The following is a 44,206-nucleotide window of genomic DNA, read 5'->3' on the forward strand; positions in this document are numbered from 1 at the left end:
GATTGATGGTGGAATTTTTAAGGGTCAACAAAGCAGTATTGCCGTTCATCGATCCTCCAGCAATAGTCAATATTCCAAACCCGGAACAAAATCCCACTTTCTTGAATCAGTACTACTGGCACGGCTTTTCTCAATCCCAGTGGGTTTCCATTGCAATCATCTTAGTTGGGGCATTTTTTCTGATTAAGTATAAACTTTGGGAAAAAGAAACAACAACGACATAATCCATAATATAATTATAAGTCTTGAATATCACGCTACTTATCGAAGTTTTTACAGGTGGCTTTTGGAATTACCGTTGCCCGGTGTCTCTTTATTTGAATCCTCAAGAACGATTTTTCAATAGGAACTTAAAGCCGGTTTCAAAACTATTTTCTGTAAGCGGATTCCGCGTCGCACTGTCATCAGTCCTCTGAATGTGGGAGTTTCTTACATTTGAGACAGACTCCGACTTTCTTACGCCGAACTCACATTGTTTTATCAAACCGTTCTGTAGCCCAACGAGCAGATTTTTCAGGGTTGTTTGAGCGTTTGGATCATATTCTCCGTATCTTGATAATCCGTATTCTTATACAAAAGATTCCCTTCTGCATCTAAAATTACAAAAAGCGGAAGCCCAATCTTCAATTCCTCGAAACGAGAATCTTTTACATAGGTTTCAAAAATGGGATCCTGATCCTTAATCTTCAAAAGAACAACACCTTGTAAAGCCTCATTCAAAGCAGAATCACTTTGTGTAAGTTCTTCGAACGCGTTGCAATTCGTGCACCAATCCGCATAAAAATCGACAAACATTTTTTTCCCCGTGATTGCAGCCTCTTCATAAGCCTTAGAGGTAGATCGAAACCAGGAAAGATTTCCCCTTGTTTCTATTCCCATCGCAGAAACCGAATTGCTTCCTCTTAAGTTCTGTGTGAAAAGAATCACCAGTCCAACCGCAGACAAAACCACTCCTCCGAGAAAGAGGGTCTTTTTCATTCTCACGTAACGGTCCCATTCTTCCGGTAGAAAAAAGTAAATGCAAAGTAGCAGGAATAAAATTCCAAACGCAGATAAAGGGATCAAAGAATCAGAGATTTCCCAACCCAAAAGGGATTTCTGAAAATACGCATAAGAAAAATATAATACAAAAATTCCTAAAACCCACTGGATCCAACGCATCCATTTTCCAGACTTAGGAAGACTCAAACCGAAGACCCCGATCATTAGAAATGGAAATCCCAAACCAACTCCGAATAAAAACATCTTAAACACGGCAAGAAGCACGGAATCAATCGAGATCGCACCGGAATCAACCGTGATCCGCAAAAGAATCGCGACCACGACCGGACCGACACAGGGAGAAGAAAGAAGTCCGGCGCCCATTCCCAGGAAAAAAGTTCCGCCACATCCTTGTACGGTTTTTACTTCCTTGGATTGAAAAAAAGGAAGATGAATCAAATCCAAGGATCCCAAAGCCAATAGAAAAATAAGAACGGAAAGCGCAAGATTAACGATCGGGTAACGTAAGATTACGTTAAACGCCCCTCCCGAAAGTCCAGCGATTAGCCCGAAAGAAGCATAGATTGTGATCAAACCGAAATAATAAATCGCAGGATGTAAAATTCTAGGAGAACCTTCCCCCCTAGCCCTTACGATTCCGACCGTAATCGGATACAATGGATATACGCAGGGTAAAAGACTTGCGAGGACCCCACCTGCGATCAGAAGAAATCCGGAAGTCCAGTCAAAAGTTCCACTGGAAATTCCTTCCGAAATGGACTTTCGAATCCCGGAAAACCAAGAGCCGGAAAGAGTTTCCGCGGAAAGAGGTAATCCCAAAAAAAGGGCGCTCAAAATCGCAAAACGAATTAGAAAATTCTTATATTGATGGATTTTCAGTAGCACAAATTAAAAGACCCAAAAAATGAAACTTCGTCGCGAGAACTATGCTTCTTCTAAAAAATCAGGAGTCAACCCGTTTCCAAATGAAATAGCTCTTCAACTCGTAGTTTAGACTCGATGCCGATTTAAAAAATTATTTTTTGTCGAGAAGAAACGGCTTTTTAACGATGATTCACGCAATTCCAATCAACAAGACGGCCTTTTACTCAGGCTATCCCAAAAATACTTTATCTTTATTTAAAACGCAGATTCCGATCATTCTCAGATATCTTGAGATAACTTCTAATCTTTATAAAATCGAGTACCGTAAATTTCATTACAAAACCCTACTTCAGCGCAAAATATTGGTACTATACTATGGAGTTCTTGAGTAAAAAAAATTCTCCAAAACGCCGGTCTCTTAAACCTGAAAAAAATATCCGATTCGAAATTTCCAAGAAAGCGCCGCATTTTCCGGACGTTTTCGCTCTCACCTAAATATTAGAATCTGCCGAAAATCACTTTGAATGCGCGTGGAAATCATCAGACCGCTCTACTGTATTCTTTTAGGGATCTTTTTTTACGTGGAGACAACCTCGATCTCCGCGGAAATCGACCTAGATTATAACTACGAATATGAAAAAAACGGTCCTTATACGAAGTTTTCCGATTGGGTGCCCTACAAACTTCACAAATGGGAACCTAAATTTTTAGAAGATTATTACCAGCTCTACGGCCTCAAACTTCACTACGGAGAAAACGAACTCAGAAGGAACATTTATTTCCTAAAGATCGGACTAAAGAAACGATTCAGACATCCAAAAAACGCTCTTTGTCCCGTAAAAGACGAGGAAGAATATTATAAATATCGCAATCTTCTTTTTATGCACATCAACCTTCAAATAATGCGCTCCTATATGAGAATCGCGTCCCAATTTGATAAACGACATCTTTATTTCCACAACCTGGATTTCGCGTATGATCTGAATCGTTCCTTCGAAGTCGCAGACGGATTTTACAAGGAAGCTATTCTCTACTGGAAAGAAGCCCAAAGATATGCGGATCGTTCTTCCGAAATCGATTCTGATCTGGATTTAGGAACGATGGAAACCGAAAGATACGAAATCATTACGGGTAAGTTGGATTTCGGTAAAATCATCGAAGATCATCTCTTTCGTTTAGAAAAAAAAAGAAACACGGTCCAAGAATACTTGGCAAAACATCCAGATGCAAACAAACCGCTTCTGGAATAATAGACGGTCGTCTTTTAACCGCTTTTCTAAGATTGTCGTAATTCCGACAATCCTACGGTGAAACTTACGACCCCTCCCGAATCGGGTAAGAGTGATCTGTAAATTAATATGATATTCTTGAATCGATGGAATTAAGAAGACCAGTGGTAGTGCGAGGCATTCGGAAAATGCACTGAACTTTAAAAGCGGAAGCGGTGTATCCGATTCGTTCCTCGACAAAACAACGACAGAAAACCTTCGGTCGTTTCCGAACTGAATACAACTTTCGAACATCCTCTATATACGCGTTTGTGCAGGAAAACTCAAGCCGCCTTGCTCCCTCCTATATGTACCTTATGTCAAGCCCTTCCGCAATTTTATCACATAAGACGATAAAGTTTAAGCTTATGAAAGGAAGAATCTTGGCTCATTCATAAAATAGAATCTACAGATTGGATAATTTTCTTGCCAGACATTCTTTTTGAAATAGCTTCAACCGTTGGAGACTCTTTCATTGAAACGAATCTTATTCACTGAATTTTTTCCGGAAGAAAATCGAGAGAAATCGGTAGCTAATCCATGTCAAATGCTTTTAGAAACGAACGATAAACCTCCGGAACTCTCCGAATTGGAATGGCTTTGTACCAAGGGTTTAGTCTGGATCGATCTGGATTCAACTGAAGGAGAAGATATGGATTTTCTGGCAAGGGGATGTAATTTCCATCCGCTTGCGATAGAGGATTGTATCAATAAAAATCAAAGACCGAAATTGGATGAATACGAATCGTATCTATTTATTGTTCTCCATAGATTCCAATACGATACAGAAAGAAGAACCCTAAAAAATAATGAGATCCATATTTTTTTTAACGAAAAATTCGTAGTCACCGTCCATCAAAAGGACGAACCGTCAATAGAACAACTCAAAGAACGTTGTATGACACAAGGAAATCCACTTTCCAGAGGTACGGATCAGATTCTTTACATGCTTTTCGATCAGACGGTAGATTCCAACTTCCCGATCTTGGATAAGATTAGCGAAGAGATCGTTCGGATCGAATCACAGATCCTCGTAAATCAAGACACTCAGCAGACCATTGCCGGCATTCTCTTTCTCAAACGAAATCTAACTCGGATTCGAAGAATTCTTTCTCCTCAAAGAGAAATCGTAAACAGCCTAATCCGAAGAGATAATCGTTTCTTAAGTCCAAAAATTCAGATTTATTTTCGAGACGTTTATGATCATTTGAGTCGGATCTACGAAACAATCGACATGGATCGGGATCTTCTTGGGAACACCATGGATGCGTATTTCTCAGTAATTTCACAAAGAACTAACGATATTGTTAAGCGACTTACTCTGATTAGCTTAATCTTTATGCCGCTCACTTTCCTAACCGGTTTTTTCGGAATGAACTTTACTACAATTCCCTACGCAAACGCTCCATTATTGTATATTACGATCGGACTAATGTCTCTCATCCCTATCAGCATGATCTTTTGGTTTAGAAAAAAGCACTGGTTCAAAGATTAAAACTCATCTCAAAAATACTTTACCTTTACTTACTATTCGAACACATGAAAATGGTATCAAAATTGACAAGCGATTTTGCAAAGATATAAAAGTCCTCATAAAATTCGACCGAATCCAGAATTACCGGCTTTTTGAAGAAGAATTTCAATTTTTGAAACAAACTCATTACGGAATTCTTTTCATACGTCCAATTGTAAAATATCGATTCCAGTCATTCTAAGATATTTTTGAGATAGCTTCTTTTCATCTTCGAAAGTTCCATGTGCAGGAATGAAATCCGTAAAAATCAAGGAACATCCAAAAAATTTGTTTTTTATTCGTAAATTTATCCTTTTCGACAAAGGATTTGTCCCAAAATCTCAGAGTGTAGGAACTCCAACCGGAGTTTAACAACAATGAAGCCTATTCCAAAGTTAATAAATGCCAATCTGTAAGAACCTCCTCGTTTCGCGAAAAATTTGCGATGATATTTCTATCTAAGTTTTGGGGTAGGTTTAAAGTACAGACGTTCACACACAGTACAAATTTTTCCGCAAACTGTGGGAATTCATACGAAATCCCAAAAAATGACCCGTGAAGATTTGCAATTCTGAAATATACAATAAATTTAAAATATACTAATTAACTTATGGGTAAAAATATGCAAACATCTCTCCTACGAAAATATATCGCCATAGAGTAAAACATCAATATCCGTTATAATTGTTTAAAATTAAGATTAACAAAATTACTTCAATCAACTGTGAAACAGATGAAGAATCAATTGTCACAGAACGGAATTCAAACCCTCAAGACCCATTACAAGCATCTCAAAAACATTCCATTCTCTTTGAAAAAATCGTTCAATAACTTGAAATCCATTTTTGATATAAGAGCACCTCTATAAAATAAATTTTACGATTATCGAATATTTTAAAGAAGTGGTCTCTCATAATAACTCCTTACAGCGCGACCCAAAAACCGTCGAGCGCCATAGAAGCGAGACGGCTTGAGTCTCTTAGATTAGCATGATTCTTGGACATAAGACAGTCCCGAATGTAATATTCTTGATTCCACGGAGTCAAGAAAGCCGGTGAAGGAAACGAAAGCATCTTCGCTCCCGGCGGAGGCGCTCTAAACTTGAGGTATAATGCTCTCTATCCCCACAATTACTTAGATCTCTTCCGACAATCCTCCGTGAAACAGGTTCAGCCCTGCAGAGCGACCCATAGGAAAGCTCTGCGCTGAGTTTCTTTGGGTGGAGGGACGAATAAACTCTATTTCGCTCTCTACGGGTCGCGAAATAGGTGGGAAGACTTCGGTGATTTTTCTATATCAGAAAATCATACTTTTTGCAAGTAAAAAGCCTCGTTCTTGTCGGAGCACTTGAAAAATATGCGTTTTTCGATCCTTACTATTTCAACCCAACTTGTGGATCGCTCTGTCGATCGCGAAGGAAACGAAAGCGTCTCGATTTTATAGAGGTGCTCACATGACTTATAATAATACCGTTTTTTTAACCATCAATTTCAGTACAAATTCTCATTGAAACGTAGAATTAATTTATAGACATTTTATTATATAGATCTCAATAGAAAAAGTAACAAAATCGAGCTAACACTCTCCCCTCAACCGATTTATCCGCAAATATTTTAGAATTTTTCAGGAATATGGAAATTTCCTCTTTTTTAGAAGGCGATGTTCAAGATTTTACGACGAATCATAATTCCGGTAATCAGAAGTATTATCGAACGATTTGCAGAAATTGAGTTAAATCACAAAAAAGGTTCGATCCCATAGATCAAAAGGAGATGCCTGCTTTTTAACAGGCGCACAACTTTACTTTATAAAAAAAGAAAATCCATAAAATCGCAGAAAAAATTGACGAAATGAATTCGTTCCCTCTTAGTAAACGGTTCAGGGAAAATATGAGAATATTTCGAATTTATGTAATTCTGTTATTGACCTTCCTTTCGGTCTGGACCACCCACGCGGAACAAGTTGTAACCACGAAAAAAGACGAACCGGATTCCTATTACGGTTTGGACGTTAAGGCGGTGATTTCTCCTTCCTATGGGGCGAGGATTCGGGACGGAGCTTCCGGAATTTCCAACTCGAACCCGAACGACAGAACGGGATTTTCCACCCCTTGGACCCTTCTTATGATTTCAAAAACGTTCGAGGAAGTCAGAATCCAAACGGAACTTTGGGGAGAATTAATCCGGAATAATCAACTAACATCGGATACACGAGTAGATACGGGCACCAAACAAAATCCTTACGTTCTGAACGTTCGCAGGGCCAATATTAAAAAAATCTGGAATACTTCTTCCTGGGGAAACTACACATTAGGCTTCGGAATCCAAGAACTTCCTCATACTTATACCCAATGGAGCAACTACTGGAGATGGAGATACATCGACCGAGGACCTCTGGAATCTCTCGGTTTTGCATCCCAACCCGCAGACATCGGACTGAATGCGGTCGGTAACTGGTCCATCATCAGCTCCCAGTTTATGGTTAGTAACGGAGAAGGTTATAGAGAGACACAAAACACAAATTCCGCAGGCATGGACGTTTCCTCCAGATTTTCCGTAGAACCCCAATTAGGCGAAAGTGGAAAAGCGGGTTTTCATCTTTTCTACAGAAGAGAAAACGCATTCGGTTCGGGAGGAAACGAATGTTTCGAAGGAAAAACGACTTGTCTTCCAAACGACCTGAATCCTATAACCGCTCTGTCGAAACAGATCAAAAGTTTACAATCCGACACGACCGGTTTAGAAACCAACCTGATCTGGAACGGCCCCATAAAATGGAATTTAGGCTTGGGAGGTTTTTTCAAAAAACAAAACAGCGGAGAAATCCGAGATCGCTTACAACCATTCGCCGCTCCGGTTGCTTTCGGTAAAGACGGTTTCGGAAAAGCTCTGTATGCATGGCTTTCCATAGGAGCCGGTAACTTTCATCTTCTGGGAAGGATAGAACGAGGTACCGGAAACAACGGCGTAGTCGGCGTTACGGACACGATTCAAAGGGAATTTTTCCCCGGACTCTCAACCTCAAACGTAAATCTTCCGGCACAAGTCCGAAACATTCTTCCCGAAACGAGAACAAACGGGTATTCAAGCAAAAGCTCGTTTCGAAGGATCAGCGTGTTTTTCGAATGGGTCGTCAATCCCCGCTTTAGAATGGCGATCGGTTACATTGAAAACAAAAACTACGACACGAACGGTGTTGGACAAAAAGTTTACATCGATCAGCTCGGAAACGAAAGAACCGAAAAAGAATATTTAGGTCAATGGAACGGTAGCAGCAACCTCGGAATCGTTTCCTATTCCTCATTGGATAGGCAGGTACTTTTGAGAACCACAATAGAGTTTTAAATTAGGAGATTATTATGAATCACAAGGTAAAGATCGTATTGATCGCACTTTCCCTTTCAATGACGGGAAGTTCAATCGTACTTTTGAGTCAGGAATCGAAAACGGGAAACGCCAAAGTAAACTTTTTATTAGGAAAAGCTCACGTTCAAAAACCTGGTAAAAACTCTTGGGAGCCTTTGAAATCGAACGATCCCGTGTATGAAGGAGATCTAATCTCCACGGGTAACGGTTCAAGAGTTACGGTACTTTATAGAGGTTCCGAATTTAAGATCCAACAAAACAGTAAAATCAGACTTACAAGTCTTCACGAAGAATCCAAAAACGGCAGACTTGAAATCGATCAAGGTTTCGCATGGTTTAAAATCGTAAATCTGAAAGGAAAAAAATTCGACGTTGCAACTTCAAATTCAACGGCGGGAGTTCGAGGCACTTCGTTTTCAGTTTCGTACGACCCGAAAACAAAAGACTCTTCCTTTTGCACCTGCGAAGGGAAGGTGACCATTTCCGATTCGAATGGAAAGGAAATTCTTCAGGAAAAAGGAAAAGGAACGATCGTTTTTTCACAAAATCCGGAAATGAAAAAAGTGGAATATGAAGGAATTATAAAGAAATTAAAAACACTTCCAAGCTTTGAAGCAAGATTGAAAAAAAATCTTTCTTTGAAAAACTGTCTTTCTTGCCACACCCCGGAAGGTTGGACTCCTTCCGAGGATTTTTTAAAGGACGAAACCTACGGTAAACAATAAAATAACGTGAGTTCGATGTAACAAATGCAAAAACAATGATTATGTTACGATCCATAACGAGCAGCACTTCGGCTTGAAGAACTCAGGTGAAACGCTTTTTACAAAAGCGCTTCAGGTCGCGAGCCATTTTAGCTGTAAAATTGGCGAGCGATTCGCCCAAACTTTCTTACAGCGCGTCCCAAAACCCGCAGCGACCCTTAGGGAGCGAACGCGCTTCAGTTTTCTGCTTTGTCAGAAAGATCAAACTGCAAGGTTTATCCCAGTTTCTGGACAGAATCTTATATCGAACTCACGTTAAAATAACGTGAGTTCGGCGGTTGGAAATGAGAAAGAATTTTCTAAAAGTAGGAGTCCCTACTTTTAGAATTTGTTCGTAAAATCGCGATTTGTCGTAGTTCCCACATTTCAGAATAGATTTACAAAGTTCAAATTCCAACTTTCTACAAAAAAAATGAATCAGGGATTTCTTACGCCAAACTCACGTTAAAATAATAAGCTCGCTCGAGAATCACTTGACACTCTTTGAGATTTCCATGAAACATACCATTTCAAAAAAGGAGTTTTTATGCATCCGGAATTACATATCAATTATCTGGCGGTTTTAGTCGCAGTGGTTGTACATTTTATCATCGGTTCTGTTTGGTACGGGCCTTTACTCGGAAAGGCTTGGATGAAAGAAATGGGAATTCCTACAGACGTTAAACCAAGCACAAAGGAAATGCTCAAGCCTATGGGGTTGATGGTAATCGGTTCCTTTTTAACTGCATACGTTCTGTTCTATACAACAAACGTTTGGAGAGCGTCCTCTTGGCACGCGGGAGAGGACAGTCCCGCATACGTTTACGGATTCTTTTCGGGATTTTACACTTGGCTCGGATTTTACATCCCGGTGCTTATCAATACGGTGGCTTTTGAAGGCAGATCCTGGAAACTTTTTTTCATCAATGCCGGATACAACTTAATCTCTCTTCAAGTCATAGCGATGATTCTTTCTTATTGGAGATGACGCATCCACCTTGGCGTTTTGTTTCTAAAAAACCTTTTCCTATCTTTGGAGTAAAAATAAAAAAGCCGGTCTTTTACATTTAGAAGACCGACTTCTTTTTCAATTTCGGAATCGATCAAATCGCTTTTTGAGGAGCGTATTTTCTCTTATAGATCGCGTAACCGATTCCCCCTAAAAGTAAAACCAACCAAATATACCAGAATTTAATGAGAAGAATGGTGATCGCAGTGATGATAAAAGCGACGATTCCGAGAACCACTTTGATCAATCCCCCTCCCAAATCTCCCACAAACGGAATAAAGCTCAGAAGAGAAGTCAAAGGCCCGGCCATCAATGTGAAACTAGAAAACATCGCGATAAATCCGATAAATCTTCCAACCCATTTCATCGTATTGTCGTCGGATTTAATATCCGCTATCGTTTCCGCAAAATCTCCCACACTCGCATTCAAGAACTTATTTCCTTCTGCAGAAGTGAAATGTGCTACTCTATTTCCTTTTATATCTCCGATAAAAGTCATGTCTTTTTCCGGAATCGGAGTTACGGAGACCTGCACTCTTTCACAACCTTCTTTTTCGGATTCAACGCAGGCTTTAGAACTATAAAGATACCCCTCACCGTAGACGAAACCGTTGGAAAGAATTTCGTTTTCGTTTGCGTCTCTAGAAGAAACCTGAGAAGTAAAATCCACTTCTTCAAGGTTTACGGAATAATTTTTACCCTCCGAAAAAATCACCGCTCCGGACGCGGAATCGGATTGGTCCTTTACGGACTGTCTATGATACGGTTTCTTACGACATCCGGAAAGTTTAAAGTTAGATGGATTTTCAGGTGAAGAAGTCCATTTTAACACACAGTTTCTAACTTCTTTTTTATTACTTCCGGAACCCTCCGTCTTTACTTCCTCATCCCAAGCATAAACCTCGGAACTCACAGAATAAGAAATGTAAGGGCCGCTTTTTACGAATCGTCCGCCGAGAAGATTTGCTTTGAGAATTCCCGTAACGTACGAAGGCTGATTATCTTTCGCTTGTCCTACGGGAACTGCATTTTTTAAAGCGGCACTCGCCTGTTCGCAAGTCTCCACATTGTAGATGATGACAAACGACACGGGTAATAAAATTACTCCTGTAAGAATACTCTTGAAGGAGTTCCCCATCTGGGATAAGAAACCTATACCCTCCGTCGAGGACATTCCGTCCGGACTTTCAAACGCCATTGACTTTCTCCTTTTGTTTTCGATAGAAACTTTGCCACTTTGTTTTCCCCGTAAAAATTGGAATTCAATTTCAGAGAAATGATGTAAGCCGTAAAAATTTCCAAGAAAATCAAAGGGTTGTAAATAACTTTTTATCTATCAATTTACAAATACGGAAAATTTCAATCGTACAATCTTAAAACCGAACTTTCAGAGTCGTATTAAAATTGAATCTCTTGTAAATATTTTAGGATCGTTTTTTATGAAACGTAAGTGTTCAAAAGAGATGTAAGTCGTTTTTTTTGGAAGAAATTAAGAATCAAAAATGAATTTTGGATAAAATCCGCATGTCCTTACCCGTACTTTTTTTATCGCCCTTTTTTATATTCTATCTTCCGGTTCAGTATTGGATCGGAAGTAAAGGAATCGGTGGACTCGTCTTAACGGGAATCCTTCTCTCTACTCCAATTCTATTTTGGATTCAAAAGCGACGAAAAAAAGAACCGTTTTTACCCTTGATCGTTTCCCCCGGCATTCTCATTTCATATTGGTCTCTGTTCGTTTTTACGGAAGGAATTTTTTACACAGCCACCGCGTTAGACTCCTTTTTCCTAGGCGATTTCGACTATACGGCTCAGACGAGAATGATCGTCCCTACGATCGAGGGAAAATTTTTTCAGACTCAATATTACGGTCCGAATGAGAACGCGAACTTTCTCTCTCATCACATGACGCCTGGAATCTTACTTTTGACCCCCTTTCCGATTTTGTTCGGATCAAAACTCGGATTCGGAATCGGGATATTCTTTTTCGCTTCGATCACAATTCCCCTTTTATACCATTATTTAAGAACCTGTTCTATCTCCGAAGAACTTTCCCTTTGTGCTTCCCTTCTTTGGTCGGGCTCATCCAGCTTTTATCGATTAAATCATTCGTTACACTTCGAAGTTTTGGTCCCGTTCCTTTGTTTATGCGTGCTTATTGGAATTCAAAAACGAAAATTTTGGATTACCTTAATAAGCCTATGTTTCTTTTTGGGAATCAAAGAAGACCTTTCAATCTACTTAGCGGCGCTTGCAATCACCCTAATTCCGGCCGATAAAAAAAGAAACAAAGAATGGACTTTCGTTTTTATTATATGCATTTTTTATTATTTTATCATATTCCCGATCTTAAACGAATGGGCGGGAATATCCGCGGAAAGAAATTGGAAAGAATACTGGGACACTGAGAACAAAAATCCGATTTCCATTTTTTTAAACTATATTCAAAATTCGGAAAACAGATCCCAATATTGGAAGGGAATCCGGGATTTAAGTCTGGAATGGGGATTTTGGAATCTGACGGGAGGTTGGATTTTACTTCCGTTTTTCGGTTTGTATTCCGTATTTCGATTATCGATTCATCCCTGGGTCAGAGATTCGTATAGTTATTACGTTTATCCTCTCATTCCGTTTTTGATCCTATTTTTGAAAACGGGAGCGATCTGGATCCAAGATCGAACCGACAAATCCAAAACAAAATTTCCATCATCCGCTTCGAAAGAAAAAAAACTCATTTTCATTTTAATCCTCACCTTTTCCGTTTCGATTCATAGAAACTCCAAAGAATCAGAATATCCGATCGCACTCTCCCCCAAACCAGACCGAACTGCCGAGTTAAAAGACATTTTAAAACAAATCCCCGCCGGAAGTTCCGTTTCCGCCGGATTCCACCTTTCCCCCTTTGTTTCTTTAAAAAATCCGGTATATCCGATACGAGAAGATAGAGAATGGAAAGAATGGATACTTTTGGATCAAGAGTATAATTCTCCTTACTTGAGTTCAGCGAAAATTTCGGAACGAGTCGACGTAGACGTGTTGAAAGGAAAATTGCGTTGGGTCCGGAAGACGAACCGTTTCGTCCTGTTGCGTTTGAATGCAAAACCTTAAAACGTATTCTAGTTCGGATTAAATTTAAAACGTATTCGATAGAACCGGTTTCACTTCTTTAAACTTGAAACAACCTCAAAGAAAGTTTTAGCATACCGAAGCGACATTTTGAAACGAACGTCAAAGCTGGTATAGTCCGATTTTTTTTGAATTCTATTTACACAAAACGTTTGATGCGCGATCAATCATTTGCAGTATTCTGCCAATCGATCCTTGGCACCCGCATATCCTAAACCCAAAGATTTTCGAAAATCCTTACATGCCAACGGAATCTTCTTTAAGAAAGCATACGCAAGCCCCCTATTATGAAACGCGACCTCGTCGTTCGGATTGAGTTGCAAAACCATCGAATAACTCGCAACCGAATCCGAATATCTTTCCAAACCGTACTGAGCATAAGCTAATTCAAAGAAAGCGTAAACGTTCTTTTTATCCAGATTTACCGCTTTCAAGGCGTCTTTAAGACCTTCGTCGTAATTCTCATCATGATTTTCACAACGCGCCTTATGGCCGTAAAGTTCCGGGTTGTTCTTTTCACCGAGTTCGATCGCTTTCTGAAAATCGTCGATTGCCTGAGCACAGTTATCGAGCATTTCGTTGCCATAACCTTTATAGAGAAAGACGGAAGCCTTATTCGGATCGATCTCCGTCGCTTTGTCGAAATCTTTCACTGCCTCACCATATTGTTTCAAAGTATATTTTGCCAAACCTCGATTGTAATAACCGGAAGCGTCTCCAGGAACCAATTCCAAATACTTAGAATATTCTTTTATCGCTTTGAGATAATCGCCCTTTTCATTTGTGCTATAAGCTCTATTAAAAATCTCGTTGGGATCTTCTCCGTTATTATTCGTAACCGATGCGGTTGGACTCGGATTGGAAGATTCAGAAGATTCCACACTTGTTTTGATTTCTCGGATAACGGCTAAGATTTCACTTAAGATTTCTTGAATCCGCGAAGGTTGTACGATCGTGGAAGGTTCGTTTTTATCCGTATCTTGAAAGTTGGAAAAAAAAAATGCTTAGAATACAGATCAAAATTCCCACCATTAAAAAATAACGAAGAACTTTATTAACCATCAGGCAAGAGAAACCAAATTCTTTCAAAATTCAACTTTTTATTGAATGAAAAATATCCGAAATCCCCATTTTTTTCTTTAACGTGAATTAACAAATGTAAAAGAGATTATTATGCTGCGACCCATAGCGAGCAGCACTTTAGTTTGAAAAATTCCGAAGGAATGGAAACATTATGCTCGAATTCAAGAAGTTGTTGCATTTTAGTTTTTTATTTGCCCAAACTTTTTTATATCGAATTCACGTTAATTTAAAAAGAAAATCTCGCACGAACAACTCCCACAACAGGCAAAAAATCGAACCACTTTGTATATCAGAATCCGTCGAGTGCCAAAGAAGCGAGACGTTTTAGTTACCAGCTTGATCTTTCTGATAAAGCAGAAAACTAGAGTATATATTCGTTTTTAGCAATATAACAATTTGGCTCCGACAGTCAGGAATCACCATAGAATCCGTCATTCTTTAGGAAGAAATATATGGAATACAGTTTTACCGAATTCAGATTCGAGCTCAATTCTTCCTTGGTGTTTTTTTACGATCCTTCGCGAAATGTCCAAACCCAAGCCGCTTCCTTCTCCCGGACCTTTTGTCGTAAAAAAAGGATCGAAAATTCTTTCCCTCACTTCCTGAGGAATCCCAGGCCCGTTATCTTCGATTGAAACCCGGACTTCGTCTTTTCGATCTTGAATTGAAATTCGGATCTTTCCTTTAAAGCGCATCGCTTGCAAAGAATTGTATATTAGATTTGTCCACACTTGAACAAGATCGTCGGGATATGCGGCAATCAGAGGGCGAATCGGAAAATCCAACTCCACATCCACTCCACCTTTGATTTTGTTATGATAGATCGTCAAAACGGTCTCTATGTTTTCCACAAGATCGGTAATAACTTTTCCTCTGTTTTCTTCCGTATCTATATGAGCATAAGTTTTTAAAGCGTAAACGATTTTAGACGTTCTATCCACAGCCAATCGAATCAGAAGAATATTCCTATAAGCGTGGATTTCCTCCAGCGCAAACTTAACCAAAGGATAAAATTTAGGATTCGAAAATAAGGAAGGAAATTCATCCAACGCCGAAGGAAGTCCGTTATCCAAAAGTCGATCCGCAATATCGTGGACATTTTCATAACCGAACTCGGTCAATTTCGTCTTAATGGAATTCAAAACGATTTTTTTGTTTTCTCTGGAAAGAATACCTTCCTTACTATCGACTCCCCTTCGAATCAGTTCGGAAAGATTATGAATGAATTCCGAGTCCACAGAAGCGAATTCATAACCCAACTTTTCCATCTTCTCCGCGGACGAGCCCAAGTAAGCCTTCAATTCTCCGCTGAACGCAGCGATAGCACCTAACGGATTATTGATTTCGTGCGCAATTCCCGCAACAAGTTGTCCGAGCGCGGCCATCTTTTCGGAAAGGATCAATTGCTCTTGTGTTCTTTGTAGATTCTCAAGAGCGTATGCTAGCTCGGAAGTTCTTATTTTTACCGCCCTTTCCAATTCTTCCTTGGCTTCTTTTCTTTCCGCATTCAATAGAAGTTGTGTGACCTGTTCTGCGACGGTAACCGCAAATTGTTTTTCGTATCCTTTCCATCTTCTCAGATCGCCTCTATGTTCGAGACAAATGACTCCTTTGATTTTTCCTCGGAGAAAAAAAGGCGCGTCGAGTAAAGAACTGATTCCGTGTGGAACGCTGTAAGTCGCTGCAAGTTCCGCGGTTCGAGGATCGTTGATTACATCCGTCGCGTCCACGAACCTATCCCTTTGGATTGCTCCATAATAATTCGGATAAGAAGACATATTCAATTCCATTCTTTTCATATATGTCTGTTCTCTCCGATCCCAACCTGCAAAAAGAGTCCAAAAACTCGGATTCTCCTTATGAAAAATCCAAATCGACACCCGATCGCAGTTCGCCACTTCGGAAACCATCAGCGTTATTTTTTTCATACCCGATTCCAAATTTCCGGAAGCAAATTCGGAATCGGTAGCCATCTCCATAAGCGCCTGTGCATGTAAGGCAATTCTTCTCGTTTGCTCCTCCCTTTCCCTCAAAGCGAGTTTTTGTTGAGTGATGTCTCGTGTGATCGCGATCACGATGGAGGAATCTCCAATCTTAACTCGTCTCGCGGAAAACAAAGTATCTACGACTTCGCCGCTTTTCCTTTTAAATTGGGCTTCGTAGTCCCGGACGATACCGTCTTCCCTTAAGATCGCAAACACTTTGACCCTTTCTTCGTCGTCATTCCAAACTCCCAGTTCCATGGGCATCCTGCCGATCGCTTCTTCTTTGGAATACTGTAACATTTCCGAAAAACGTTCGTTCACTTGAATATACTTTTCATTTTGAAGATCATTGATGGTGATGGTGTCCGGATTCATTTCAAAGATCATCTCGAAAAGATCCTTGCTCTCTTGCATTCTTGCAAAGTACTCGTTTCTTTCGGACTCCATAATCTTCTTGTCCGTAACATCGATAAGAAGGGAAAGTAACATCAACTTCCCGTTCAATTGAAAGACTCTATTCCCGGAAGTTACGTGCTTTTGAGTTCCATCCGAACTTTGAATCGTAACTTCAAGACTTCCGGTCCAATCTTTCTCTTCCAACTCCTTCTTGAAATTTTCGCGCTCAATCCAAGACCTCAAAATTCCAAGTTCTATAGACGACTTACCGAGAATCTGTTCCCTCGTATAACCGACGAGATCGCAATAAGATTGATTCACCTGACGAAAGATCCCCGTTTCTAAGTCGGAAAGCGACACGGCGGCCGGAGTAAGTTGAAAGAGTTTTTCAAAAAGATCTTTACTGAGACGAAGTTCTTCATCGAGTTTTCTTTTTTCTTCTTCCGACTTTTTCTTTTCACTGATATCCGTCGCAAGAGAAATAACCTGTTTTCTTCCGTTAATTTCGATGATTCTCGCCGAGTAAAGAATCGGTATCATTTCTCCGTCCGAAGCGAGGTAAACGGACTCATAATTTTTTACTTCTCCCGTTTTGGAAAGCGCCTCATAAACTTCTGCCCTAAAATTTCCGGACTTGTCCCAGATATGAATTTCAGGAGTCGTTTTTCCGATCACTTCTTCTCGAGTACGTTTTGCCATTTCCAAAAATCTTTGGTTTACGTCGACGATCGTACGATCCTCCCAATCGGTTAGAACGAGCGCAGAAGGAACTAGTTGAAATAATTTCTGAAAGAGATCCTTGCTCTTTTCAAGTTCCTTTGCAAGATTTTGTAAATCGAGAGCGGATTCCTTTAACTCAGAAATATCGTGACCGATCGAGAGAATTTTCTTTTCTCCTTTCGATTCTATGTATCTAGAAGAAAATAGAATCGTTTTTATTTTCTTCTCGTACGTTTGAAGTTTGACCTCTAAATTTTGAACGACACCATCTTCGTTTAATTTCTGAAGAATTTTTTCCCGATCGAATAAATTGTAATAAAGACTGAGTTCGACAGGCGTTTTACCTAAAACTTCTTCTCTCGTTTTTCCTAAATGTTCCAAAAAGAGATCGTTTACATCTACATACCGTCCATCAATTCTTGATAATGTGATTGCGGAAGGATTCAGACGAAAAATTTGATCGAGAATTTCCTCCTTCTCACGAACCTCGTCGAGCAACCTTTGTTTTTCTCTTTCTTCTTTAATCCTGTCGGTTATCGGTACCGTGATGCTTAAAAACGCGATTTTTCCTTTGTATTCGATTTGTTGAGCGGAAAAAAGTCCCCAAAACTCGGTGCCTTTAGTAGTTCGAAACGGCGTTTCTATACTATCCACAAAGCCGTCACGTCTTATGATCGTGAAAATGTTTTCCTTAACCTCAGGCGAAAACCAAATCCCAAGTTCAGTCATAGTTTTTCCGATCAGTTTGTCCGAATCGTATTCGATTTGTTCGGCGAACTTGCGGTTCACTTCCAAAAGTTTTTCAGTATCGATTTCGGAAATCGCCATCGGAAAAGGATTCAAAACGAAAATCCTCTGAAACGCCTCCCAACCTTCCTTGATCTCATCGCAAAACTTTTTACGAACTTCTTCATTCTGCGTTTGTTCCGAAATATCTCTGATAATTCCCCAAATTGCAGTCGGATTTTTAGACTCGTCTCGGATAACGTATGCTTTTACGGAAATTAGGATGATTTTACCGCTTTTACAAGAGTATTCCTTTTCAAACTCCTGAGAATAACCGGAAGAGAAAAGATTCTCTTCAAAATCTTTTCTATCGGCCACTTTCCAACTCACAGGGACCAATGACCAAAAGTTGTCTTTTTGAAGTTCTTCGAGAGAATAACCTGTTAGAGCCTGAAAGGCAGAATTGGCTTCCAAAAAAGAGCCGTTCAAATTTGCAATTGCAATTCCATCCCGATTGGTTTCGAAAATCTGTCGAAAGAATTCTGAGTTGAACAAATTGGAATTCAAAGCTTTCATGAGTCGGAATCTAGTAAACTTTAAAGAGACCTTTGAAAAGGAAAAATCATTTTACTTTAGAATCTTAAATTTTTCGAGTCCTTAATGAGAGCTTCTTTCAAAAAATTGATAGTTCGATCAAAATTATATTCCATGATGAAATATAATCTTTCGGAAATGATTCCATTAAAAATCGTTTGTAACAAAATCTGAAAAGAACTTCGCGAGTAGTCTTAATCTTTTCAAACATTCAGAAATTGTATGAGTTTTCGCATTTGGATCAGGCGCTCATCTTTTCCAACTTTGTTAGAAACTACCCGCGACCTGAACGCCGATCCATATAGAGAGGCGTTCGGCTTTAGTTCACGCCAGCTCTTAGATTAGTATGATTCTTGAACATAAGGCAATTCCGAATATGATAATTCTTGATTCGACGGAGTCAAGAAGGTCGGTGGAGGAAACGAAAGCATCTCGCTCTTTATGAATCGCTCATCTTAGCGTAGCTAAGATGAGCCACAGCAAAGGGTAACTTTTCTGACATTAGAAGTAATTCAAGCAAATTCGATCTATGATATTCTAAGAAAAATAGATTGAAAATAAACGATAAATTACAATGCTATGAAACATAAAATGTAGTAATGATCTTCCTAAATTTTTATTAGAATTGATTTCAAAAATACTTTAAGATGGATACCCTAGTTTTCTTATACGATGGAGAATGTTCGTTTTGCTCCAACCTCGCAACCAAACTGCAAAACCTCAATCTCGACCCCAAAATCAGATTTAAATCCTTTCACGATTTTTCAGAAAAAGAATTGAAAGAAATTCATCCAACTTTGAATATCAGTGTCGCAGAAGGAAACGTTCAAATGATCGTAAACGGAAGAAGATATCCCGGATTTTTTGCGGTTCGAAAACTCAGCCATTCTTTAAGAGGATATCGTTGGATTGCACCACTTCTTTATCTTCCCTTGATTCCAATTTTAGGAATGATCGGGATGGGTCTCTTAAAGTCCCTGAAAAGTCGTTAGGCCTTCGTAAAACATAAGTCTTGCATCTAGAGCGAGTCTATTTCCTTCCATCACCCGATTTTTCTTTTCTTCCGTGTCTGCTACAATTTCGATCAGGCGGAAAAGTTTTTCTGCGTGAGATTCGTCCGCACTCAGATTGACTTGAAAAAATTTCCCTTCCGGCAAACAAACTCTCTCCTTTAAATCATTGTAAGACTTGAACATTCTAGAATATTCCAATTTTAGCAAGTATTCGTTCGCAGGGCCGAGCGCTCCTAGGGCAGAATAAAAGTCCGTGATGGTTATCTTCCTCATTAGATCTAAATAAGATTTTGTTTCAGGAAGCCTGTGTATATCTTGCACCACCTCGCCCATATCCGAAAGAAACTTTTTCAAGATACAAACATGAGAATCTTCTGCATTCCCCTCGCCCAATTCCTCCCAAATATTAGAGACAAGAACGATTTTTGCGTCTACAGAATCGCTGATTGCAGCCGTATTTAAAAACCAGTTTACGAAGTCTACGCTGACGAAATATTCCTGACGAAGCCAAAGAAGAAGGTCTTTTTTTTCCATTCTCCTTTCCTTTTTTTCCAGCCAGCGATTGGAAACCAGGACCGGATGATTCCGAACCGATTCCTTCAAAGAATTTCGAAAGGATTCGGAAGTTTGAATAGAACTCACTGTCTGCATAAATCTATGACTTTATCTTTGACTTGATAAGGATCTGATTTTCTTTTTGGCATATAAAAATCGATCGGTCTCAAAATCCAAACGGGCTATTTTTAGAATCTCTTGTAATAAGTTTTTTTCGTTTCCTAGACTCCGACGATAACAAATCGGAAATGTGGAATAAAATGGAGACAAACCGGGAGTCAGATTTATCTCAAGAAAATAGGGATTCCCTAAAGAATCGAGTTTCCAATCTAATCTCGCAGGACCGGAAGTACCAAGGGAACTACAAAACAACCGACTTTGTTCCTGAAGGAATAACTCCAAACCGGAAGGACAATCAAATACGAGAGTTTCCGGCATCACACTTTTGGACTTCGTTTTTTCTCCGTAAACCTCTTCCACTTTCAGATCGTCCCGAAGAACCAATCTTCCCGCGGAACTGACTCTATAACCTACTACACTAGATCCTATCACGGAAATAGTATATTCAATTCCCGTTAAATATTCTTCCAAGAGATAAGGAAAAAATTCCGCCGTTCTGGAGGACAATTTGAAACGGAGATCCTTTTCGTCGTGAATGATACTTTCCTCTCCGATTCCGAGGCTGGAACCTTCTCCGGAAGGTTTTAAAAATCCGGGAAAGGAAAACTCCTTCGGAATCGTAAAATCCGTCTCGAAACGAATTAAAAACCCGGGCACAATCGGAATACCCATAGACTGGGCGAATATTTTCGTTAGATTTTTATCCAAGGACACGTTTTGAGAATAAACGTCCGAACCGGTGTGAGGAAAACCGAACAACTCCGCCGCAGCAGGAATCAAGGACTCCCTGTTTCTGGAACGAAATCCCTCCATCAGATGAAAGAGAACGGGGCGTTTCGTAAAATCCAAGTCGGAATAATGATTTAACTTTTCCAAAAGTTCACTCGGAGTGGCCACAAATTCGACTCTTTCCCCGACTTCGCTTAACAATTCTAAGATAACATCCACGGATTTCGAAGATTCCCATTCCTGTTTGTAAATTTCCGGAAACTCCCCTTCAAACTCGTGAAGGTCCGCGTAAACAAGAACGCTCGGCATTACGTCATACATTCAATTTCTTCTCTTTGGCTCCGAACGCGTTTGGAGAAATTCTTTCCCAGGTCTCCAAGGAGACCTCAGGGTAAATTTCTTCCATTGTGGAATCCGGAGGTTCCGGACTTAAATGATAGGATCCGTGTAACGCGGATCGAAACACGTGCATCCTTTCCGGTTTGTAAAAACCAAGATACCAATCCGGAGTCAACGTTACCTTTCCACCTCCTCCGGGAAGATCGTTTACGAACTGCGGAATTCCCATTCCCCCTATCTTCCCTCTCATATAGGAAATGATTTCGATACCTTTTGCGAGCGGAGTTCGAAAACCTCTCGAACCGGGAATCAGCTCCGGATCATACATATAATAGGCGCGAACCCTCAATTCCAACAGTTTTTTATGAAGTTCTAACATGATTTCCCCGGAATCGTTGATTCCCTTGAGTAGAACACATTGATTTCCGACGTTCACTCCGGCTTTGAGAAGTTTTAGAATCGCTTCTTTCGCTTCGGAAGTGCATTCTTTCGCGTGATTGAACTGGGTATTGCAGAAAATGGAAAGCCGATGGGTATTGTGTGACTCTATAATATTACAAAGATCTGATGTGATTCGAAAAGGAAGCGTGACCGGATTTCGAGTACCGAGTCTACAGATTTTCACATGTTCGATTTTTTCCAATCGCTCCAAAATCCAGTCGATTTTGGAGTCGCTCAGATTTAGGGGATCTCCGCCGGATAGTACCACATCGGTTATTTCCGGACATGCTTCAATATATTCAAAACAAGCTTCCAAATCTTCCGTAATCATTCTCTCCTTAGAATCGGAGACCTTACGACCTCTCATACAATGTCTACAATAAACCGAACATTCGTGATTGGTAAAAAGAAGAACTCGATCCGGATACATGTGAGTCAACCCTTTGACGGGAGACAATCGTTCCTCGTGCAGAGGATCGGGAGATTCTTCCGGAGAAAAAACGGTCTCCGCTTCTCTCGGGATGATCATCTTTCGAATTGGATCGTCCGGGTCCTCCGGGTCCGTTAGAGAAATGTAATATGGTGTCGCGGAAACGTTGAGACGAATCGTATCCTCAATTCCGACTTTTTCACTTTCCGTCAAATCGAAATAACGCCCCAGCTCGAAACCTCTCACACGATTTTGAAGCTGAGCTTTATAATCGCTCCAATCAAAAGAAGAAAACAACTCAGACCGATTTGCAAAACTTTCTTTCTCGGATTTTTGTACGAACAGATGCGAATTCGAAGTCTTCATAAGAAGTTCTTCCTATTTTCTCCGACTCCGGGGAAAATCAAGCAAAGGGAAAAAGAAAATGTCAAAAGAATTCGTTTCCGAAAAGTTGTCCTTTGATGACCGATTTTTCCGTTGATTTTCTCCAAACGCTTGCATTCGATGTAGATGGAACCTTATTTTCGTCCGAAGGGATGATACTCGAAGTCTACAGAGACTCGATCCGAAATTTTTCCGAAACTTTCAAAATCCAAATCTCTCTTCCATCCAAAGATCAACTTATGATGGAAATCGGAAAGCCTGTCAAAACCATTTTCCGCAATCTTCTTCCACAATTGAACGAAGAACAAAGAGACGCCATTTCCGATAGTGTGCTTCGTTTTTTATGCGAGAGAATTAAAAAAGGAGAGGGAGAACTCTATCCCTCGGTCAAAGAAACGATCGAGTCTCTTTCAAAAAAAGGGTTTCGAATTCTAGCAGCTTCAAACGGACGAAAACCTTATATCGAAACCATCTTGGAAGTAGCGGGAGTTCTTTCCTATTTCGATCCGATCCTCGTTTTAGACAACGAGCGGATCAAAACCAAGGGAGAAATTCTGAAAGAATACATCAAACGAAACGATCTTAAACCGAACGAAATTCTCATGATAGGAGACAGACTTTCAGATCACGAGGCCGCCCGTCAGAACGGTTGTCCGTTTGCGTTTTGTTCGTACGGACACGCACCTCCCGGAGAAATTCCGGACTTTGAATTGGAACTCAAAAACCTCTCCGATCTGAACGCAATTCTCTGATTTTTGCCTGTATGGATTCCTCTTTTCTTCCGAAAATGAAAAAGTGCCGGATTCCGAAAAAAGAAAAAATCTCATTTTCATTCTTACCGGAATTATTTTTACGTTAGTGCTTTTAGATAAAAGTACAGGATCCGGATTTTCACTCTCCGGAATCGAATTCCGAAATATTGGAAAGATGAGTCCGGAATCCTATCATTCGAAAGGAAATCTCAATCACAAAGAGCTTATGGATCAAGCAGAAGACGAAATCCTGGGAGAACTTCTCCAAAACGGAGACGTCCAGGTCTCCTCCGAAAATGAAAATTCCATCGAAGAAGATCTCAACGAAAACGACCTCGTTCCAGTCCTCGAACCTCCCCTTCCATCCATTAATTTAGAAAACGAATCACCTTCCGTCCCGATTCCTACGGACAAAGGAGAATTATCACTGTATTTTCTGAAATTTTACGGCAAGGGAAACAAAAGCCATTCCAGACTTGTAAGGGTCCTCCGACTTTCCAAGGGCGGAGACAGGGTCAAACTGATCTTAAATTCCCTGATTGCAGGTCCGGTTTCCCAAGAGAAGGAAAAAGGAATTCTGAATTCCATTCCACAAAACCTACATTATGACGGAGATTATAGAATTGAAGAAGGAATTTTAAAACTCTCTTTGAGCAGCGATTTAGAAAGAGGAGCCGGACCGGAACTTCTAAAAGACCGGATCGACCAACTTACCTATAGCCTCATGGAAAATCTTCCGATCCGAGGCATCCAGCTTAAGATCAACGGCAAATTCGTACGATCTCTCGGTGGGGAGGGAATGCCTTTGCCTTCTCTTCTGACAAAAAACCCTAGAAAGATCGTCGTTTTTTAATCGTCAAAGAACGTATAATACAAAGTCGCCCAAACGGATTTATAAATCCTGATTGTTTAAACAAAATCGCTTCTAAAAATAGGGAGTTTAGATCTTATTCGGTCCTTTATAAAACACATGAGATTTTCGTTAGGAAACAATCAAAAAATAAAGTTACTTGCACGGAGAGTTTTTTTCAATCCGCTTACGGATGATTACCTCAGAATCTATCAACCCGAAATCAAAAGAGCCACGGTCATCTATTTCTTTTTTTGTATCGGAATCAGTCTTATCGCGACTTTGGTCCCGGACGGAGAGTCTGAGTTAGGTAAAGAAAATCGAATTCTTGCCTATTCGCGTTTAACGGTCGTCCTTTTGTCCGCTTTTTTCGCATTTTTGCTTATAAAATGGAAATTTTTATTCCGCAAAAAAATCGAGAGATATAGCATTCTCTCTTCGGGAATGATCGTACTTTCTATTCTCCCCTACGTCTTCTTTGATTCGGGAAGAATGGAGCTTTACTTTCATTTTTACACAACCTTAGTCGTAAGCGGAAATATTCTTCTTTGGTTCACCGGAGCGACCGTAATATTTTTCAACGTATTTTTTTATCTTTCCCTGGTTTTGTGTACAACTCTGACCGGAAACACAAAAGTACTGCAGCACGATTTGGCTAACGTGTTGATTTATCTTTTTACAGGAGTATTCGGAAATCTTTTGATCAACTTCTGGAGAGTGATGGATCACCGTGCGAAGAAAAAACTGCAGAGAGCGGTGAGTAAGCTCAGAGAGAAAAATATTCATATCGAAAAAATTTCCAAAGTGGACGAACTCACCAAACTTTACAATCGAAGATATCTAATTGAACAATTCGAACTTTTTCTCAAAAGGGCGCAACGCTACCGATTCTCTCTCGCAATGATCATCTTAGATATGGATTACCTCAAGGAGATTAACGATTCTTACGGACATTTGGCGGGAGATTTGGCGCTTCGTACAATCTCGGACGTGATGAAACAAAGAGTAAGGGCGACAGATATCTGTTCCAGAATCGGGGGAGATGAATTTTGTATCCTTTTAGATGCGATCAAAAAGGATGATCTCGTCCAACTCTGCGAAAAATTAAGAATGGAAGTCGCCGAAAAAGAATTATCCTATCGAACCCCAAGCGGGGACCCAGTTAAAATTTCCGTTTCCATCGGGGCTTGCATTCTCAGCCCGATGGAAGAGTTCAGTTTCGACGATATTTATCATTCCATTGATTCAGCTCTTTACGAATCCAAAAAAAAAGGAAGAAACCGAGTTTCTTTTATCGAACCGGGCCACTATTTTCCAAAAACGAATCCGGGAACTACGGCTGCTTCTTAGGAACGGGAAGTTCGTAACGAAATGTGATTTGGCAATAGGCTCCGTCGTCTATATATTTCGTGTCGACCGCTTCCATAAAAAACAGTCTGTTTTTTTGCTCAGGTTCTAATTCCTCCAATTTATGTGCTGCGATGGATTTTGCAGCAGTGCAGGAAGTATTCTTCATTTTAAATAGATCGTTCTCTTCCACGGAACTAGAAGAAGCTCCGCCGGTCGCAACGAGCTTATATTTGTGAGGACCTAAAATCTCTACAGTCACTCCCGTATCAACGTGAACTTTTACTTTCATTTGTTTTGCACAGGAAGTGAACACGAGCAAAAGCACAAACACACAGTTTAGAATTCTTATCATTTTATCTCCCTAAAGACACTCTTCAATTTTTCAAAAGCGATTTTTAAGACCCTCCTTGTATCACAACGGATCTCGCTTTCCATTCGGAAAAGTTCAAACGATCAGAGGGCCTGCGTCAATTCATTCCCGTAACGATCGTAGTTATAGAAAAGATCTCTTCGTTTCGGTGTAAATCCGCCTTCTTTCAAAAACTTAACCGCTTCTTTTTCGGTTTTGAGTCCGTAAGACCGAAGTACGTTTTCTTCGATAACCACGGAAGATATATCGTCCGCACCGCTCGTAAGAGCCAATTGTCCGACTCCTTTCCCGAGTACCATCACCGAAGTTTCGATATGTGAAATATTATCCAAAAAGATCCTGCAAATTCCCAGCACCTTGAGATACTCCTGAGTTGCAACCGCGCGGACCTTGAATCGTTTCGTTTGCGGTTGAAAAGTCCAAGGGATAAAAGATAAAAATCCTCCGGTTCTGTCCTGGAGATTTCGCACAATGCTTAAATGTTCGACGACTTCTTCCCGGGTTTCCTCGGAACCAAATACGATGTTTGCACTTCCGGGAAGTCCCGCTTCATGGCAGGTTTCCATCGCACGCACCCATTCTTCCGTGGTCGCTTTTTTCGGCGAGATGATGTTTCTCATTCTATCGGTGAGAATCTCCGCTCCCGCTCCGGGAACAGAATCAAGACCCGCTTGTTTTAGAATCCGAAGAACTTCCTTAAGTGAAAGGCCGGTGATCTTTTCCAAGTTGATGATTTCCACCGGAGAAAATGCGCGGATGTGCATGTCCGGATATTTCTTTTTAACGGAGCTTATCACATTTATATAATACTCAAAAGGAAGATCCGGATATACCCCTCCTTGTAGAAACATTTGATCCGCCCCTTCGCCGACGGCATAATCCATCTTTTCCAATATTTCTTCCACGGAAAGTACGTATCCCTTTCCGTTTCCGATTTCGTCCATAAAAGAACAGAAACTACATTCTACGTTGCAGTAGTTTGTGTAATTGACGACTCGAAACATAGTATAACTTGCATGTGTATGAGGGAGAATTTTTTCTCGAAGTGTACGAGCCGTAGCCATGATCTTGAGATGATCCCCTTCCCGATAAAGGGTCAGAGCTTCCTCGGGAGAAATCCGATTCCCATCCAAAGCTTTTTCCAAGATCCGATCGCTGGGTTGAGATGAAAAGATAGAGGCCACGTTTACTCCTTATCAGCCTTTCCAAAATCTGAAAGAAATCCATTCCAATCATTCAACAAGTTCGTAATAAAATACCGAAGTTTCCGCAAACTAGGTTCTTCGGAAAATTTATGAACTTTCGAACAGATTCTATCGTCTCCAATTTTTGTAGAAGTTCCCACATTCAGAAGACTGATGACAGTGTCGCGACAATGCCGTTCCCACAGAAAACAGTTTTGGGAAAACTTTTCGTTCCTTCTGTTTGCTTTCTTGTTTTGTGGTTCATGCTCGCATAACCCTCGTTTTTCAAATCCAGAAGGGGCACCATTTTGTCTATATCAAAGTGAACTTAAAAAAGATCGACTCTTCAACTTTTGAACCGATTCCGAATTTTGCATCCTCTTTTTAGATTTCTATTTTACTCTAACAGCGGTACATTTAAAATTCCCACAATTGTAATTTGAATCTGTCCCAAAACCTTAAAAGAAATTCAGTAAGTTCGCAATAAAATGTAAGAACTCCCACAGATTACGTCCCTTTGGTAGTTTAAACAGGTTTTATAATCGTTAAGTTCTCGTTGGAGTTCCTACATTCCGAGGTTTTGGGACAGATTCTTTGTTAAAAATCCCTCAAGCAGAAGACCGGTTCCCAAAAGAGAATTTGTTACAAAATTCACCGTATCTTATCGTATCAGTAGTTCCCGCATTTTATTTTTACGGAAACATGTACTCACATTAACGCAATAGTCCAATTTATAAAAAATCCTAGAACTTGTGAGAATTTGCAATCCCAATCTTTAGAATGAGATTTTCACGCCGGGGCGTAATTTCTCAAACTTCGCTAAATTTTCTTTGGGGAGTTTCGACGGCACTTTCAATTCTTTTAATTTTTTCAAACCGACCAAAGGAAGAATATCCTGGATCGGATTGTCGGCTAAGCAAAGAGTTTCCATTTTTGAAAGTGAAGAAAGCGGGGAAACATCGGAGATTTTATTTTTATTGAGATAAAGCGCATTTAAATTTTTGCACTGAGAAAGTGGAGACAAATCCTTAATCGAGTTATTCGATCCGCTAAAAGTTTTCAAATTAGGAAGTTTTTGACAAAAGACCGAGATCCGATATGCCTTGATTTCTCTCCACATTCAATTTAATTAATCCGGACGCTCGTTCAATTCCGTCCAAAGAAGAAAGTTTAGAAGCATTTTTTCCTTCTCGAGGATATAGATCCAAAGTATCCAAAGTCGGCATTTTACCCAACGGAACCTCTATTAAGGAAGTTAACCCATCGAATCTTACTTCGGTACCTTGGCTCAACTTTTTATCGGAAGGCGGAGCGGACAAAACTCCGTCTTCCGAAAGAGAATCTATGTTGGATTCAGTTGCAGAATCTTTTTCGTCCAAAATCCAGAATAGATATTTCCACCATTCATTTTTTCCCTGCTTGGGAACCGCAGTTTTAACGTTAGAGATACGCTCGGCGGATTTATTCTTTTGAGAAGGCTTATTTTGATCCTTTTTAGCGCTTTTTTTTCCAAGTAACCTTTTTTGAATTTTTCGTTTAAAAGTTTTGCGCGTCTTTCAAACACGCGGTTTCGTCTTTAAATTTCTTCGTCTGTGTTTGTCCCGACGTCCCCATTTTACCATACGTTATAGTAAACGTATTTCCGGTGATATCGACGTTCCAGAAATTATCCGACTTTTCGTCTTTATAAGTTAGGTAATGTTGTATAAAAGCCTATTTGATCTATTGTCGTTTTAAAGATGAAATAGGTTTCGATTCTACTAAAACACGGTCAACCTCATTTCGAATCGGAAGATAACTTATATTTATTCGATTCCGTAACAACAGCTTACAAATGAATTCCTATTGAAACTCAAAATTATAGGAAAACGATTCGATTTAGAGCGTGTCCCAAAACCATTCGATCTTATCGGAATCCTCGCGGATTGCTGCAATTGTTCCTACGTCTTGGGACAGACTCTGATATGGCACAAACCAAAATAACAGGTGGCGATCGACCTATCGTTCATTCGGTCTTTTTGCGGTTTAAACCGTCTTGTACAAACCAAGAATCAACTATCTTTAACGAGACTGAAACTCAATCCAGAACTTAGCTTCCAACACTCCGTTTTGAAAATTCCTCGACAGGGAGGTTCTCAATTCCTACGCTGTAAATCATTCACCAATCCACAAGAAAGGGTAACTCATCCATATGGCAATTTCACAAATCGCCTTTCATCTGATTTTCACAGTCCTATTCGTAATCGCGAATGTAGTTTTTATCCGTGCAATCCTCTATCGTCTGAGGTTAATTTTTAACGCGAGAAAAGCCGCGGGAACAGAAAACTTTTTGGAAAACCCGAACTGGATTTTCCGGATCAATAGCTTTATTCAGAACGTAATTCTCCAAAAAAAGAACTTCAAAGAACCTCTTCGAGGAATCATGCACGCGTTCATCTTTTACGGTTTCGTAACGTATCTACTTCATACTACAAGCCAAATGATCGCAGGCATGTTCGGATACGGAATGGAGGACCCTTATAAATTCTCCCTGATCGGCTTCTTATTCGGAGAAAGTACAGGGCATCTCTACGAATCCGTCGTTCAAGTCGTTTCCATCCTCGTTTTAATTGGTCTCGGATTTTTCGCTTGGAGGAGATGGATTCAAAAAGCGAAAGGACTGGACGTTCATTCTCCCGCTTCCGCGATCGTAATCGGAATGATTTCTCTTTTGATGATCTCCACTCTTTTAGGAGAAGGAGCCAAAGCCGTCGGAGCAGTTTACGATAGTCCGACCGAAAACGCTTCTTTGATCGCAGCGGGGATCGGCGCGATTTGGAAATCGGTCGGCGTAGAATATTCCACTGCAGACGTAGTCGTTCAAATTATGTGGTGGGTTCATATTCTTTCCGTGTTTTCTTTTATGCTTTACGTTCCCACTTCCAAACACGCACACCTAATCTTCGCTCCGTTCAACTATTTTCTCCAATCCGATACTCCGAAAGGAGCTCTTTCTAAACTTAATTTAGAAGATGAGAATGTAGTCTGGGGTGTGAACCGTGTAGAAGACTTTCCCTGGCCGAATCTTCTAGACGGAATGTCTTGTATCGAATGTGGTCGTTGTCAAGTTCAATGTCCCGCTAATAGAACCGGAAAAGTTCTGAACCCGAAAGCAATCATCGCAGATCTCAAACACGCGCTTTTGGACAAGATGCCGGAAGTTGCAAAAATCAGAGCCGAAGAAACCGATGCGACTATTGCGGCTGAAAAAATCGCCGCTTTGGATACAGGAGTGATCAACAACTATGAAGGTCTTTCCGAAGAAGCTCTCTGGGGTTGCACTACTTGCTACGCTTGTGTGGAAGCCTGTCCAGTCGGAAATAACCAAGTCAATGCGATCATGGAAATGAGAAGACATTTGGTTCTTGCAGAATCCAAGTTTCCCGTGGAACTCCAGAACGCTTTCGTAAATATGGAAAACAATTCGAATCCTTGGGGCGTGGGAGCTCATACAAGAGCGGACTGGGCGGAAGGTCTAGGCGTCAAAACCATGGCGGAAGATTCCAACGTAGACATTCTCTATTGGGTAGGATGTGCGGGTGCTTTCGACGATAGAAACAAGAGTATCGCTAAATCTTTCGTTAAAATTCTTCAAAAGGCGGACGTGAAATTCGGAATCCTCGGAACCGAAGAAAACTGCTCCGGCGACTCCGCGAGACGAGGCGGTAACGAGTATCTTTATCAAACTCTCGCACAAGCGAACGTGGATACGATGAACGGATACAATGTGAAAAAAGTAGTAACTGCTTGTCCCCATTGTTACAACACAATCAAAAACGAATATCCTCAGTTCGGTGGAAATTTCGAAGTGGTTCACCACTCCGAATTCATTAACGATCTCGTGAAAGAGAAAAAACTCGACGTGAAAACTGCGGAAGACGCTTCTTCCGGTAAATACACGTATCACGATTCCTGCTACATCGGACGTTACAACGACAACTACGAAAATCCGAGAGACGTGGTGAAAAAAGTTTCCGGCGGTAAACTCGCGGAACCTTCCGATCACCATACGAAAGGTCTCTGCTGCGGCGCAGGCGGGGCTCAGATGTGGATGGAAGAACAAAACAACGACAGAGTGAACATTAAACGAACCAAACAACTTCTCGACACCGGCGCGACCACAATCGCAACCGCTTGTCCTTTCTGCGTAACGATGATTACCGACGGTGTAAAACACGAAGGCAAGGTCGAAGAAGTAAAGGTAAAAGATATTGCGGAATTGGTCGCCGACAACATCTAACAACCGATTCTATTTTAGAATTCCTTAAATTAAAAAAGCCGCAAGCGATTGCGGCTTTTTTGTTTTTCGATCGCCACCTCGATTCCCCTCCGAAAAAAAATCGAACCGACCTTTTAAGATTGAAATCTCCAAAAAACTTCCGCAAATTCATAAATCAAAAACAGATCGTGATTGGAATCATCCGTAAAAACGAGGTCGATTGGTAAGACGAATGCCATCGAAAGTTTAAAATATCCGATTCACTCTAAGTCGATGCCGTTTTAAATTTCAAAACCGACTCATTTTTTCGTTAGAGACAAAGATCAAAATTTCAGAACGGCGACGAGCCCGTTGTCATTGAAAAATTCTATGTTGGCGCGGATTTGTTTGCTTAAGATATGAACCAACGTAAACCCGGTCGTCTTCTGTTTTTTCATATCTATGGGTAAGGGAATTCCGGTTCCGTTGTCCTTAATTGTCAAATTACAATTTTCGCCCGTTTTCGAAAAAAGAATCTCGATATTCGGGTCCTTCGTTTCTTTGAATGCATGCATAAATGAATTGTTCAAAAGCTCGTTGAAGATCATCGCACAAGGAATCGCGATTTCAATCGGAAGTTCAATTCGTTCGGAGTGATTCAGAACGTTCACCTTAAAATCATCGTTTTTGTTCTTCATATCCGCCACGATTCTTTCGATTATTTGAGAAAATTCTATCTTATGATAGTTGTCCGATTTGTACAAGTAGTTATGCACTTCGGACATCGCAAGAATTCGGTTCTGAAACTTGATCAAAACCTTCTTCGAATCCGACCAGTCGTTTTTATGCAGATCCGCAAGCCCGCATAACACCTGCAGATTATTCCTCACCCTGTGATGAATTTCCTTGATTAACTCGTCCTTTTCCTTGATATACAAATTCAAAAGATTAACCGTCAAAACGGACATCAGCGTAAAAAACAAAAAACCCAATACGGAATCCACGACAAAACTCGTCTTCAGTCCCCCGCCCCCGTGCATTCTGTAAAGAAAAATATACATAAGAAAAAAAGAATATAATGAAACGAATATGGTCGTCTGTATGTTCGTAAAAAGAAGAAATACGATGACGAGTATCGGCAGGCTCAATACATGGTTTCCTTCCAGATCCCCAAAAAAAATTCCGAGAGAGATTCCGAGTAGAACAGAAGCCAGAGTTATCCAAACGGCCCACCGGAAACGTCCAGAAAGGATAAGGGCGATCGAAATTCCCGAGGCGGTGATTAGAAGAATAAAACTCGGACGATACGTAAGTTCTCCTTCGTAAACGAAGACGGAAAACGTGATCCCCGCAAATACGAACGCGATCGCGTTGAAGGTAAACAGATAGATGGCCCGTACTCGAACGAGAAAATTCTCCTCCGCATACATTTTTTGAATTTTTTTTAAGAACATAAATCCTCTCGTGCAATCCATCATAGACCGGATTTTTCGAAAAATCCTTCGTTTTTAAAAAAGACTCCGTTTCTATTCTGACGTTTCATTTTTAAAGATTCCCATAAAGCCTATAGTTCCAACGGATTCAAATGTTTTCCGCCTAAGGCGATTCGACGATAAACAAACCCATTGAGATTTATAATCTATCTTCTGGGAAAAAACACGTAGAAAGAGATACAAAAAACAGTCGAAGAACTTCGAAAAGCCGGATGAATTAAAAACCATCTCAAAAATATTTTTAAATGTTCGAGATAGACATTCAAACAAAGATAAAGTATTTTTGAGATAATTTACAAAGTCGAATTTGTGACACATCTCGAATTCGTTTGTGTTTTTATCTCCGTAGAGCTCTAAGTAAGTAAAAAAGATTTCAGATACTTCTCGGACGCATGAATTAGGAATATTGAATAATTTGTTGAAACGTATACTCGTCAAAAGAAATTCGGATTCGAACAGAAACGAGTAAACAAATACACATTTTTTTAAAACAGACAGAACTTTGAAAATTAAACCGGACCGGATCAAAACTCCAAAACGGCGACCAAACCCCGATCGTTGAAAAGTTTAAAATTGGCTCGAATTTGTTTGGAAAGAATATGAATCAAGGTAAACCCCGTCGTATTCGGTTTTTTCAAATCAACCGGAGTTGCCATTCCCACTCCATTGTCCTTTATGATTAATTTGTAATTTTCACCCGTTTTAGAAAAACGAACCTCTATGTTCGGATCCTGCGATTCCTTAAAGGCGTGCGTCAATGAATTGTTCACAAGTTCGTTGAAGATCATCGCACAAGGTATCGCCGTTTCGATAGGCAGATCGATTTTTTCCGAATAATTGCGTATGACTACTTGTGATTCCTTATGTTTGTTTTTCAGATTTTCTATGATCCTTTCAATCACGTTCGAAAATTCTATACTATGATAATTATCCGTTTTGTACATGTAATTATGCACTTCCGACATCGCGAGAATTCGATTCTGAAACTCGAATAATACCCTTTGCAAATCCGATTTGTCGTCCCTATGAAGATCAGCAAGTCCGCTCAGAACTTGAAGATTATTCCTCACCCTGTGATGGATTTCCTTGATCAGTTCGTCTTTTTCCTTAATGTAAGAATTCAAAAGATTGACCGTCAAAAAGGCAAGAATCGTAAAAAGAAAAAAACCCAATACGGAATCTACGACAAAAACGCCGTTTAACGCGTTTCTCAAATTAAGCTTGTATAAAAACAAAAACATTAAAATAAAGGAATATAAAGAAACATAAATAGTCGTTCGAATATCCGTAAATAACAAAAACAAGAGAACAAGAATGGAAAGACTAGGTAGGACGTTTCCGACCGGATTTCCGAAAAGCAGCGCCCAAGCAAGCCCTAACGCCACCGAAAGCAGCGTGATAACCAATGCTTTTTTATATTGTCCCAACCAGAGCAACAAAATCGCAACGAACGACGCGAGTATGAATAGTATAAAACTAGGACGGTAAGTCTTTTCATTCTCATAGAAAAAAAAAAGTAAATGTCAAACTGGCAAAAGTAAAAACTACCACATTAAAAAAAAGCAAGTATAAAGCTCTCACTCTTAGGATAAACGGCTCTTGCGCGTAAACGCGTTGGAATCTTTTTAAAATCATACTTTCCTAAAAAACCAATCTTTTCCGAAATTATACCGTTCTAAAACTCATTTACAATTCCAAAATTGTAAATCGTATCCGGTCAAATTTCAAGTTTTTATCCTCTTGTGTAAAACCGCTCCATAATATTGTTAAAATCCATTTTTGAGATAATTCTCACCCATTTTCTCAAAATAATCCACTACACCGTATAACAACATCTTGAAAGCCGGTAAAAAACTTTTGAAATAAAATTAAAAAATAACCGACCGACCACAAAACTCAAATTTTTTTTTCAATACGCATGTCTCACTTCGTGTTCGAACTCCCTATATTTCTTCTGAATTTCATTGGAGGTTTACACGATGAAACAAAATAAAAACCAATTGCAGAGAGGAATGTTGACGATCACGGCTTTTGCAATCGCAACATTATTCCTGGTTACGAATTGTAAAAAAGAAAAAGACGATAATAAAGAACTGTTACTGATGGCCGCGCTTTTTTCGGCTCCGAACGGGAAGGCTGACTTCAAATTTTCAAACACGACGAATTTACTAGCGGCAAGGACTAAAGATTCCTCTCGTTTTTTAACACTCCCCGACACGATCGGACAAGGAGCCGCATTTTTAACAGACTTAGCCGGAGATAATCCTCAAAACTACGGGGACGGAAACGGAGACGGATTTAACGATAAGTTTTTAACTCCTGAAGCGGCCGAAATCCAAATTTGTCAAATCGTCGCCTACAAATCCGTGGAAAAAGGGGGCCCAGCCAGAGGAAGTGAAACTTTACAAAATGCTAATTTTGTTTCATTCAATATAACGGGGCCGTTCAGCGATCCGCATGGTCAGTTCGGCGGAGTATGCACTGCATTTGCCGGAATCCCTATAACAGGACTTAGCGGCACGACGAACAGATCTCTTCAGATAAACCAAATCCCACAGGATGAAAAAAACGACTACGATCGAATCGGATTGGTCATCAGAGCATTCAGGTATTATTTTAATCCGAACGATCTCCCAGAAAACGCCTACCGCTACGTGGATTTGATTCTGAACAAACCCACTCCTCCCGCGTTCCCTGGCATGGAAGACGTCGTTTTTGCGGAAAGAGGAGACGTTTCTCCGGCCATATTCGATCACAAAGCTCCCCGATCGTTTGTGACTTCTCCAAGCCTTATGTTTCCGGAGCTCCTTGCCCAAGACGAGTTTAGGCCCTACTCGTTTTTTGAATCTTTTATCGATGCGTCCAGCGGTTCTCTGTTAAAAATGCCGGACGGCACCAGCACCAATGCGGCATTCGGATTCAATTCTTTAAATCCGGCTGAAAATTATTCCGGAGTTCTCTATACGAATCACTCTCAGAAGTTGAAATTTAAATTACCAACTTCCGCAAAGTCTTTGAAAAAAGACGACCCATATATCCTCGTCGTGGATTTGAACAATACCAAAGGGGAAAAAGGAAATCTTCTCTTCAACGTCTCCGTGGATAAAGTGCTTTTCTGGGACTCCGCCTCTGTGGACAATATTTTCTCTCCTCAATTGGATGCAGCCGACAGACCAAATGCAACGAATGGAGAAGACAACCTGGCTACGACCACCAGAAAAAACTTGATCTTTCATTTACCTACGATCCGAAGCGAAACGAAATGAACCAAATATTAGAAAAACGGAAATAAGAACCGGATAAAAAATAGGCGAAGGAACTTCTAAAAGTATCTTCGCCTCAAAGACATCTGGTGCAAATACAATATCTAAGACTTCGAAAAGAATCGAATTCTTACTACCCCGAGAGCTTTTTTCACCGTCTGAAAATTTCGTTATGCAGTCGGAGGATAATCTAAAAGAGTTATTTCGGGATTTTTCTTCTGAAAATACCCCTTGTCCCATTCCGTATCGAAGAGAAGAGCAGCCCTCCCTCCCCGATCAGTGACTAAATTTGCGGAAGACGGAACCTTTGCCAGATCTTCCCGCCCGATCCAACAAGAGATTATATAAGGAAGAACGGTGATCGTAGAAGGGGCATTGTATTCGTCCAAAAGTCTTCTTCGAAATACTTCGAATTGAAGCTGTCCCATAGCGCCGATAATGGGCAGACCTCCACCGATCGTCTGAGAAGAGAACAAATGAAGAATTCCCTCTTCGGCAAGTTGTTCGATTCCTTTTCGAAAGCTTTTCATACTTGCCGTATCGGCGGATGAGATCGTTGCAAAAAGTTCGGGTGCAAATACGGGAAGAGATTTTAAATCGGGAACCTTAGAAGAAGCGACTATATCTCCGATCGCATACGTCCCCGGATTTACGAGGCCAATGATGTCCCCCGGATACGCCTCATCGACCGTATTTCGATCCTGGCCGAAAAAAGCGAAAGAAGAGGAAAGTTTTACGGATTTCCCCAATCTTCCATGGAGCACGTTCAACCCTCTTTCAAACTTACCGGAAGTCACTCTTAAGAACGCAATTCTATCTCGGTGCTGACGATTCATGTTCGCCTGAACCTTAAAGATAAACCCGCTGAAAGGAGTATGGATCGGATCCAAACGAGATCCGTCTTTTAACGGAAAAAATAACGGCGGGGGAGCAATCTTGATGAACTCATCTAAGAACAATTGAATTCCGAAATTGTTCACTGCGGAACCGAAAAAAACGGGAGTAATTTTAGAATCCAAAAAGTCTTTTTGACTGAACTCTGAAATTCCCCCTTCTACTAATTCCAATTCCTCCCGAAAGGATTTGATAACCCAGTCTTCAAATCTTGAATCCAGTTCCGGATCGTTTACACCCGAGGTTTGAAAGGAGGATTTTTGACTTCCTCCGGGAGTCTTATCGTATGTTAGAATTTTCTTATCTTTGCGGGAATAAACCCCGCTGAAATCCACACCGGTTCCGATCGGCCACACCATAGGCACAGCGGATATATCAAGAACCTTTTCAATCTCATCCAGAAGAACAAAAAGATTTTTTGTAGGTCTATCCATCTTGTTAATGAAAGTTACAATCGGAATTCCACGATCTCTACAAACTTTGAATAACTTTATCGTCTGAGGCTCGACCCCCTTTCCGGCGTCGAGCACCATCACCGCGGTATCCGCTGCGATTAAAGTGCGATACGTATCCTCCGAAAAATCCTCGTGACCGGGTGTGTCCAATAGATTGAGAACGTATCCGTCATATTCGAACTGAAGTGCGGCGGAAGTGATAGAAATCCCTTTTTCTTTTTCCATCTCCATCCAATCGGAGGTAGCGGCCTTCCGATTCTTGCGAGCCTTAACGGCTCCTGCGAGTTGGATCGCACCTCCATATAGTAGAAGCTTTTCCGTAAGGGTCGTCTTTCCAGCATCCGGGTGAGCGATAATTGCAAACGTCCTCCTTCTTCGAGTTTCCTCTTCGATGGATTGTTTCTGTTCTACTGTTTCGCTCATTACTTTGCCCCACACTCTTTTCCAGATTTTCTTTACAAAGTCGACTGTCAGCAATTAAAACGAAGCGATCCTTGTGGTAGTTCCCACATCTTTCGTACTTTTATCCATTCGTATTGTTCGGGTAAATAAAATGTAACAGAGATCTGCTATATTCTTTACATCAATTAGAAGTAGGTAAATAGATGGAAAAAATTTCTTTTAGTCCCTCAAAAGATCTCCAAAGTTTGAAACTACAAATAGACGGATTCAACGATTCTTTCAAAATTCTAAAAATCAAAGAAGAAGGACTTACCGTCTCCTATTTGTCCAAGTTGAATCTTCTTCAAGGTTCTCCTCTAAGCGGACAGATCAATTCACGCACTTTAGACCTTCAGTTTCGTTTTCAAGGAAATCTCCAAAAACAAACTTCTCGTCCGGACGGAAAAGGATTTATACTCGAGATCCAATTTCACCAGAAGGCACGTTTCCCGGACGTTTTGATCGCTTTAGAACTCGCGTCTTGATCTTTTCTTTCCGTATTTGTTGCCACTACGAGATCCGAATCCCGATTTTATTTTTTGGTCTTTTTCATTTACGAAACGACTCCGATTTTGTTTTTTGTATATAAGACCCGTATGTCTGAAAGCAACATAAAACACTTGATTTCCTGGGAAGATTGGTCGGATTCCGAAATCCTTGATTTGGTGAACTTTGCCGTTCATGTAAAGAAAAATCGAGTCAATTATGCAGGACATATGAGTGGCCGATCCCTCGCTATGCTTTTTCAGAAAACCTCCACAAGAACCAGGGTTTCTTTTGAAGTCGCCATGACCGAAATGGGAGGGCACGGAATTTATCTAGATTGGATGGCGTCTAACTTTCAACTTTCTGATATCGATCTAGAAGCCAGATATCTTTCCAGAAACGTATCCGTTATCATGGCCCGTTTGAAAAAACACGAGGATCTTCTTTTGATGAAAAACGGCTCTCAAGTTCCGGTCATTAACGGATGCGATAATATGTTTCATCCTTGTCAATCTCTTGCGGATATTATGACGATCGCACTCGATGCCCCGGAACGTCCCCTCAACCAAACGAAACTGACTTACATCGGAGTTCATAACAATGTGGTCAATTCCCTCATCGGAATCACTGCCGCACTCGGAGTCCATCTAACTCTCGTAACGCCAATCAAAGAAAACATTCACCCCCAGACGGTGGAAAGAGCCAAGTCGAAAGGAACTCTTACTTGGGAACAAAATCTGGAAAAGTCGGTAAAAGATGCGGACTATGTTTATACGGACACTTGGCTAGACATGGAATTTTTCAACGATCCTTCTTACGCAGATAAGAAAAAACAAAGAATGGAGTTGATGATGCCGTATCAGATCAATTCTTCTTTGATGGAAAAAACGAATGCAAAAGTGATGCATGATATGCCGATCCACGCGGGTTATGAAATCACCAGAGAAGTCGTTTTAAGTCAACGATCCATCATCTTTCAGCAGGCAGAAAATCGTTTAGATGCCCAGAAAGCAGTCATTCTAAAACTTCTGGAAGTTTGATACTTCGGAAAATCGGTTTACAGAGGCCCGCACTTTCGAAACCTGTATTTAGAGCCTTTTCACCCTCACTTGCAGGCTCGAAACCAGAATTAAAGGTATCTCTATGTCTAAATTGACTCATCCAAGAGAGGCGCTCTTCGAAGGAGAAAAGCCTTTCCCTATCATTCCTGCTTGTGAACACTTTGCAGGTTCCGAAAAGCTGATTACAAAAGCGCTCGAACTCCAAAATAAACTCGGCGGTCTTTTCGACATCACGATGGACTGCGAAGACGGAGCGCAAACCGGAAAAGAAAAAGAGCACGCAGAACTGATTGTCCGTCTTCAAAACAGCGAACTCAACAAACACAAAATGAGCGGCGTCAGAATCCACGACTATACAAACCCATTCTGGAAACAAGACGTAGACATCATCGTTCCGGGCGCTGGAGAAAAAATCGCATATATCACGATTCCAAAACCGACCCGCGCGGCTCAAGTGGAGGAAATGATCACCTACATACAAAAGTCCGTTCAGAAGGCGGGAATCAAGAGGGAAATTCCAATTCACGTATTGATCGAAACCAACGGCGCACTTCAAGAAGTCGAAAAAATTGCGGCTCTTCCTTGGCTGCAAGTTCTTGACTTCGGTTTAATGGACTTTATCTCCGGACACCACGGAGCGATTCCCGCTTCTTGTATGAAAAGCCCCGGGCAATTCGAACATGAATTGTTAAGGAGAGGAAAAGCGAACCTAGTCGCGGCGGCTCTTGCAAACGGTGTAATCCCTGCTCACAATGTGACACTCGATCTTAAAAATCAATATCAAACGTACAAAGATGCAAAACGTGCCCACGACGATTTCGGTTTCCTAAGAATGTGGTCGATCTATCCGACTCAGATCCAAGCGATCCTAGATGCAATGGCTCCGGATTACAGCGAAGTTCAAACTGCAGCTGAAATTCTCATCCAAGCGCAAAATGCGGAATGGGGACCGATTCAGTACGCGGGAGATCTTCACGACCGTGCAACTTACAGATACTTTTGGGAAATTCTTCAAAAAGCGAAATTGACCGGAATTTCTATCCCTGAAGAAGCAAACAAAAGATTTTTCAATTGATTTCGAATTGAATTCCGTAGAAATAAAAAAAGCCGCAACTTATATGCGGCTTTTTTTATATTCCGCTTCCGAATGAAGTTAAAAAACGGTTCTTCACATTCAAACCTCTTGCGGAGCGAAGAGATCAATCAAGATTTAACTTTAGGTTCACCATTTAACGTAAGTTCGGCGTAACAAATATGAAAGCGATATTATGCTGTGATCCGCAGAAGGCAGCACTTTAGTTTGAAAAATTCAGCTGAAATGCTGTTTACGGAAATGTTTCAATATGAAGTTTTCGAGTGATTCGCCCAAACTTTCTTACAACGCGTCCCAAAAACCGCGGAGCGAACGCGCTTTAGCTTTCTACTTTGTCAGAAAGCTAAAGCAAGGTTCTGTCCCAGTTTTGGGATAGAACCTTATATTAAACTTACGTTATTTACTTAACAAATTTCTCCAGAAGTTTGGAAATCAATTCGTTTAAGCTCCTCTCGACATGATCCCAAGACTTTTTATTCATCGGTTCCAGAGGCATTTTTTTATCGAGTTGTTTGTATCGATCAAAACTTTCTCTCGCATAATCCAAATACTTTTTCGGATCGATTCCGAGCTTATCCAATTGAGCCTCGTTTTTGGCATAAATCGCTGCTATTTTTTCCTTATATTCGTCCTCTAAAAAATAATATCGAATATCCAGTTTGACCTCGTCTATGGCCTTATAAATCTTCGATCCTTGAATCTCTTTTTTGTCCGTAGAGGATTTTTCGGAAACGTTCTCGGAAGTTGGAAGCTTTTCGTTGGGAACGGAAGGTTTGACAGAAGAATCCTTCTTCTTCATCTTCTCAAGCTTTTCGCGTTTTAAAATATCGAATAAAGCGCTTTTCTTATTCTGAGTCACAATCACACCCTATAAATTCATCCATCTAATTATCTTATCGGAAAATATAATTCTCTCTCTACCACTAATAACTTATAAGACGAATTTTCCAGGAAAAAAATTATCTCTCGATTGGAGCTCGAAAAAAGGCTTCTAAATTGATGAAGAATCTTGAAAATCGCACTCTGACCGTGTTAAAAATTTATTCTTAATTATCCTGACAATCGTTCGAGAAAAATTATTTGAAAGGAAAAACTTTACGTTTGAATGAAATAAATCCAGACAGATCGTTTTTTCCTACTTTCATCAAATGTATCCTTTTCGATTTTGTAGTAAACTGTAAAAATCACGGAAGAAAATTCTCCTTCCAAAAGAATACCGAATTTCTCTTCCTGCAACGGAAAATTTCAGAAAATCAAATTCTCCCGAAATCCGACTCGTGGTCCGTCTTTAGTTTCCTCAGAGTACAATTCGGAAACCATTCACAACGCAGACAAAAAAGGTCTTCCGGTTGGAAAGTAGGCGGAGGACATAAATTTACGTTCGTTTGCTGCAAAGGAGTCAAAAAATTTTTCTTCTCTGAATAGGTTATACTTTGCGCAAGTTCGTTCAGCAGTTCCCGATTTTTTTTCGTTTGAGAATCCCAATCCTCTTCTAAGGAAAGAACCTTCGGTTTGGAAGGAGAATTTTTTTGAGCCGTTTTTTTAAGAAAGATTTTCCCGGAGTTTAAAAAACCGTCTTTCAAAATCCAAGGAGCCACAAGAATCGCGCCGATCGCTCCTCCTAAATGACAAGAATTGCTTACGACAAAGGGAGAATGAAAATAATACACCGAAACGATGTCCGCGATAAAACCGCCTCCCACAAAAATCCAAGCCGCATAACGTGCTCTCATTCTAAAAAAGATGAGAAACACCTCCGTTTCGGGAAATAAAATTCCAAACAAAACGAGAATTCCGGTAACTCCTCCGCTCGCGCCGAGTGTCGTAGTATGCAAGAGATCCATAGGATAGTGAATTCCTAATATTTGAACGAACACAGGTGCGAGTATGACGGAAATTCCCCCCATTAAGACCGCTGCTACGTAGATAACCGTAAACTTCCAAGAAGGAATGTATTTACAAATCAATCCTCCGAACATCACAAATACGTACATATTAAAGAACAAATGTGCAAAAGGAATACCGTATGCCTCATGTAAAAATCCGTATGAAAAAATCTGCCAGTAATATCCCTGAAAAACCCTAGAAGGAGTTAACGCAAAGTAATATTCTAAAATTCCGGTTCCACCGGCGAGAAGCTGCATTATATAAACAAAAACGTTCGCGATCAATAACAGGTTGATCGGATGAAAAACGGAATAACCGAAAAGAGATATTCCGTTTCGGTATTTTCTTTTTGCCATATTGGATAGAATATGAATTGTGGTCAGAGAGTCAAGCAGGCTAAGCCGGGGCAAAAAACCGCCCCGGGTTTCCTACATTCTCCGGGAGTAAGGAGAATGATTTTTCAATCACATTCTTTAAATCGAAAAATCGGACCTCAACCTTTAGAGTCGGGAAGAAAAAAAATGCAGGAATCAGGATTAAAACCTATTCTTTGGACAAACAAAGAATTGATCCTTTTGGATCAAAGAGTCCTGCCCGGAACCACTTCCTATTTGAAGGCAAAAACATTGGAAGATTGTATTTTTGCAATTCGGGAAATGGTCGTTCGGGGGGCTCCCGCAATTGCAATTACCGGTGCCTTCGGAATCGCATTGTATTTAAACGGCCTATCCTCCCAACCGACCTTCTCCCAACTCAAAACAAAACTCGATGAACTCTTAGAATCCAGGCCGACCGCAGTCAACCTTAGACTTGTGATAGAAGAATTCTTTTCCCGTTTTCCGGAAGCGGATTATTCCTCCGCTAATTTAGAAAAGATGCAAAAAAGCGCGGAAGAATTTGCGCTCTTTATGCTCGAAGAAGATTTAGAGAATAATTTAACCCTTTCTAAAAACGCTCTTTCACTTTTTCCCAAATCTCCTTCTTCCTTGAATATCATCACTCACTGTAACACGGGCGCACTCGCCACCGCAGGACACGGAACTGCGTTAGGCGTTATACGATCTCTCCGAGACGCGGGACATTCTCTCACTGTTTTTGCGGACGAAACCAGACCTTATCTTCAAGGAGCTCGTTTAACCGCCTGGGAATTGAAAGAGGAAGGAATTCCGTCATATCTTATCACGGACAATATGGCCGGTTGGGTGATGTCTTCCAGAAAGATTCACGCGGTCATCGTAGGCGCGGATCGTATTGCTTCCAACGGGGACACTGCCAATAAGATCGGAACGTATCCCTTAGCCATCATCGCCAAACACCACGGAGTTCCTTTCTACGTGGCCGCAACCTCTAAAAGTATGGATTTTAGAATTCCCGACGGAAGTCACATTCCTATTGAAATGAGAAAAGAAAATGAAGTCACTTCGTTCGGATTTTTGAAGGATGCCACAGGAAAACCTTTGTTAAACGAAGGTGTGCTTGCTCCCAACGGAATCAAAGCCCTCAATCCTTCCTTCGATGTGACACCCGCCTCTCTCATTTCGGGAATTATCACCGAAAGAGGAATCATCTCTCCCGTAACGGAAGAAAATCTCAGAAAGACTTTCTCATAAAATCCGACAACGACGGACAGATATATTAGAAAGGCAGCTTGGGGACAAACTCTGATTCAAATGCTTTCCTTTTTCGAGAAATTTTCGTAGAACTACTTTATTTGTAACGCGACCATAATCGCTTTTTCCTGTCCCGGTTCGAATACCATCATAAAAGAAGATTGGAATTTCGTGATCTTCTCGACCTGCCTTCTATAATGTATCACCGTTCCGGGAAACGCACCCTTTTGAACGGCAAGCCTTACGGCACCGGAATTAAAACGCGCACTTTTCAAACTGTCGACTTTCCTCATGAAAAACGAGTATGAAACATGAGTTGTTTCGTTATCTAAAAATCTACTCCAAATATAGCCTAAATTTTTGAGATTGAATATA

General features: G+C 40.6%; 35 protein-coding genes and 3 pseudogenes (1 of these 38 only partly in view). 17 read left to right on the forward strand and 21 right to left on the reverse strand.

Annotated features, from left to right (window positions below; all coding sequences use genetic code 11):
- A protein-coding gene (locus CLV95_RS13680; RefSeq protein WP_002726208.1) for a prolipoprotein diacylglyceryl transferase crosses the window boundary here: on the forward strand, positions 1–224 show its 3' portion. Its footprint begins 712 nt before the window's first position; the window shows 224 of its 936 coding nt (coding positions 713–936); its start codon lies beyond the left edge, outside the window; its stop codon occupies positions 222–224.
- Between the two features lie 289 nt (positions 225–513).
- Here the strand turns inward: CLV95_RS13680 and CLV95_RS13685 are convergent, their stop codons facing one another.
- Complete coding sequence (locus CLV95_RS13685) at positions 514–1,887, reverse strand: protein-disulfide reductase DsbD family protein (protein WP_107694983.1); 1,374 nt, start codon at positions 1,885–1,887, stop codon at positions 514–516.
- Positions 1,888–2,390: 503 nt separating this feature from the next.
- Between CLV95_RS13685 and CLV95_RS13695 the strand changes: the two genes are divergently transcribed.
- Together CLV95_RS13695 and corA are read left to right on the forward strand one after the other, a co-directional pair.
- Positions 2,391–3,116, forward strand: a complete 726-nt coding sequence (locus CLV95_RS13695) for a hypothetical protein (protein WP_002726418.1) — start codon at positions 2,391–2,393, stop codon at positions 3,114–3,116.
- Between the two features lie 493 nt (positions 3,117–3,609).
- Positions 3,610–4,629: a magnesium/cobalt transporter CorA gene (gene corA / locus CLV95_RS13705; protein WP_002736187.1), complete on the forward strand. Its 1,020-nt coding sequence runs from the start codon at positions 3,610–3,612 to the stop codon at positions 4,627–4,629.
- A 941-nt stretch (positions 4,630–5,570) separates the two neighbouring features.
- On the opposite strand, the gene CLV95_RS18935 is transcribed toward corA, so the two are convergent.
- Positions 5,571–5,720, reverse strand: coding sequence for a hypothetical protein (locus tag CLV95_RS18935; RefSeq protein ID WP_155117811.1), 150 nt, complete (start codon positions 5,718–5,720; stop codon positions 5,571–5,573).
- A gap of 816 nt (positions 5,721–6,536) precedes the next feature.
- Here CLV95_RS18935 and CLV95_RS13710 point away from each other — a divergent pair.
- The 3 genes from CLV95_RS13710 (at position 6,537) to CLV95_RS13725 (ending at position 9,743) form a co-directional block, all read left to right on the forward strand.
- Positions 6,537–7,991: a hypothetical protein gene (locus CLV95_RS13710; protein WP_016749617.1), complete on the forward strand. Its 1,455-nt coding sequence runs from the start codon at positions 6,537–6,539 to the stop codon at positions 7,989–7,991.
- A 14-nt stretch (positions 7,992–8,005) separates the two neighbouring features.
- On the forward strand, positions 8,006–8,737 hold the full coding sequence (locus tag CLV95_RS13715) for a FecR family protein (protein WP_002729370.1): 732 nt from the start codon (positions 8,006–8,008) through the stop codon (positions 8,735–8,737).
- A 565-nt stretch (positions 8,738–9,302) separates the two neighbouring features.
- A complete protein-coding gene (locus CLV95_RS13725) occupies positions 9,303–9,743 on the forward strand; it encodes a DUF1761 domain-containing protein (RefSeq protein WP_002736217.1) in 441 nt (146 codons plus the stop codon).
- A 115-nt stretch (positions 9,744–9,858) separates the two neighbouring features.
- Here the strand turns inward: CLV95_RS13725 and CLV95_RS13730 are convergent, their stop codons facing one another.
- Positions 9,859–10,962 carry a TMEM43 family protein gene (locus CLV95_RS13730; RefSeq protein ID WP_002726809.1) on the reverse strand — a complete coding sequence of 368 codons (1,104 nt, stop codon included), beginning with the start codon at positions 10,960–10,962 and terminating at the stop codon, positions 9,859–9,861.
- 326 nt (positions 10,963–11,288) lie between these two features.
- Between CLV95_RS13730 and CLV95_RS13735 the strand changes: the two genes are divergently transcribed.
- A complete protein-coding gene (locus tag CLV95_RS13735) occupies positions 11,289–12,872 on the forward strand; it encodes a DUF2079 domain-containing protein (RefSeq protein ID WP_002736223.1) in 1,584 nt (527 codons plus the stop codon).
- A gap of 185 nt (positions 12,873–13,057) precedes the next feature.
- On the opposite strand, the pseudogene CLV95_RS13740 reads toward CLV95_RS13735, so the two are convergent.
- Together CLV95_RS13740 and CLV95_RS13745 are read right to left on the reverse strand one after the other, a co-directional pair.
- Positions 13,058–13,952: pseudogene (locus CLV95_RS13740) on the reverse strand (tetratricopeptide repeat protein).
- Positions 13,953–14,404: 452 nt separating this feature from the next.
- Positions 14,405–18,376 (reverse strand): PAS domain S-box protein, encoded by a 3,972-nt coding sequence (locus CLV95_RS13745; RefSeq protein ID WP_002757865.1) that lies wholly within the window; start codon positions 18,374–18,376, stop codon positions 14,405–14,407.
- Positions 18,377–19,041: 665 nt separating this feature from the next.
- Between CLV95_RS13745 and CLV95_RS13750 the strand changes: the two genes are divergently transcribed.
- The gene (locus tag CLV95_RS13750; RefSeq protein ID WP_002726746.1) at positions 19,042–19,386 is read left to right on the forward strand and encodes a DCC1-like thiol-disulfide oxidoreductase family protein; all 345 of its coding nucleotides are present in this window, start codon (positions 19,042–19,044) and stop codon (positions 19,384–19,386) included.
- Here the strand turns inward: CLV95_RS13750 and CLV95_RS13755 are convergent.
- From CLV95_RS13755 to CLV95_RS13765, 3 genes are read right to left on the reverse strand one after another with little or no spacing between them, the layout of a single operon-like run.
- The gene (locus CLV95_RS13755) at positions 19,363–20,058 is read right to left on the reverse strand and encodes an iron-containing redox enzyme family protein (RefSeq protein WP_002736207.1); all 696 of its coding nucleotides are present in this window, start codon (positions 20,056–20,058) and stop codon (positions 19,363–19,365) included. The genes CLV95_RS13750 and CLV95_RS13755 overlap by 24 nt on opposite strands.
- Before the next feature lie 12 nt (positions 20,059–20,070).
- The gene (locus CLV95_RS13760; protein WP_002726765.1) at positions 20,071–21,132 is read right to left on the reverse strand and encodes a D-alanine--D-alanine ligase family protein; all 1,062 of its coding nucleotides are present in this window, start codon (positions 21,130–21,132) and stop codon (positions 20,071–20,073) included.
- Entirely contained in the window at positions 21,125–22,387 is a 1,263-nt protein-coding gene (locus CLV95_RS13765) for a KamA family radical SAM protein (RefSeq protein ID WP_107694985.1), read from the reverse strand. Before CLV95_RS13765 ends, CLV95_RS13760 begins: the two co-directional genes overlap by 8 nt.
- 95 nt (positions 22,388–22,482) lie before the next feature.
- Here CLV95_RS13765 and CLV95_RS13770 point away from each other — a divergent pair, with 95 nt between their 5' ends.
- The 3 genes from CLV95_RS13770 (at position 22,483) to CLV95_RS13780 (ending at position 25,357) form a co-directional block, all read left to right on the forward strand.
- Positions 22,483–23,157: an HAD family hydrolase gene (locus tag CLV95_RS13770; protein ID WP_002736193.1), complete on the forward strand. Its 675-nt coding sequence runs from the start codon at positions 22,483–22,485 to the stop codon at positions 23,155–23,157.
- A gap of 43 nt (positions 23,158–23,200) precedes the next feature.
- Positions 23,201–24,010 carry a GerMN domain-containing protein gene (locus tag CLV95_RS13775; protein ID WP_002726799.1) on the forward strand — a complete coding sequence of 270 codons (810 nt, stop codon included), beginning with the start codon at positions 23,201–23,203 and terminating at the stop codon, positions 24,008–24,010.
- A gap of 117 nt (positions 24,011–24,127) precedes the next feature.
- Complete coding sequence (locus CLV95_RS13780; RefSeq protein WP_002726761.1) at positions 24,128–25,357, forward strand: GGDEF domain-containing protein; 1,230 nt, start codon at positions 24,128–24,130, stop codon at positions 25,355–25,357.
- Here the strand turns inward: CLV95_RS13780 and CLV95_RS13785 are convergent.
- The 5 genes from CLV95_RS13785 to CLV95_RS19430 all read right to left on the reverse strand — a co-directional run bounded on the left by CLV95_RS13785 (position 25,341) and on the right by CLV95_RS19430 (position 28,618).
- Positions 25,341–25,709 (reverse strand): LIC11299 family lipoprotein, encoded by a 369-nt coding sequence (locus tag CLV95_RS13785; protein WP_002726783.1) that lies wholly within the window; start codon positions 25,707–25,709, stop codon positions 25,341–25,343. The genes CLV95_RS13780 and CLV95_RS13785 overlap by 17 nt on opposite strands.
- A gap of 101 nt (positions 25,710–25,810) precedes the next feature.
- Complete coding sequence (mqnC, locus tag CLV95_RS13790) at positions 25,811–26,911, reverse strand: cyclic dehypoxanthinyl futalosine synthase (RefSeq protein WP_002736201.1); 1,101 nt, start codon at positions 26,909–26,911, stop codon at positions 25,811–25,813.
- 775 nt (positions 26,912–27,686) lie between these two features.
- A complete protein-coding gene (locus CLV95_RS19420) occupies positions 27,687–27,974 on the reverse strand; it encodes a leucine-rich repeat domain-containing protein (protein WP_016749612.1) in 288 nt (95 codons plus the stop codon).
- A gap of 1 nt (position 27,975) precedes the next feature.
- On the reverse strand, positions 27,976–28,290 hold the full coding sequence (locus tag CLV95_RS19425) for a hypothetical protein (protein ID WP_002726774.1): 315 nt from the start codon (positions 28,288–28,290) through the stop codon (positions 27,976–27,978).
- A 157-nt stretch (positions 28,291–28,447) separates the two neighbouring features.
- Complete coding sequence (locus tag CLV95_RS19430; protein WP_134771569.1) at positions 28,448–28,618, reverse strand: WGR domain-containing protein; 171 nt, start codon at positions 28,616–28,618, stop codon at positions 28,448–28,450.
- 484 nt (positions 28,619–29,102) lie between these two features.
- On the opposite strand from CLV95_RS19430, the gene CLV95_RS13800 reads away from it, so the two are divergent.
- A complete protein-coding gene (locus tag CLV95_RS13800) occupies positions 29,103–31,190 on the forward strand; it encodes a heterodisulfide reductase-related iron-sulfur binding cluster (RefSeq protein ID WP_002736120.1) in 2,088 nt (695 codons plus the stop codon).
- Positions 31,191–31,492: 302 nt separating this feature from the next.
- Here CLV95_RS13800 and CLV95_RS13805 read toward each other — a convergent pair whose 3' ends face one another.
- The 3 genes and pseudogenes from CLV95_RS13805 to CLV95_RS13815 form a co-directional block, all read right to left on the reverse strand.
- Complete coding sequence (locus CLV95_RS13805) at positions 31,493–32,626, reverse strand: sensor histidine kinase (RefSeq protein ID WP_002736117.1); 1,134 nt, start codon at positions 32,624–32,626, stop codon at positions 31,493–31,495.
- 48 nt (positions 32,627–32,674) lie between these two features.
- A complete protein-coding gene (locus tag CLV95_RS19880) occupies positions 32,675–33,169 on the reverse strand; it encodes a hypothetical protein (RefSeq protein WP_002736191.1) in 495 nt (164 codons plus the stop codon).
- Positions 33,166–34,276 (reverse strand): annotated as a pseudogene (locus CLV95_RS13815) (sensor histidine kinase). The gene CLV95_RS19880 and the pseudogene CLV95_RS13815 overlap by 4 nt, the downstream one beginning before the upstream one ends.
- 344 nt (positions 34,277–34,620) lie before the next feature.
- On the opposite strand from CLV95_RS13815, the gene srpA reads away from it, so the two are divergent.
- A complete protein-coding gene (gene srpA, locus CLV95_RS13820; protein WP_002737856.1) occupies positions 34,621–35,907 on the forward strand; it encodes a sigma factor sigX-regulated lipoprotein SrpA in 1,287 nt (428 codons plus the stop codon).
- 167 nt (positions 35,908–36,074) lie between these two features.
- Here the strand turns inward: srpA and CLV95_RS13825 are convergent, their stop codons facing one another.
- Positions 36,075–37,676 carry a peptide chain release factor 3 gene (locus CLV95_RS13825; protein ID WP_016749611.1) on the reverse strand — a complete coding sequence of 534 codons (1,602 nt, stop codon included), beginning with the start codon at positions 37,674–37,676 and terminating at the stop codon, positions 36,075–36,077.
- Between the two features lie 182 nt (positions 37,677–37,858).
- Between CLV95_RS13825 and CLV95_RS13830 the strand changes: the two genes are divergently transcribed.
- The 3 genes from CLV95_RS13830 (at position 37,859) to CLV95_RS13840 (ending at position 40,316) form a co-directional block, all read left to right on the forward strand.
- A complete protein-coding gene (locus tag CLV95_RS13830; protein WP_002736161.1) occupies positions 37,859–38,179 on the forward strand; it encodes a hypothetical protein in 321 nt (106 codons plus the stop codon).
- Between the two features lie 111 nt (positions 38,180–38,290).
- Positions 38,291–39,220: an ornithine carbamoyltransferase gene (locus CLV95_RS13835; RefSeq protein ID WP_011669831.1), complete on the forward strand. Its 930-nt coding sequence runs from the start codon at positions 38,291–38,293 to the stop codon at positions 39,218–39,220.
- A gap of 103 nt (positions 39,221–39,323) precedes the next feature.
- Positions 39,324–40,316, forward strand: a complete 993-nt coding sequence (locus CLV95_RS13840; protein ID WP_002726827.1) for an HpcH/HpaI aldolase/citrate lyase family protein — start codon at positions 39,324–39,326, stop codon at positions 40,314–40,316.
- Between the two features lie 418 nt (positions 40,317–40,734).
- Here CLV95_RS13840 and CLV95_RS13850 read toward each other — a convergent pair whose 3' ends face one another.
- The 3 genes from CLV95_RS13850 to CLV95_RS13855 form a co-directional block, all read right to left on the reverse strand.
- Positions 40,735–41,193: an LIC11177 family protein gene (locus CLV95_RS13850; RefSeq protein WP_002757853.1), complete on the reverse strand. Its 459-nt coding sequence runs from the start codon at positions 41,191–41,193 to the stop codon at positions 40,735–40,737.
- Positions 41,194–41,429: 236 nt separating this feature from the next.
- Positions 41,430–41,570: a hypothetical protein gene (locus CLV95_RS18940; protein WP_002726811.1), complete on the reverse strand. Its 141-nt coding sequence runs from the start codon at positions 41,568–41,570 to the stop codon at positions 41,430–41,432.
- A gap of 17 nt (positions 41,571–41,587) precedes the next feature.
- Entirely contained in the window at positions 41,588–42,577 is a 990-nt protein-coding gene (locus tag CLV95_RS13855; RefSeq protein ID WP_002726818.1) for a rhomboid family intramembrane serine protease, read from the reverse strand.
- A gap of 165 nt (positions 42,578–42,742) precedes the next feature.
- On the opposite strand from CLV95_RS13855, the gene mtnA reads away from it, so the two are divergent.
- Entirely contained in the window at positions 42,743–43,831 is a 1,089-nt protein-coding gene (gene mtnA / locus CLV95_RS13860; RefSeq protein ID WP_011669829.1) for an S-methyl-5-thioribose-1-phosphate isomerase, read from the forward strand.
- Between the two features lie 92 nt (positions 43,832–43,923).
- Here the strand turns inward: mtnA and CLV95_RS13865 are convergent.
- Positions 43,924–44,206: pseudogene (locus CLV95_RS13865) on the reverse strand (hypothetical protein); the annotation flags it as partial.

The sequence above is a fragment of the Leptospira borgpetersenii serovar Javanica genome, assembly GCF_003046425.1.
Taxonomy (GTDB): Bacteria; Spirochaetota; Leptospiria; order Leptospirales; family Leptospiraceae; genus Leptospira; species Leptospira borgpetersenii.

Excerpts from the sequence above, each read along its gene's own strand:
- CLV95_RS13695 (WP_002726418.1), top strand. The coding sequence starts at position 2,391 with ATGCGCGTGGAAATCATCAGACCGCTCTACTGTATTCTTTTAGGGATC.
- CLV95_RS18935 (WP_155117811.1), bottom strand. The coding sequence starts at position 5,720 with ATGCTTTCGTTTCCTTCACCGGCTTTCTTGACTCCGTGGAATCAAGAA.
- CLV95_RS13710 (WP_016749617.1), top strand. The coding sequence starts at position 6,537 with ATGAGAATATTTCGAATTTATGTAATTCTGTTATTGACCTTCCTTTCG.
- CLV95_RS13715 (WP_002729370.1), top strand. The coding sequence starts at position 8,006 with ATGAATCACAAGGTAAAGATCGTATTGATCGCACTTTCCCTTTCAATG.
- CLV95_RS13725 (WP_002736217.1), top strand. The coding sequence starts at position 9,303 with ATGCATCCGGAATTACATATCAATTATCTGGCGGTTTTAGTCGCAGTG.
- CLV95_RS13730 (WP_002726809.1), bottom strand. The coding sequence starts at position 10,962 with ATGGCGTTTGAAAGTCCGGACGGAATGTCCTCGACGGAGGGTATAGGT.
- CLV95_RS13735 (WP_002736223.1), top strand. The coding sequence starts at position 11,289 with ATGTCCTTACCCGTACTTTTTTTATCGCCCTTTTTTATATTCTATCTT.
- CLV95_RS13745 (WP_002757865.1), bottom strand. The coding sequence starts at position 18,376 with ATGAAAGCTTTGAATTCCAATTTGTTCAACTCAGAATTCTTTCGACAG.
- CLV95_RS13750 (WP_002726746.1), top strand. The coding sequence starts at position 19,042 with ATGGATACCCTAGTTTTCTTATACGATGGAGAATGTTCGTTTTGCTCC.
- CLV95_RS13755 (WP_002736207.1), bottom strand. The coding sequence starts at position 20,058 with ATGCAGACAGTGAGTTCTATTCAAACTTCCGAATCCTTTCGAAATTCT.
- CLV95_RS13760 (WP_002726765.1), bottom strand. The coding sequence starts at position 21,132 with ATGTATGACGTAATGCCGAGCGTTCTTGTTTACGCGGACCTTCACGAG.
- CLV95_RS13765 (WP_107694985.1), bottom strand. The coding sequence starts at position 22,387 with ATGAAGACTTCGAATTCGCATCTGTTCGTACAAAAATCCGAGAAAGAA.
- CLV95_RS13770 (WP_002736193.1), top strand. The coding sequence starts at position 22,483 with ATGACCGATTTTTCCGTTGATTTTCTCCAAACGCTTGCATTCGATGTA.
- CLV95_RS13780 (WP_002726761.1), top strand. The coding sequence starts at position 24,128 with ATGAGATTTTCGTTAGGAAACAATCAAAAAATAAAGTTACTTGCACGG.
- CLV95_RS13785 (WP_002726783.1), bottom strand. The coding sequence starts at position 25,709 with ATGATAAGAATTCTAAACTGTGTGTTTGTGCTTTTGCTCGTGTTCACT.
- CLV95_RS13800 (WP_002736120.1), top strand. The coding sequence starts at position 29,103 with ATGGCAATTTCACAAATCGCCTTTCATCTGATTTTCACAGTCCTATTC.
- CLV95_RS13805 (WP_002736117.1), bottom strand. The coding sequence starts at position 32,626 with ATGATGGATTGCACGAGAGGATTTATGTTCTTAAAAAAAATTCAAAAA.
- srpA (WP_002737856.1), top strand. The coding sequence starts at position 34,621 with ATGAAACAAAATAAAAACCAATTGCAGAGAGGAATGTTGACGATCACG.
- CLV95_RS13825 (WP_016749611.1), bottom strand. The coding sequence starts at position 37,676 with ATGAGCGAAACAGTAGAACAGAAACAATCCATCGAAGAGGAAACTCGA.
- CLV95_RS13830 (WP_002736161.1), top strand. The coding sequence starts at position 37,859 with ATGGAAAAAATTTCTTTTAGTCCCTCAAAAGATCTCCAAAGTTTGAAA.
- CLV95_RS13835 (WP_011669831.1), top strand. The coding sequence starts at position 38,291 with ATGTCTGAAAGCAACATAAAACACTTGATTTCCTGGGAAGATTGGTCG.
- CLV95_RS13840 (WP_002726827.1), top strand. The coding sequence starts at position 39,324 with ATGTCTAAATTGACTCATCCAAGAGAGGCGCTCTTCGAAGGAGAAAAG.
- CLV95_RS13855 (WP_002726818.1), bottom strand. The coding sequence starts at position 42,577 with ATGGCAAAAAGAAAATACCGAAACGGAATATCTCTTTTCGGTTATTCC.
- mtnA (WP_011669829.1), top strand. The coding sequence starts at position 42,743 with ATGCAGGAATCAGGATTAAAACCTATTCTTTGGACAAACAAAGAATTG.